The following is a 55,429-nucleotide window of genomic DNA, read 5'->3' as shown; positions in this document are numbered from 1 at the left end:
CTATACGAAAAAGGCATGGATCTCCCGCGGGCGGAATGGATCGATGCCTTTTTGATATACACATTAACATTTACGTTTACGTTTACGATAAGTTGAATAACCCCAGCGTAGCGCATTTCTGCGACTCGCGCTCCACGATTTCCTCCATATTGATCCCCAGCAGATTGCAAAGGGCGGACATATAGAAAAGGTTACGTCCAAGCTCATTCGTAATCGCATCCCGGCAATTTTCGCACAGTTCGCCATGAACATGCTTGGCGATCGTTTCTTTGGCGTGTTGCAAATCCATGCCAGGCTCGAAGTCTTGTTTGGTGGCATGCAGCTCGATGCAACCGCATTCGGTTACCGATTTGGTCACGGAACGGACAGCAGCGGCGTTGGTTTGTCCCATCTTCGACATGACGTCCAACAGGCTGCGGTGACGGAGCAACAATTCAGAAACTTGTTCTTGAAAAGACTGAAGGCTTGGTGCGCTCATTTTCCATCCACCTCAATATTATGAATTGAATTCATTATATTCCACCTTTTCCTCCAAGATCAACCTGAAATCCCATAGCCAAGGGCTGTGTTTGAATATGGATTGGTTATTTTTTGGTAAAAAAGTTATCGTCTACGGATTATGTGCCCCCAAATTGGTTCATACTGGCTAAAGAAGATACTTAACTAGGAGGTGAAGAGAGACGTGCTGAAAAAATACTTAATGATTCTAGCCGGTTTATGCGGGGCTTGGTTCGGTTACACGACCGGCGGTGTGTCCGGTGTGCTACCGGGTGCCGCCAGTGACTGGTTTCGTGAAATGAACCCGATCGCGGCAAATTTGATCTGGGCCGCAGCCGGCGCGCTACTGTTCTTGTTCCTGTTCTCCTTGGCTGCAGACGTCGTTTCTTCCAGAGTGAAATCGTGGATTTCCGCTTTGACGCGGATTCCGATGAATGAAATGGCTGCCGGTGCGGCCGGTTTGACTGCGGGACTTCTTCTTTCCTTAACGGTCTATCCCCTGCTGTCCTGGCTCGGTACGCTGGAGAGCATGGCTCAATTCGCGGTATCGGCGTTGTTTGGCTACATTGGGCTATACGTCGGACTGGCCAAGAAGGAAGAGCTGTCCTCACTTTGGAAATCCGGCAAATGGGGAGCGTCCGTTCCGGAAGAGGAGCGTTGGGCGGAAGAACACAAAATTTTGGATACCAGCGTCATTATCGACGGGCGGATCGCTGACATCTGCAAAACCGGCTTCATTGAAGGGACGATCGTTATTCCGGAATTCGTGCTGGAGGAGTTGCAGCATATCGCCGATTCCTCGGATCTGCTCAAGCGGAACCGTGGGCGGCGGGGACTGGATATTTTGAACAAGATCCAGAAAGAGCTGGACGTCAAAGTCATGATCTATGAAGGGGATTTCGAGGAAATCTCCGAGGTCGACAGCAAACTGGTCAAGCTGGCGAAAGTCCTGCAGGGGAAAGTGGTGACCAACGACTTCAACCTGAACAAGGTGTGCGAGCTGCAGGGCGTATCCGTGCTGAACATCAACGATTTGGCCAATGCGGTCAAGCCGGTCGTGCTGCCTGGCGAGGAAATTATGGTCCAGGTGATCAAGGACGGCAAGGAGCATGGACAAGGTGTCGCTTATTTGGATGACGGAACGATGATCGTCGTGGAAGGCGGACGCGATTACATCGGCACCATTACGGAGGTGCTGGTCACGAGCGTGCTGCAGACTTCGGCGGGACGAATGATTTTTGCCAAGCCAAAACTGTTGGAAAAAGCGCAGTAATTCGGTATGATGGGATTAACTACGCTGCGCTGGCCGCGGCGCGGGTGAATTCCGGACAAAGGTGAGGCAGAACATGATGGGTTTACAAGCAAGCGGCGATACGGGAGTCATCGTGGTGGCGGCAGGCCGCGGTACGCGTATGGGAACGGTGGAAAGCAAGCAGTATCTTATGCTGGACGGCAAGCCGATCTTTATCCATACACTGGAGGTTTTTCACCGTCATCCGTCGATTTCGCAAATCGTGCTTGTCACCGGGGAACAGGATGTGGACCGGTGCCGGTCATGGATTGCCGAGTATGGCATGGCCGAGCAAATACAAGTTATTCCGGGCGGGGCTGAACGTCAACACTCGGTGCGCCAAGGATTGCTGTCTCTCAGCACACCTTGGGTACTGGTGCATGACGGTGTCCGCCCTTTTGTCACGAGAGAACAGATTACGGCTTGTTGTGAAGCGGCCAGAACGTATGGAGCCGCCGTGCTCGCCGTACCCGTGAAGGATACGATCAAACTGGCGGACGAACAGGGATGGGTCGCGGCAACACTGGACCGGCGGAGTCTGTGGGCGATTCAGACGCCGCAGGCTTTTCGTCGCGCTGACCTGCTGGCAGCCCATGAGCGGGCTGCGGAGGATGAATTCGTCGGCACCGACGACGCGATGTTGGTCGAACGGCTGAGCATCTCCGTTAAGCTGGTGGAAGGGGCTTACGACAATATTAAGATCACGACACCCGAGGATCTGGGTTATGCGGAGTTTATCCGGGGGAAGAGGGAGTAGCGGAGCGTAGGTAGTCCTACGTGAGCAACGGAGCGATCAACTGAATTCAAGATTCGACGTCGAAAGACTTCCTCGAGTTACTTCGTGATTAAAAGGAAGTCAGGTTTTAAGCACCGAGAAGGTTGGATGAAGGAGGGAGTGAGTAGCGGAGCGTAGGTAGGCCTACGTGAGCAACGGAGCGATCGACTGAATTCAAGATTCGACGTCGAAAGACTTCCTCGAGTTACTTCGTGATTAAAAGATGACTGGGAGAGGATGGGAAGGATGTTTAGAGTAGGACAAGGCTTCGACGTGCATCAGCTCGTGGAGGGCAGGCCGTGTATCATCGGCGGGGTGCATATACCTTATGAGAAAGGATTGCTGGGACACTCCGATGCCGACGTGTTGCTGCATACGATCAGTGACGCGATTTTGGGTGCGATAGGTCTCGGAGATATCGGGCGTCATTTCCCGGACACCGATCCGGCGTTCAAAGATGCGGATAGCGTAGTTCTGTTGCAGCGGGTGTGGGACATGGCGGTTGAGAAAGGTTACCGTCTCGGCAACCTGGACGCAACGATTATCGCGCAAAAGCCGAAGATGGCCCCATACATTCCGCAAATGGTTGAGGTCATTGCTCGTACACTGGGGACGGAGCCGGAGCTCGTCAATGTGAAAGCCACCACCACGGAACAGCTCGGGTTTACCGGACGCGGCGAAGGGATTGCGGCACAATGCATTGTGTGTCTTGTGCAGAATGTGCTATCATCGTAACTTGCATCGAGCTTTTTTTCATATCATGAAGAACTGCAATTTAGGGAGGGATTGAAATGGCTGAAGTCCGCGTGCGCTATGCGCCAAGTCCGACGGGTCATTTACATATCGGGAACGCCAGAACGGCGTTGTTCAATTATTTATTTGCTAGACATCACGGGGGGAAATTCATTATCCGCATCGAGGATACGGACGTGAAGCGCAACGTGGCCGGTGGCGAGGAAAACCAACTGACCTACCTCAAGTGGTTAGGCATGGATTGGGACGAAAGCGTGGACGTCGGCGGGAACTACGGGCCGTACCGGCAAACGGAGCGTCTAGATTTGTACCGTCCACTGGTACAGGACTTGTTGGACCGGGGTCTGGCGTATCGTTGCTACTGTACGGAAGAGGAGCTGGAGAAGGAGCGGGAAGAGCAAATGGCTCGCGGCGAAACCCCTCGGTATTCCGGGAAGTGCCGTCACTTGACGCCTGAGCAGCTAGCTGCGTTTGACGCTGAAGGCCGTCAGTACAGCATTCGCTTCCGCGTTCCGGAAGGCCGTACGTTTACATTTGACGATTTGGTCAAAGGTCCGATCTCGTTCGAGTCCGAGGTTAGCGGTGATTTTGTTATCGTGAAAAAAGACGGAATCCCCACCTACAACTTCGCGGTCGTACTGGACGATCATCTGATGAACATTACCCATGTATTGCGTGGAGAGGACCATGTGTCCAATACGCCGCGTCAGCTCATGATCTACGATGCGTTTGGCTGGGAGCCGCCGGTATTTGGCCATATGACTTTGATCGTTGGGGAGAACCACAAAAAGCTGAGCAAACGCGACGAATCGGTGATTCAATTTATCGAGCAATATGATCAGCTTGGTTATCTGCCGGAAGCGATGTTTAACTTTATCGCCCTGCTCGGCTGGTCGCCGGAAGGAGAAGAAGAGATTTTCAGCAAGGATGAATTGATTTCGATCTTTGACGCAAATCGCTTGTCGCGTAGTCCGGCCGTGTTCGATACGAACAAGCTGGCCCATTTGAACAACCACTATATCAAGAACGCCGATCCGCAGCGGATTGCGTCGTTGGCCATCCCGCATTTGCAACGGGCCGGCAAGCTTCCAGTCGAGCTGTCGCCGGAGCTGCAGGCATGGGCCGGGGCGCTCGTCGCGTTGTACCAAGAGCAAATGACCGCGGCTTCCGATATTGTGGAGTTGTCGGAGATGTTCTTCCGCAACGAGCCGGCGTTAGACGAAGAAGGTGCCGCCGTGTTGGCGGAGCCGCAGGTGCCGACCGTGCTTGCCGCGTTTTTGGCGAAGATTGAAGGCCTTGCCGAATTCAGCGTGGAGAACATCGGCGCCTCGATCAAAGAGGTACAGAAGGAAACGGGCAGCAAGGGCAAAGGTCTATTCATGCCGATTCGCGTGGCGTTGACCGGACAGATGCATGGCCGCGACTTGAACCAGACGATTTATCTGCTTGGACAGGACAAAGTCATCGATCGGTTGAAGTCGCGTATCGCTGCTTTGTAAGGCGGCGGGGTCACTGGACGCAGGGATAAAGTGTCTGAGGCTCGTACTTATGCTAACGCTTGCCAGGAAGCTTATTTTTGGAAAAAGAGGCTTGTTTCATTTCTAACACTTGTTTGTATGCTTATAGGGACGATTCCTCCCCTTTTCGTTGATAAAATAAGGGGATAAGGTTGCAGGTAAGCGTTAGCGCAGAGCAAGTGCCCTTTTCGCCCAGATAGCGTTTGATATAAGCGTTAGGTACGTATTTTTTTCGGGTACCATTGTCAGTAGGCCGTCCATTAGGTAATATATAGGCAGGAATACCTTACAACTAGATGACTGGCGGCCATTAACCGCCTTAATGCCACCGGCATAGATCGGGAGAAGTACGCGATCAGCCGTATCGTCCAGAGAGGATAACCGGGACCCTTCGGTGCGGACCGCGCAAAGAAGTTACCAGGCTGGAAGTTATCCGGATACGCGCTGGCGGAAATGCACCCGGGAGCCGCGAATGCGAACTCGCCTAGAGAGGCGAAGTAGCTTTCGCCGTTTCGTCCGCGTTAAGGATCTTGAGAGGGAGGAGTCGGCTTTTTTATCGAGGCTGGCTCATCCAAGGCAGAGTGGAACCGCGTCGTTAGGCGTCTCTGTAGCGAAAGCTGCAGGGGCGCCTTTTTTGATTGGATCTGTCCGTATGCGATAGGAATAGAAGGTGGGGGGAAACTATGTTCAAAAGAATCCGATCCGATATCCAGGCGGTGTTCGACAACGACCCGGCAGCACGAAGCTGGTTCGAAGTGATCTTTACCTATTCCGGTCTGCATGCGATTTGGAGTCACCGGATTGCGCACTTTTTTTACCGCCGCCGCTGGTATACCGCTGCACGTACGATTTCGCAGATCAGCCGGTTTTTCACCGGCATCGAGATCCATCCGGGAGCGCGGATCGGCAATCGGCTGTTCATCGACCACGGGATGGGCGTTGTGATTGGGGAAACTTGCGAAATCGGGGACGATGTGGTTATCTATCAGGGAGTCACATTGGGCGGCAGCGGTAAGGAAAAGGGCAAGCGCCACCCGACCGTCGGCAACAATGTCGTTATCGGGTCGGGGGCAAAGGTGCTTGGTTCGTTTAAGATCGGAGACCAAGCGAACATCGGAGCAAACTCGGTTGTCCTGAAAGAGGTGCCTACCGGCAGCACCGTGGTTGGCATTCCGGGCAAAGTGGTTCGCCAGGACGGAAAACGCCTGGACCGCCTCAGCCATCAACTGCCCGATCCGATGGTTGACGCGATGCGCGAGATGCAGCGCGAGATCGAACAACTGCGAGGCGAGGTCCTCGAGCTCAGGGGGCAGCTTCGCGATAAGCAGCCGAGTGAGCTGTGAGCTACTGCTAGGCGAAAATCTTTATGCGAGGAGTCTGGACGACCGGCGGGACAGCGGAACTTGAGGTCCCTTGATATAGTCGGTTATGCGATCGTGGTTTCCGAGTATAACGGACTCCAGAGACGTTAATGTTGTTGGATTACCAGCGGTCTCCATTGTAACGGACTGAGGTGACGTTATTTGCCCTGGATCAGCGACTTAGCATATGAATTGGGCGAAATAAGGTCAATGGAGTCCGTTAAATCGGGAAATCCCCGGGAAATGGGAGAATAGCGTCTCTGAAGTCCGTTAGCGGTCGACAGCGACCGACTGAGTTCAAGATTCGACGCCGAGTCCACTCCCTTGAAATACTTCGTGATGGGAAGCCAATTTGAAAACGACCTCAGATAAATCAAGGTTTTCAAATGGGGTTATCAGCACCAAGAAGGTTGGATGAAGGAGAGAGGGAGTAGCGGAGCGTAGGGAGGCCTACGTGAGCAACGGAGCGACCGACTGAGTTCAAGATTCGACGCCGAGTCCGCTCCCTTGAAATACTTCGTGATGGGAAGCCAATTTGAAAACTACCTTAGATAAATCAAGGTTTCAAATGGGGTTATCAGCACCAAGAAGGTTGGATGAAGGAGAGAGGGAGTAGCGGAGCGTAGGGAGGCCTACGTGAGCAACGGAGCGACCGACTGAGTTCAAGATTCGACGCCGAGTCCACTCCCTTGAAATACTTCGTGATGGGAAGCCAATTTGAAAACTACCTTACAAGGAAGGAAAGTGCAGTATGGGATTGCAGATTTATAACACCTTAACCCGCGCCAAGGAAGAGTTCGTCAGCCTGACGCCCGGAAAAGTGAAGATGTATGTTTGCGGACCTACCGTCTACGGTTATATTCATATTGGGAACGCGCGGCCGATGATCTTTTTTGACGTGGTGCGCAGTTACCTGGAGAATCAACAATATGATGTGAATTACGTCGTAAACTTTACAGATGTGGACGATAAACTGATTCGCAAAGCGGAAGAAATGAACCTGACCGTACCCGAAGTGGCTGAGATGTTCATTGAGGCCTACTACGAGGATTTGGATGGTCTCGGGATTCCGCGCGCCACAGCCAATCCGCGGGTCACGGAGAACATGGAAGTGATCATCGATTTTATCCGCGACCTGGAACAAAAGGGATTTGCTTACGAAAGCGGCGGGGACGTGTTCTATCGTACGAACAAATTCCCGGAATACGGCAAATTGTCCGGACAAAATATCGGCGAGCTGCAGTTCGGTATCCGCATTGACGTGGACGATCGCAAGGAAAATCCAGAGGATTTCGTGCTATGGAAAGCGGCCAAGCCCGGCGAAATTCACTGGAGTAGTCCATGGGGCGAGGGTCGCCCCGGCTGGCATATTGAATGCTCGGCAATGTCCCGGCAATTACTGGGCGATACGCTGGATATCCACGGCGGGGGTCAGGACCTGCAGTTCCCTCACCACGAGTGCGAGGTAGCGCAGTCGGAGGCCGCCACCGGCAAGCCGTTGGCGAATTACTGGATGCATAACGGATATATCAACATAGACGGGGAGAAGATGTCCAAATCGCTTGGCAATGGCGTACTTGTCAAGGATTTGCGCTCGCTATACAAGCGGGAAGCCATCCGTTACTTCATGCTGTCGACCCATTATCGCAATCCGCTGAACTTCTCGGAAGATACGATGCAGCAGGCGGAACGCAGTGTAGAGCGGATCAGCAATGCCGCAAACAATCTTCGTCATCGGATGAATGCGGCGCCACAAGGCGGAGAGACGCAGGTCACGCCAGATTGGGCCGAGAAGCTGGAGGCGGTCCGTGCTTTGTTTCACGCCAAAATGCAAGATGACTTCAACACGCCGGACGCAATTACGGCGGTGTTCGAATGGGTGAGCGAGGTCAATACGCTGCTGCAGCAGCCGGTCGCCGGCCGCGGGGATCTTGTAGCGGCGCTGAAGCTGTTCGAGGAGATGAACGGCGTACTGCGCATCGCATTGCCGCCGGAGACTGAACTGCCCGGCGAAGAGATCGAAGCGCTGATCGCGGAGCGGGCCGAAGCAAGGAAGGCCAAGAACTGGACCCGTGCGGACGAAATCCGCGACCTGCTGGACGCTCGGGGCATCGTGCTCGAGGACACGCCGCAGGGCATGAGATGGCGGCGCAAATGAGCGGGCCGCACGGGCCAGGCGCAGGGCAAGGGGCGCTGACTGGGCCGCAGCCAGGGCAGACGGCTCCCGGCGAAGAGACCGCGACGTCCCAAAACGCCGCCGCGCTGCCGCCCCTTGCTCCTGAAGGCGGGGCCGCAGCCTCAGAGCTCGGCACATCCGCCGCGCTCTGGTTCCCCGACCCGCCCGCCAAGCCCGCCCGGCTGCTGCCGCCGCTGGCCCTCGCCTACATCGGCGACGCCGTCTATGAGGTCGCCGTCCGCCAGCATGTGATGGGCCGCCCGAATTTGCGGCCCCACCATCTGCATGGCCAGTCGACGAAGTACGTCTCGGCCAAGGCGCAGGCGCGGCTGCTAGAGTTGATCGAGCCGCTGCTCACCGAAGAAGAGAAGGACATTGTCCGCCAAGGGCGCAACGCCAAATCCGGCACGGTGCCTAAGAACGCCAACGTGCTGGATTATCGCCTCGCCACCGCTTTTGAGAGCTTGGTGGGGTACCTGTATTACACTGGAGCGCATGACCGCCTTCGCAGGTTGATCGCCCAAGGATTCGCTGATTTGGAGAATTATCGGGACCGCGGTTAATGACGCGTCACCATTGCATAGGAGGATTCCGATGGAGGAACAAGAATGGATCGGCGGCAAACATTCGCTGCTCGAAGCGCTGCATGCCGGCCGCACGATCAATAAAATATGGGTGGCCGAAGGCGCCCAAAAGCATCTGACCCAGCCCATCGTGGCTGAAGCCAAAAAACACGGTATCATCGTGCAGTTCGTGGACAAACGCAAGCTGGACCAAATGGCACCCGGCCTGCAGCATCAGGGCGTAGTTGCCCAGGTTGCCCCGTATGCCTACGCGGAGGTGGAGGATTTATTGGCCCGCGCGCAGGAACGCGGCGAAGACCCGTTCTTGCTGATTCTGGACGAGATCGAGGATCCGCACAACCTCGGTTCGATTTTGCGGACGGCCGAATGCACGGGGGTGCATGGGGTGATCATCCCTAAACGCCGCTCGGCAGCCGTGACGGCTACCGTGTCCAAAACCTCGGCCGGGGCCGTGGAGTACATCCCCGTCGCTCGGGTGACGAATCTGGTGCAGACGATGGAGCAACTGAAGGAAGCGGGCGTATGGATCGTCGGTACGGACGTAGGTGCAAAAGAAGAGATGTATCGCAGCGGCAACGTGCTGACCGGACCGGTGGCGATCGTCATCGGCAATGAGAACAAAGGCATGGGACGGCTGGTTCGGGAAACTTGCGACGTTCTGGTCAAGCTCCCGATGAACGGTCGTCTTAACTCCCTGAATGCCTCCGTCGCCGCCGGGGTTATCATGTACGAAGTGTTGCGCAGACGACGCGCTGAAGGATAAAGGCCATGCGCGATTTGCGCGATGTGCTATTGGTTGACGGATACAACATGATCGGTGGGTGGGCTGAACTGGCCGAACTGTCCAAACGGGACCTGCAGGCCGCAAGGGACAGATTGCTTGAGCGGCTCGCCGATTATCAAGCCTTTTCTGGAAGAAAGGTGATCGTCGTTTTTGATGCTTATCGGGTTCCGGGGCTTGGGAAAGCCTATTCCCAAAACAAGGTAGAGATGTATTTTACGAAGGAGAAGGAAACGGCGGACGAATGTATAGAACGGCTGGTCGGCGAGCTCAAGCACCGTCGTCGGCAGATTTATGTTGCAACGAGCGATATGGTAGAGCAACACGTGATTTTTGGTCAGGGGGCGTTGCGGGTATCGGCTCGAGAACTCTTAATCCAAGTGGAGCAAAGCGAGAAGGAAATCCAGGCTAAAATCGCCGAGCGCAGCGCGAATTCTAGCCGCAATACACTAGATGCCAAGCTGACGCCAGAGCAGCGTAAGCTGTTCGAACGATGGCGCAGGGAATGAAAGGGCATTCTCAAGTTCTGCTACCAAATGCCCTTGACAAAGTTCGACTTTACATCTTTTGGTACTTTTGCGGTTGACGCTAATATGCACCTTCATATATACTGTTCGTATTACTTGAATGAGTGACGGGGAACCGTGCGTTGCGGCCGGAGGGATTTGTGGTGAGTGTCAAACTCGAAACATGGGTAAGGTTTGACTATGAGATCCAAAGTGACGAAGACATTGTCGAGGCGGTTCGGGAAGGCGACAGTGAAGCGTTGGAGTACTTGATTAACAAGTATCGGAGCTTCGTGCGCGCCAAGGCTAGGTCTTATTTTCTCATCGGCGCCGATCGTGAAGACATCATCCAGGAAGGTATGATCGGACTCTACAAATCGATCCGGGACTTTCGGGGGGATAAGCTCGCTTCTTTCAAAGCGTTCGCGGAGTTGTGCATCACGCGCCAAATTATCACCGCGATTAAGACGGCAACGAGGCAGAAGCATATTCCACTCAACTCGTACGTTTCATTGGACAAGCCGATCTACGATGAGGAATCGGATCGGACGTTACTCGACGTCATTTGCGGCACTCAGGTGAGTGATCCGGAAGAGTTGATCATTAATCAAGAAGAGTTTACCGGCCTAGAGGACAAGATGTCCGAAATTCTCAGTGATCTGGAGCGTAAAGTGCTGATGCTGTATTTGGACGGTAGATCCTATCAGGAAATCGCAGTGGATTTGAATCGCCACGTTAAATCGATCGATAATGCCCTGCAGCGCGTAAAACGTAAGCTGGAACGTTATCTGGAAGTGCGCGACGGCAGCATTTGAACTTATCTTCATTTTAATTAGGTCTTACATAAACAAGTAGACTCAAGGGTTGCCTGGTTGCAGGAGGCCCTTTTTTTACCACAAAATATCGACACTCCAAAGATTCAGAACGGCCGCAACTAAGCGGATTTACTAACCGGATCCCGTTTCTTCTCCCCTGCTTCTCTTCAGCGTTTCCCCTACGGATTTCTCTCTCAAGGGTTTATCTTCCAAATTCGTGAGCTATACTATAAATAATCGAAGAGGTTGGCTTGATGTCTCGTTGACACGGGTAGTGCCATGTGATAAAGTGTTTTAGGTAGGCCTAATTTTGTGTTTCCCTTTTTTAGGTGACAAACATTTGATTTAGGTCAATATAGAGACAGCTCATTTAGAATGTCTTCGGGAGGTGCACATCATGCGGGTAATAATTACGTTGGCTTGTACGAATTGCAAACAAAGAAACTACACGACAACGAAAAACAAGCGTAACCACCCCGACCGCATGGAGATGAAGAAATTTTGCAAGTTCTGTAACGAGCAAGTTCCTCATCGCGAAACCAGATAGTCTTTGGAGGTGTAGTCGCGCATGAAACGTAGTTTTAAGTCGTTGTTTTCTTTTTTCTCTGAGAGCTGGGCTGAGCTTAAAAAGGTTCGCTGGCCTAATCGTAAAGAGCTGACTAATTATACGCTGATTGTGCTCGGTACAATTACCGTTGTCGCGATTTATTTTTGGGTTCTGGACATCGGCATCTCTGCTGTGATCGAAGCGATAATTTAAGAAGGGTCCCTAGGTGGCTTGATATGGAAAAAAGATGGTATGTCGTTCATACCTATTCCGGGTATGAGAACAAAGTCAAAGCCAATTTAGAAAAACGCGTCGAGTCTATGGGCATGGAAGACAAGATATTCCGCGTTCTTGTTCCGATGGAAGAAGAAGTGGTAAACAAAGACGGGAAGAAGAAGACCGTCATGCGTAAAGTTTACCCCGGGTATGTCTTGGTGGAAATGATCCAAACCGACGATTCTTGGTATGTTGTTCGCAACACGCCGGGAGTCACCGGGTTTGTTGGCTCTACGGGTTCTGGTTCCAAACCTACGCCGCTGCTCCCTGAAGAAGTGGAACAGATCTTGGCGCATATGGGGATGGAGGAGCCGAAGCCGGTCATCGAATTCGAGCTCAAAGAATCCGTGCGCATCAAAGTTGGTCCGTTTGCCAATTTTGTTGGCTCGGTGGAAGAGATTCTGACCGAGAAAAGCAAGGTCAAGGTTCACGTCAACATGTTTGGACGAGAAACCCCACTTGAACTGGATTACACTCAAGTGGAGAAGATATAAGGTTTCTTAGGGTTTCAAAGTGGGAGGGGCTGGTATCAGTTCCGTCTACCACAATTAGGGCAAGGAGGTGTTTTACATGGCGAAAAAAGTTATTAAAGTGGTAAAACTGCAAATTCCTGCAGGTAAAGCGAACCCTGCACCTCCGGTAGGTCCGGCGTTGGGTCAAGCAGGTGTCAACATCATGGCATTCTGTAAGGAGTTTAACGCACGTACCGCCGATCAAGCAGGTTTGATCATTCCGGTTGAAATTTCGGTGTTTGAAGACCGTTCTTTTACTTTCATCACCAAAACTCCTCCGGCAGCCGTTCTGCTTCGCGTTGCAGCGAAGATCGAGAAGGGTTCCGGCGAACCGAACAAGAAGAAAGTGGCTACCGTGAAACGCGACACCGTTCGTCAAATCGCGGAGCAAAAAATGCCTGACCTGAACGCAGCATCCGTTGAAGCGGCTATGCGTATGGTTGAAGGTACCGCTCGCAGCATGGGCATCACGATTCAAGACTAATCTTGGATCCTCGAATGGAGGTCAAACTCCATTCTCAAGTGGGAGGAATTTCCGCTAATACCACAAAGGAGGACGAATTCATGGCTAAACACGGTAAGAAATACCTGGAAGCCGCTAAGCTGATTGACAGCGAAGCGACATATGAGCCTTCTGAAGCCGTTGAACTGGTGAAAAAGGCAGCGACTGCTAAATTCGACGAAACCGTTGAAGCTGCAGTTCGCTTGGGCGTAGACCCTCGTAAACAAGACCAAGCCGTTCGTGGTGTCGTTGTTCTGCCGCATGGCACGGGCAAAACCCAACGCGTATTGGTGTTCGCCAAAGGCGACAAAGCAAAGGAAGCGGAAGCGGCCGGAGCAGATTTCGTCGGCGATCAAGACATGATCAACAAAATCCAACAAGGCTGGTTCGAGTTCGATGTCTGCGTGGCTACACCGGACATGATGAGCGAAGTTGGTAAACTTGGCCGTCTGCTCGGCGGTAAAGGCCTTATGCCTAACCCGAAAGCAGGCACAGTTACGTTTGACGTAGCTAAAGCCGTTCAAGAAATCAAAGCGGGTAAAATCGAGTACCGTCTGGACAAAGCGGGCCAAATTCATGCGCCGATCGGTAAAGTATCGTTTACTTCCGAACAATTGAATGAGAACCTCAAAGCTCTCATCGACGCATTGAACCGGGCTAAACCGGCTGCTGCTAAGGGCGTTTACTTGAAGAATATCGCGATTTCTTCGACCATGGGCCCAAGCGCTCGCGTGAATACGGCCGTTTACAGATAATACCTCCCGCACTTTGCGGATCGGGGATTGACACACTAGTGTCGCCCTTGGTATACTGAAACAGTTGTTTTATGTGAGACTTAAATAAGAATATGCTTACCGTAGACAGTAGGTGCCGTAAGGCTTAATTCCCTACCGAGGTGTTGTGATAGAACGTCAATGGATACAGCGTTGCTGTGTGCAGATGATCCATCAAGCCTTCGTGATTCTGCGGAGGCTTTTTTCAATGCCTTGCGGAAGTAGCAAGAGGCTCATGAATCTAATAGGAGGTGTGCAGTTTGGCAAACGCAAATGTCATTCAAGCAAAACAAGAAGCCGTTGACGCTGTAACGTCTAAATTGCGCGAAAGCGCAACGACCGTCGTTGCGGACTATCGCGGATTGAATGTTGCTCAAGTTACTGAACTCCGCAAACAGCTTCGTGAAGCTGGCGTGGAATTCCAAGTGCTTAAGAACACGCTCGTTCGCCGCGCAACAGCTGCTGCGGAATTGACTGAGCTGGACGAAGTGTTGACCGGTCCTACGGCCATCGCGTTCAGTGCAGAAGATGCAGTGGCTCCAGCCAAAATCTTGAGCGATTTCGCCAAGAAGAACGATGCCCTGAAAGTGAAAGGTGGCGTGGTTGAAGGCCGTGTTGTTGGCGTCGACCAAATCAAAGCGTTGGCGGATCTTCCGTCCCGCGAAGGTCTCCTTTCGATGCTCCTCAGCGTGCTTCAAGCACCGGTGCGCAACTTCGCACTGGCTGTCAAAGCCGTTGCCGAGAAAGAAGAAGCAAGCGCGTAAGTTAGCCTTGCGAAAGCAAGTCATCTGATTCGCAAAAAATAAACTATTATATAATGGAGGTTCTACCATGAGTAAAGAAGCAATCTTGGAAGCAATCAAAGGTATGACCGTTCTTGAACTGAACGATCTCGTTAAAGCAATCGAAGAAGAATTCGGCGTAACTGCAGCAGCTCCGGTTGTTGTAGCTGGCGGCGGCGGCGGTGCTGCAGCAGCTGAAGAGCAAACTGAATTCGACGTAATCCTGACTAACGCTGGTGCTTCCAAAATCAACGTTATCAAAGTGGTTCGTGAAATCACAGGCCTCGGCTTGAAAGAAGCAAAAGACTTGGTTGACAACGCACCAAAACCACTGAAAGAAAAAGTGGGTAAAGAAGAAGCAGACGGCGTTAAAGCCAAATTGGAAGAAGCAGGCGCAACTGTAGAAGTGAAGTAATCACTACTTCTCCTATAACAAACCCCTTGAACTTGATTCAAGGGGTTTGTTGCCTATCACCCTCTTATTTGAGGGAGCAGGAATGGATATAATAGGGGACGGACCGTGAATTGATCCTAAGAAATAATGGAGGGAACACGTAATCATGTCAGATCACTACTACTCCAACAAGCCGACCGCAGCTCATGATCGTAAGACTTGGGACGCTAAGTTGAGGGGGCAAACCTTTCGCTTTGTGAGTGATGCGGGCGTATTTGCCAAAGGGGGCGTTGATTTCGGAAGCCGTACATTGATTGAATCGATGGACATTCCGGAAGATGCCGAAGTGCTTGATGTAGGCTGCGGTTACGGACCGATTGGACTTGCGGCTGCCAAGCTGGCTAACCGGGGGCATGTGATGATGGTCGACGTGAACTCACGTGCCGTGGAATTGGCCAAGGAAAATGCGGCTGCCAATGGCGTGAACAACGTGACGATTACGGAAAGCGATTTGTTCTCGGCCGTAGGAAACCGGCAATTTGACGTTGTGCTGACCAATCCACCGATTCGCGCCGGCAAAGCCACGGTTCATGCGATCTTTGAAGGTGCCTTTGAACGCTTGCGTTCAGGCGGATCCCTATGGGTAGTTATTCAGAAGAAGCAAGGTGCACCATCGGCGAAGGAGAAGTTGGAGACTCTTTTTGCGCGGGTGGAGGAAGTGACGAAGGAGAAGGGGTACCGCATCTTTAAAGCGGTCAAAGCCTGAGATGGAATTAAGGTTGACTTGACAAAATCGATATGTTATTATTATAAAATGTCAGCATTAGGATGCCCTCGGTGGCTTTAGTTTGGTGAAATGTCAATAGCTTTGCGAAAACAATGCATAAAAATGTGTTGTTTTACGTATAATATGCACATTTTGGATAAACTAATAAATACGGGGACATCAGAGCAGAAACAGACACGGATAAATGATGCTCTTTTTTCGAAAGCATTCGATAAGGGCTTTTCTTTATTTGTGGATGAATCCGTATGGTCCTATTATAAGGGCACAAACACGGGTTCGCAATGTATTTTTAAAGTGAGTAGACATGAGGGGTGAGTTTAAGTTGGCAGGACATCTTGTTCAATATGGTCGACGCACTCGGCGTAGTTATGCGCGAATTAACGAGATACTCGAAGTACCGAACCTGATCGAAATCCAGCAGAAATCCTATGAGTGGTTCTTGGAAGAAGGCCTTCGGGAAATGTTCCAAGATATCTCGCCGATTCAGGATTTCACCGGGAATCTGGTGTTGGAGTTTATCGATTACAGCCTGGGCGAACCGAAGTATACGGTGGATGACGCGAAGGAACGCGACGTTACCTATGCGGCGCCGCTTCGGGTAAAAGTCCGGCTTATTAATAAGGAAACCGGCGAAGTCAAAGAGCAGGAAGTATTCATGGGAGATTTCCCGCTGATGACCGAAACCGGCACGTTCATTATTAACGGTGCGGAACGGGTTATTGTCAGCCAGTTGGTTCGCTCTCCTAGCGTCTATTTCAGCACGAAAGTGGATAAGAACGGTAAGAAAATGTATACCGCAACCGTTATTCCGAACCGCGGCGCTTGGCTCGAATTGGAGACGGATGCGAAGGATATTATTTACGTGCGGATCGATCGTACTCGTAAAATTCCGGTGACCGTGTTGCTTCGTGCGCTTGGTTTCGGAACCGATGCGGAAATTTTGGAGTTGCTCGGCAACGACGAATATATCCGCAATACGCTTGACAAGGACAATACGGATTCGACGGAGAAAGCGCTGATCGAGATCTACGAACGTCTGCGTCCAGGCGAGCCGCCGACACTAGAAAATGCGAAGAGCTTGCTCGTGGCCCGCTTCTTCGATCCAAAACGTTACGATCTGGCCAATGTCGGCCGTTACAAAATCAATAAAAAGCTGCATATCAAAAACCGTTTGTTCAACCAACGTCTTGCTGAGTCGTTGATCGATACGAACACGGGTGAAATCATTGCCGAAGCCGGCCAAATGGTGGATCGTCGTCTGTTGGACGAGATTTTGCCGCATCTTGAGAACAACGTTGGTTTCAAGAATTACCATGTTGCCGGCGGTGTGCTTGATGCAGATGATGTACCTCTGCAAACCATCGACGTATTCTCGCCGATTGAAGACGGTAAAGTGGTTAAGGTGATCGCGAATCGCAACATCGATAAATCGGTGAAGCATATCACTCCTGCTGATATTATTTCTTCAATCAGCTATTTTATCAATTTACTGCACGGCATCGGCAGCACGGACGATATCGACCATCTTGGCAACCGCCGTTTGCGTTCGGTCGGTGAGCTCCTGCAGAACCAATTCCGCATTGGCTTGTCCCGGATGGAACGCGTCGTGCGCGAAAGAATGTCGATTCAAGACGCTAATGTGATCACGCCGCAAGCTTTGATCAACATTCGTCCGGTCATCGCATCGATTAAAGAGTTCTTCGGCAGCTCGCAATTGTCGCAGTTCATGGACCAAACGAACCCGCTTGCTGAGTTGACTCACAAACGCCGTTTGTCCGCACTGGGTCCTGGTGGTTTGACTCGGGAACGCGCCGGCATGGAAGTCCGTGACGTTCACCCGTCCCACTATGGACGGATGTGTCCGATCGAAACGCCGGAAGGTCCGAACATCGGTTTGATTAACTCCTTGTCGACGTTTGCGAGAATTAACGAGTACGGCTTTATTGAAGCTCCGTATCGTTGGGTTGATCCGAAGACAGGAGTCGTTACCGATCAAGTCGCTTACCTGACGGCAGATGAGGAAGATAACTATATCATTGCCCAGGCCAATGCGAAGTTGACCGAAGATAACAAGTTCGAAGACGAATCGGTTATCGTTCGTTACAACAAACAGTCGGATAACATCTTGACCATGCCGAGCAGCCGTGTAGATTACATGGATATTTCGCCGAAACAGGTCGTATCCGTCGCGACGGCGCTGATTCCGTTCTTGGAAAATGACGACTCGAACCGTGCGCTTATGGGTTCGAACATGCAGCGTCAAGCGGTACCGTTGCTCATTCCGAAGGCTCCGCTCGTCGGAACCGGGATGGAACATAAATCGGCCAAAGACTCTGGTGTCTGCATTGTGTCGAAATATGATGGGATCATCGAGCGTTCGGCGGCTAACGAAATTTGGCTGCGCCGCGTTGAAGTCGTGGATGGCAAGGAAGTCAAAGGCGACCTTGTTAAACATAAATTACACAAATTTATGCGTTCTAACCAAGGAACCTGCATTAACCAACGTCCGATTGTGAAGCGGGGAGAAGTCATCAAGAAAGGTGACATCCTGGCGGATGGTCCTTCGACCGAAATGGGTGAATTGGCACTCGGCCGTAACGTAGTCGTTGCCTTCATGACTTGGGAAGGCTACAACTACGAGGATGCGATCCTGCTTAGTGAGAAGTTGGTGAAGGAGGATGTATACACTTCGATCCACATCGAGGAATACGAATCCGAAGCCCGCGATACGAAGCTGGGGCCGGAAGAAATTACCCGCGACATTCCGAATGTCGGCGAAGAAGCGTTGCGTAACCTGGATGAACGCGGGATTATCCGCGTCGGCGCAGAAATTGCCGCTGGCGATATCCTGGTCGGGAAAGTGACGCCGAAGGGCGTAACCGAACTGACGGCAGAAGAACGCCTGTTGCACGCGATCTTCGGGGAGAAGGCTCGCGAAGTCCGCGATACTTCTCTGCGAGTGCCGCACGGTACGGACGGGATTGTCGTCGATGTGAAGGTGTTCACCCGCGATAACGGTGATGAATTGCCGCCGGGCGTGAATCAACTCGTTCGCGTATACATTGCGCAAAAACGGAAAATCTCCGAAGGCGATAAAATGGCCGGACGCCATGGTAACAAAGGGGTCGTGGCTCGTATTTTGCCGGAAGAAGATATGCCGTTCATGCCGGATGGAACACCGGTACAGGTTGTCCTGAATCCGCTGGGCGTACCTTCGCGGATGAACATTGGGCAGGTGCTGGAAATCCACCTGGGTATGGCTGCATTGCAAATGGGTATTCACGTAGCTACGCCGGTATTTGACGGAGCGAACGAAGAAGATGTGTTTGACACGATGGAAGAAGCCGGTATGCAACGTAACGGTAAAACGATCCTATACGACGGCCGGACAGGCGAACCGTTTGAACGCGAAGTCACCGTCGGCGTCATGCACATGATTAAACTCGCACACATGGTTGACGATAAAATCCATGCTCGTTCGACAGGTCCTTACTCGCTCGTTACGCAGCAGCCGCTGGGTGGTAAAGCTCAGTTCGGCGGTCAGCGTTTCGGGGAGATGGAAGTGTGGGCGCTGGAAGCTTATGGCGCCGCTTATACGCTGCAAGAGATTCTTACCGTCAAATCGGACGACGTGGTGGGCCGGGTGAAAACCTACGAATCCATCGTCAAAGGAGAAAACGTGCCTGAACCGGGCGTGCCTGAATCGTTTAAGGTCTTGATCAAGGAGCTGCAAAGCTTAGGTATGGACGTCAAGATCCTGACCGAGAACGAAGAAGAGATCGAGATGAAAGAGATCGACGACGAGGACGATGCGTCGGGCGACAAGCTTAGTCTCAATCTGGAAGGCGCAGAAGTCGGCGTAGAATAGAGCGTTATACAGTCAAATCAGGACTTGGTTAAGGAGGGATGCTCCTTGTTGGACGTCAACAACTTCGAGTTTATGAAAATTGGGCTTGCTTCCCCAGATAAAATTCGTTCTTGGTCCCGCGGAGAAGTGAAGAAACCGGAAACGATCAACTACCGTACGTTGAAACCAGAGAAGGAAGGGCTGTTCTGCGAAAAGATTTTTGGCCCAACCAAAGACTGGGAATGTCATTGCGGTAAATATAAACGCGTTCGCTACAAAGGCGTCGTTTGCGACCGCTGCGGCGTTGAGGTTACTCGCGCTAAAGTGCGCCGCGAACGGATGGGGCATATCGAACTGGCAGCACCGGTGTCTCATATTTGGTACTTCAAAGGGATCCCGAGCCGGATGGGCCTTGCGCTCGATATGTCTCCGCGTTCCTTGGAAGAGATCATTTATTTTGCATCTTATGTCGTAACGGATCCAGGCGAAACGCCGTTGGAGAAAAAGCAACTATTGTCCGAGAAAGAATACCGCAGCTACCGCGAGAAATACGGTTACGGATTCCAAGCCGGCATGGGTGCGGAAGCGGTGAAGAAGCTGCTCCAGGATCTCGATATCGACAAAGAACTTGATTTTCTGAAGGAAGAATTACGCACGGCCCAAGGTCAACGCCGTAACCGTGCAATCAAACGTTTGGAAGTCATCGAAGCATTCAAAAGCTCCGGCAATGAGCCGGAGTGGATGATCCTCGACGTGCTTCCGGTGATTCCGCCGGAACTGCGCCCAATGGTTCAGCTCGATGGCGGCCGTTTTGCAACGTCCGACTTGAACGATTTGTATCGCCGCGTCATCAACCGGAACAACCGGTTGAAACGTCTGCTTGACCTGGGCGCGCCGGACATCATTGTTCAAAACGAGAAACGCATGTTGCAGGAAGCTGTTGACGCTCTGATCGACAACGGTCGCCGCGGGCGTCCAGTTACAGGTCCGGGCAACCGTCCGTTGAAATCCCTGAGCCATATGCTCAAAGGGAAACAAGGTCGGTTCCGGCAGAACCTGCTCGGGAAACGGGTTGACTACTCCGGTCGTTCTGTTATCGTCGTAGGCCCGTATCTGAAAATGTACCAATGCGGTTTGCCGAAGGAAATGGCGCTGGAGTTGTTCAAGCCTTTCGTCATGAAAGAGCTGGTTAACAAAGGTTTGGCCCATAACATCAAGAGCGCAAAACGCAAAGTTGAACGTGTCAGTCCGGAAGTTTGGGACGTGCTCGAAGAAGTCATTAAGGAGCATCCGGTTCTCTTGAACCGTGCACCTACGCTTCACCGTCTCGGGATCCAGGCGTTCGAACCGATTCTGGTTGAGGGCCGTGCCATCCGTCTGCATCCGCTCGTTTGTACGGCGTATAATGCCGACTTCGACGGTGACCAAATGGCTGTTCACGTGCCGTTGTCTGCGGAAGCTCAAGCAGAAGCTCGTATCTTGATGCTGGCATCGGGCAACATTTTGAACCCGAAAGACGGTAAACCTGTCGTTACGCCTTCGCAGGACATGGTCCTCGGCTCCTACTATCTGACGATGGATAACAAGGAAGCCAAAGGCGCCGGCATGATTCTGTCTTCGATTAACGAAGCGGTATCGGCTTATCAACGCGGAACGGCTTCTCTGCATGCGCGGGTAGCGATTCCAACTAAAGCGTTGGGCAAAACCAGCTTTACGGAAGCACAGCAAAATGCTTTGCTGATCACGACCGTGGGTAAAATCATTTTCAATGAGATTTTCCCGGCTAGTTTCCCATATATCAACGAAGCAACTCGGGTGAACTTGTTCCAAGGAACGCCGGATCATTACTTTATCCATGATAAAGGCGCCAATGTTCTGGAACGCATCATGGCTGCTCCGCTAGCAGGCGGTGTCGGCAAGGAATACCTCGGCGAAATTATCGGCCGCTGCTTCGAAATCTACCATACGACGGAAACCTCCGTCATACTGGACAGAATCAAGCAAACCGGTTTTACTTACTCGACTCGTGCGGGTGTAAGTATCGCGGTGGCGGACGTTATCGTGCCTCAGGAGAAGCAGGAAATCCTGCGTGATTCCGATGAGAAAGTCCGTGTTGTAACGAACCAATACCGTCGCGGTTTGATCACCAACGAAGAACGGTATGACCGCGTTATTGATATCTGGTCTAAATGTAAGGATCAAATTACCGAAGTGCTCATGAAATCGATGGATCGCTACAATTCCATCATGCTCATGGTTGACTCCAAGGCACGCGGTAACAAATCGCAGATCACCCAGCTGGGCGGTATGCGGGGTCTGATGGCCAACCCGGCGGGTCGGATCATCGAGCTCCCAATTAAATCGAACTTCCGCGAAGGCCTGACCGTCCTCGAGTACTTCTTGTCGACGCACGGTGCGCGTAAAGGTTTGGCTGATACCGCGCTGCGGACTGCCGACTCCGGTTACTTGACACGCCGACTTGTCGACGTGGCCCAGGACGTTATCGTTCGCGAAGAAGATTGCGGTACGGATAAAGGCTTTACCGTTAGCGTGATTCAGGACGGTAAAGAAGTCATCGAGGACCTGTACGACCGGATCGAAGGCCGCTACTCGTTTGAAACGATCAAGCATCCGAAAACGGGTGAGATCATCATTCATCGCAATGAATTGATCGACTCCGATAAAGCGCATGAAATCGTAAATGCAGGCATTGCTAAGCTGCAGATCCGTTCCGTGCTCAGCTGCCGTGCCCGTCATGGCGTGTGCAAAAAGTGCTACGGACGCAACCTGGCCACCGGGAAACACGTGGAAATCGGGGAAGCTGTCGGGATCATCGCGGCTCAATCGATCGGTGAACCAGGGACACAGCTCACCATGCGTACTTTCCATACCGGGGGCGTTGCAGGTGACGATATTACCCAAGGTCTTCCGCGGATTCAGGAGTTGTTCGAAGCTCGGAATCCGAAAGGTCAAGCAACGATCAGTGAGATCGACGGCGTGATCAAGGAGATCCGTGAAGCCAAGGACCGCCGCGAAATCGAGGTTCAAGGCGAAGCAGAAACGAAGGTTTACTCCGTCACTTACGGTTCACGTTTGCGCGTCAGCGAAGGCGATGAGATCGAAGCTGGCGACGAGTTGACGGATGGTTCGATCGACCCGAAAGAAATTTTGCGCATCAAAGGGATCCGCGGCGTACAGAACTACATTCTGCAGGAAGTACAACGCGTATACCGGAACCAAGGCGTAGAAATCAACGATAAGCACGTTGAGGTCATGATTCGCCAAATGCTGCGCAAGATCCGGATCGTCGATGCCGGCGATACACCGCTCTTGCCAGGCTCTTTCGTTGACCTGCACGAGTACGAAGTTGCCAACAAAGACGCGATCCTCTCCGGAAAAGAGCCGGCGGTTGCCAAACCGGTTCTGCTCGGGATTACGAAAGCGTCGCTGGAAACCGACTCCTTCCTGTCCGCCGCTTCCTTCCAGGAAACGACGCGGGTGCTTACCGACGCTGCCATCAAAGGTAAAGTCGATAAGTTGCTCGGTTTGAAAGAGAATGTTATCATCGGTAAGCTGATTCCGGCCGGTACCGGCATGAATCGTTATCGCAGCATTCAATTTGAAGAACCGGAGCAAGACGAGACGGCAGAAGAAAGCCTAGAGCCTGTTTCCGTAGAGTAACTAATTAAACGAAGCTATTACCGGCGCGGCCCTGAAGCAAGTTGTTTCCGGGGCGCGCCGGCCTGTTTTCTTAGGTGAAATCCGCTGAATAATTTGCTTGACATCGGCTATAGCGGAGTGATACTATATCATAGTGCGTGAGTAAGAATAAACCCTGTGCTTTGGAGGACGTCATGATGTCTAATGATAAAGGACTACGGGACGCACCGGTTAAGATCGGCAGCAAGCAAACCATGCGAATGGTCGAGCTTGGACGGGCCGAGGAAGTTTACGTTGCTGAGAATGCAGATCCGCGTCTTACATCAAGGGTCGTCGCTTTATGCAACCAACACGCCGTCAAAGTCACATATGTGGATACGATGGCCAATCTCGGCAAGGCTTGCGGGATTGAAGTGGGAGCGGCGATGGCTGCGATTGTAAAGTCATAGTTGATCGAAAATGTTTTTGCTAATGAGGGTGACTCCTTGGCAAAAACATTTCCTTTGTTCTTTTATGAACCGCCTGGGTCTGTGGGCTTAATCAAGAGCTTTGTAAAGTGAAATGAATTCTGAGGAAGGGGGTGGCAACAACATGCCAACTATTAACCAATTAGTACGTAAGGGACGCCAAGATAAGGTGTACAAATCCAAATCGCCAGCGTTGCAAAGAGGTTTTAATGCTCTGAAACGTGAGGCTACGGATTTGAGTTCTCCGCAAAAACGCGGTGTCTGCACTCGTGTAGGTACGATGACTCCGAAGAAACCGAACTCCGCACTTCGTAAATATGCCCGTGTTCGTTTGACGAACCGTGTAGAGGTGACGGCTTACATTCCAGGGATCGGTCACAACCTGCAAGAACACAGCGTGGTGCTGATTCGTGGCGGCCGGGTCAAAGACCTTCCAGGTGTACGTTACCATATCGTACGCGGAGCTTTGGATACCGCTGGGGTTAACAATCGGATGCAAGCTCGTTCCAAATACGGCGCGAAACGTCCGAAAGCGAAGAAATCCTAAGATCATTCATGATCGAAAGATGGCTTTCTGAACTAGCATTTCAATGAAGGTTCAAAAAGTTGGGTTTGGAGCACCGAGAAGGTTGGGTGAAGCTAGGGACTGAGTAGCGGAGCGTAGATAGATCTACGTGAGCAACGAAATGCCCGGCTGAATTCAAGATTCGATGTCGAATAAGCTTCTCTGTTCCTGCCTCGTGATCGGAAGACGACTTTTTGAATTACAACTTGGTTTTAATTATTGTTGAAAGGGGGATAACAAACTATGCCACGCAAAGGTCCAGTTACGAAGAGAGACGTGTTGCCAGATCCGGTGTATAACAGCAAACTGGTTACTCGCTTGATCAACCGCATCATGCTTGACGGTAAACGCGGCGTTGCTCAAAGCATTCTGTACAATGCGTTCAACCTCATTCAAGAACGCACGGGGAATGACCCTATGGAAGTGTTTGAAGCAGCGATCAAAAATATCATGCCTGTACTGGAAGTTAAAGCTCGTCGTGTCGGCGGCGCGAACTACCAGGTTCCAATCGAGGTTAAGCCAGAGAGACGTACATCCTTGGGATTACGTTGGCTCGTTAACTACTCCCGCAACCGCGGTGAGAAAACGATGGAAGAACGTTTGGCTGCTGAGATCATCGATGCATCCAACAACACAGGCGCTTCCGTGAAGAAACGCGAAGATACGCACAAGATGGCGGAAGCGAACAAAGCGTTCGCGCACTACCGTTGGTAGGATAACGCCCGTATTTCAAAATTTATATTTTGAAGGGAGACAGATTCATGGCAAGAGAGTTCTCCTTGAAAAATACACGTAATATCGGGATTATGGCGCATATTGACGCCGGTAAGACAACCACGACGGAACGGATCTTGTTCTACACAGGCCGTACGCACAAAATCGGGGAAGTTCACGAGGGTGCTGCGACAATGGACTGGATGGAACAAGAACAAGAGCGCGGAATCACGATTACGTCCGCTGCGACGACCGCTCAATGGAAAGGTCACCGCGTAAATATCATCGATACCCCGGGACACGTCGACTTCACCGTTGAAGTTGAACGTTCCCTGCGTGTATTGGACGGGGCTGTAGGCGTGTTCAGTGCTAAAGAAGGCGTTGAACCGCAGTCTGAAACCGTTTGGAGACAAGCTGACCGTTATGGTGTTCCACGGATCGCTTACGTCAACAAAATGGATATCATCGGTGCTGATTACCTGAACGTTGTCAAAGATATGCGCGAGCGTCTGCAAGCGAATGCAGTTGCAATCCAACTGCCGATCGGTGCGGAAAACGACTTTGTCGGGATTATCGATATCGTTGCGCAAAAAGCGTTTATGTATAAAGATGATTTGGGTCAGGATATCGAAGAAACAGAAATTCCTTCTGAATTCGTAGCACAAGTTGAAGAGCTTCGTGCGGAACTAGTTGAGAAGGTTGCTGAGCTGGACGAAGACTTGACGATGAAATACCTCGAAGGTGAGGAAATCACCGTTGAAGAACTGAAAGCAGCGCTCCGTAAGGGTGTTGTCGAAGTGAAAATCTTCCCGGTTATCTGTGGATCTTCCTACCGTAACAAAGGGGTTCAGCTGATGCTGGATGCCGTTATCGATTACTTGCCAGCTCCAATTGACGTACCAAGCATCCAAGGTCACTTGGAAGACGGTACGGAAGTGGAACGTCACTCTTCCGATGAAGAGCCGTTCTCGGCGCTTGCATTTAAAATCATGACCGACCCTTATGTGGGTAAGCTGACGTTCTTCCGCGTATACTCCGGTATTTTGCAATCCGGTTCCTATGTGTTGAATGCAACGAAAGGCAAACGCGAACGGATCGGACGTATCCTGCAAATGCACGCCAATAGCCGTCAAGAGATCTCCGAAGTTTACTCCGGTGATATCGCGGCAGCTGTTGGTTTGAAAGATACGGGGACAGGTGATACACTGTGTGATGAGAAGGCACCGGTTATTCTTGAATCGATGAACTTCCCTGATCCGGTTATCGAAATCGCCGTTGAACCTAAGACGAAAGCTGACCAGGATAAAATGGGCGTTGCTCTCGGTAAACTGACGGAGGAAGACCCAACGCTTCGTGCTCATACGGATGAAGAAACGGGACAAACGATCCTTGCTGGTATGGGTGAGCTTCACCTTGATATCATCATCGACCGGATGCGCCGCGAATTCAAAGTTGAGACGAACGTAGGTAAACCACAAGTTGCTTATCGTGAAACGTTCAAAGCTCCTGCACGCGTCGAAGGTAAATTCGTTCGTCAGTCCGGTGGCCGCGGTCAATACGGTCACGTATGGGTTGAATTCGAACCGCTGGAACCAGGTACTGGTAACCAATTCGAGAGTAAAATCGTCGGTGGTTCCGTTCCTAGAGAGTATATCGCTCCGGCACAACAAGGTATTGAAGAAGCTATGAAGAATGGCGTACTCGCAGGCTTCCCGCTTGTAGACGTTAAAGCCACGATCGTAGACGGTTCTTACCATGATGTCGACTCCAGTGAAATGGCGTTTAAAATCGCCGGCTCTATGGCCCTGAAAGCGGCTAAAGAGAAGTGTCAACCAGTTCTGCTTGAGCCGATCATGAAAGTCGAAGTAACGGTGCCAGAGGAGTACATGGGTGACGTTATGGGTATGCTGAACTCTCGCCGTGGCCGTATCGAAGGTATGGACTCTCGCGGTGGAGCGCAAATTATCCGTGCGAAAGTGCCTCTCTCCGAAATGTTCGGTTACTCGACAACTCTTCGTTCCGGTACGCAAGGACGCGGCGTATTCTCGATGGAACTTTCTCACTATGAAGAAGTTCCAAGAAGTATCTCCGAAGAAATCGTATCCAAGAACAAAGGCGGAGAGTAAATTAATGTATTTACTGGTCGGGAGACCCGTTCTTCCGATCGGTCACACATAACAATCCATATTTTAAGGAGGAACTGTTTAAAATGGCAAAGGCTAAATACGAACGTACAAAACCGCACGTTAATATCGGTACGATTGGTCACGTCGACCATGGTAAAACAACTCTGACTGCAGCCATCACGACTGTATTGTCCAAAACATATGGCGGTGCTGCTGTAGCATTCGACCAAATCGACAAAGCTCCAGAAGAGCGCGAACGCGGTATCACAATCTCGACGGCACACGTTGAGTATGAAACCAACAACCGTCACTACGCACACGTTGACTGCCCAGGACACGCCGACTATGTTAAAAACATGATCACCGGCGCAGCTCAAATGGACGGCGCAATCTTGGTTGTATCCGCAGCTGACGGCCCAATGCCGCAAACTCGCGAGCACATCCTGTTGTCCCGTAACGTAGGCGTTCCTTACATCGTCGTGTTCCTGAACAAATGCGACATGGTTGAAGACGAAGAGTTGCTCGAATTGGTTGAGATGGAAGTTCGTGACCTGTTGAACGAATATGAGTTCCCAGGCGACGACACTCCAATCATCCGTGGTTCCGCTCGTGAAGCTCTGCAAAACCCAGAAGGCGATTGGGCTAAGAAAATCGTTGAAATGTTCGAAATCATCGACGAGTACATTCCGTTGCCAGAACGTCCAGTTGACAAACCGTTCCTGATGCCTGTCGAGGACGTATTCTCGATCACTGGCCGTGGTACAGTTGCTACGGGTCGTGTTGAACGCGGTACGGTTAAAGTCGGCGACGAAATCGAAATCGTGGGTATCCACGAAGAAACGAAAAAATCCGTCGTTACTGGCGTTGAAATGTTCCGTAAATTGCTCGATTCCGCTCAAGCGGGCGACAACATCGGCGCATTGCTCCGCGGTGTTGACCGTAACCAAATCGAACGCGGTCAAGTATTGGCTAAACCAGCTTCCGTTAATCCGCATACTGAGTTCAGCGCTCAAGTATACGTATTGACTAAAGAAGAAGGCGGACGCCATAAGCCGTTCTTCTCCGGCTACCGTCCTCAGTTCTACTTCCGTACTACGGACGTAACTGGCATCATCAACCTGCCAGAAGGTACTGAAATGGTTATGCCTGGCGATAACATCGAAGTTACCGTTCAACTGATCTCCCCAATCGCGATCGAAGAAGGAACTCGCTTCTCCATTCGTGAAGGCGGCCGTACAGTTGGATCCGGTGCCGTTGTTAACATCAGCAAATAATAAGGCTTAATCAGCCTGAAAGAAGGAGCTGCACTCCGGTTTCGGAGAGCAGCTCCTTTTATTTTATGGAAAACAAAAACTTCAGATATTATGCTTGCATTTCGCCTATCTTTTCTATATAATAGTGAATGTTGTTCTGTGACGTTGCGATGATGTGAGAGGTTACTGACACACCCGGCCCCTTTGCCATGGGAGGGGTGCCAGAAAATTTTCACGGAGTATGTCCGATACTAAATTGGGCGATAGAAGGAGGGACTAAAATGGCAAAGCAAAAAATTCGTATTCGTTTGAAAGCTTACGACCACAGAATTCTTGATCAATCCGCAGAGAAAATCGTTGAAACGGCAAAACGTTCGGGTGCTGGCGTATCCGGGCCGATTCCGCTGCCAACTGAGAAACAAGTGATTACTATTCTCCGTGCGGTACACAAGTACAAGGATTCCCGGGAACAATTCGAACAACGGACGCACAAACGTCTGATCGACATTGTGAACCCGACTCCACAAACTGTGGATGCCTTGATGCGCTTGGACCTGCCGTCCGGTGTAGATATCGAAATCAAATTGTAATACCTACTATATGTAAGGTAACCAGGAAAGGAAAAGAGGTGTCAACATGAAAGGTATCTTAGGGAAAAAACTTGGAATGACTCAAGTGTTTACTCCGGAAGGGAACGTAGTTCCTGTAACGGTTATTGAGGCGAGTTCTAACGTGGTTCTGCAGAAGAAAGATCTGGAGAATGACGGCTATGAAGCGATCCAAATCGGTTATGCCGATAAGAAGGAAGCAAGAGCGAACAAACCGGAAGTTGGGCATGCGAAGAAAGCAGGCGCAACGCCTAAGCGCTACGTTCGCGAGATTCGCGGTGTTGATTTGGCAGGATACGAGGTTGGCCAAGAGGTCAAAGTCGATATTTTTGCTGAAGGCGAATTTGTTGACGTAACAGGTATTTCGAAAGGTAAAGGGTTCCAAGGCGTAATCAAACGCTGGGGACAAAGCCGCGGCCCGATGGCTCACGGTTCCCGTTACCATCGCAGACCAGGTTCGATGGGTTCCATCCAAGCGAACCGTGTTCCTAAAGGCAAACACCTTCCAGGACATATGGGCAGCGAAACCGTAACGATCCAAAACCTCGAAATCGTGCGCGTGGATGCAGAACGCAACGTACTGCTTGTTAAAGGCTCGATTCCAGGTCCTAAAAACAGCTTCGTTAAAATCAAACAAACCATTAAGAAATAATTAGCCCTCAAGAAAGGAGGAACAACAAATGCCAAAAGTAGCACTTTTCAATATTAGCGGTAGCCAAGTAGGCGAAGTGGAATTGAATGACGCCGTATTCGGAATTGAACCGAACGCGCATGTCCTTCATGAAGCTGTAGTCATGCAGCGCGCTTCTCTGCGTTTTGGTACGCATAAAGTTAAAGGACGCTCCGAAGTTCGTGGCGGCGGTCGTAAACCTTGGAAACAAAAAGGTACAGGGCGGGCTCGTCAAGGCTCCATTCGCGCTCCTCAATGGAAAGGCGGCGGCGTGGTATTCGGACCAACTCCGCGCAGCTATTCCTACAAACTGCCTAAGAAAGTTCGTCGTTTGGCGATCAAATCGGCGCTCTCGTCGAAAGTGATCGATCAGGACATCATCGTATTGGATACACTTGCGATGAACGCTCCTAAAACGAAAGAATTCGCGGCGATTTTGAACAACCTGAAAGTGGAACGCAAAGCTTTGATCGTAGCGCCTAGCTACGACGACAATCTGGCGCTTTCCGCACGCAATATCCCAGGTGTTAAATTCGTAGCGGCAGACGGCATTAATGTTCTTGACGTGCTGACGCACGACAAACTGATCATTACGAAGGAAGCAGTTCAGAAGGTAGAGGAGGTGCTCGCGTAATGAAAGATCCTCGCGATATTATCAAACGCCCGGTGATTACGGAACGTTCTACGGAATACATGAACGACTTGAAATATGTCTTCGAAGTAGATCTGCGTGCCAACAAAACCGAAGTCAAACAAGCAATTGAGTCGATTTTCGGTGTGAAGGTTAAGAACGTTAACACCCTGCGTGTTCCCGGGAAGTTGAAACGTTACGGACGCTACTCCGGATACACTCCTGAGTGGAAGAAAGCTTTTGTTACATTGACTGCGGACAGCAAGCCGCTTCAATTCTTTGAATCGGTATAAAATCGTTTAAAGTAAGGAGGGAAATCTCGTGCCAATCAAAAAGTACAAACCGACATCCCCGGCAAGACGCGCCATGAGCGTGTCGACCTTCGAAGAAATTACGACGGATCAACCGGAGAAATCTTTGCTTGCGCCGCTGAGCAAAACGGCTGGCCGCAACAACCAAGGTAAAATTACTGTTCGTCACCACGGCGGCGGGCATAAACGTAAATACCGCATCATCGACTTCAAACGGAACAAAGATGGAATTCCAGGCCGCGTTGCTACGATCGAATACGATCCAAACCGGACTTCGAACATCGCTTTGATCCATTATGCCGATGGCGAAAAACGCTACATCATCGCTCCTAAAGGTTTGAAAGTGGGCGACGTGATCGAATCTGGCGTAGGCTCCGACATCAAAATCGGTAACGCAATGCCGCTGGAGAACATCCCGGTAGGTACTGTAATCCACAACATCGAGCTGAAACCAGGCAAAGGCGGACAACTCGTTCGTGCTGCTGGTACAGAAGCTCAATTGCTCGGTAAAGAAGAGAAATACGTTACGATCCGCCTGTCTTCTGGCGAAGTACGTAAAGTCTTGAAAGTTTGCCGTGCAACGATCGGTTCCGTGGGTAACGGTGACCATGAGCTCGTGAAAATCGGTAAAGCAGGACGCAACCGCTGGCTCGGACAACGTCCGGAAGTGCGCGGTGTCGTCATGAACCCGAACGATCACCCTCACGGTGGTGGTGAAGGTCGCGCTCCAATCGGCCGTAAATCTCCGTTGTCTCCTTGGGGCAAACCGACCCTGGGTTACAAAACTCGTAAAAAAGGCAAAGCATCTGATAAATATATTGTTCGTGGTCGCACGAAGTAATCCGCATATCGCGGATCACTTCGCGGCTTGAACGAGCGTAACATGCAGCGCATTGTGAAGGGAGGATAAATGAATGAGTCGCAGTCTGAAAAAGGGACCTTTTATCGACGGTTACCTGCTTAAGAAAGTCGAGGAAGCGAGCGCTTCGAGCAAGAAGGTCGTGATCAAAACTTGGTCCCGTCGCTCCACGATCTATCCGCAATTCATTGGTCAAACGTTTGGTGTTTATGATGGCCGCAAGCACGTACCGGTGTATGTGACCGAGGATATGGTCGGACATAAACTGGGCGAATTTGCTCCAACCCGGACCTACAAAGGTCATACGGATGACGATAAGAAAACGAGACGTTAATAACGATAAGTTCTTCGTTTGAGAGGAGGTAATACTACATGGAAGCTAAAGCACATGCAAGATCGATTCGTATTGCTCCCCGCAAAGCTCAGCTCGTTATCGACCTGATCCGCGGTAAGCAAGTTGGTGACGCGATCGCGATTCTCCGCCATACGCCAAAGGCGGCGTCCCCGATCGTTGAGAAGCTTTTGAACTCGGCGATTGCCAATGCTGAACATAACTATTCTATGGATGTAAATAAATTGGTGATTACGCAAGCTTACGTAAACCAAGGTCCGACGATGAAACGTTTCCGTCCACGGGCAATGGGACGTGCTAGCCGGATCAACAAACGCACCAGCCACATTACTTTGGTGGTATCCGAAAAATAAGGAGGGAAAACGTGTGGGCCAAAAGGTAAATCCGGTCGGATTACGAGTAGGGATTATCCGTGATTGGGAATCCAAATGGTACGCAGGCAAAGATTTTGGTGATCTCTTGCTGGAAGACGTAAAAATTCGTGAGCACCTGAAAAATAAACTGAAAGACTCCGCGGTATCTCGGATTGAGATCGAGAGAGCGGCAAATCGTGTGAACGTTACGATCCACACAGCCAAGCCGGGTATGGTTATCGGTAAAGGCGGTTCGGAAGTAGAAAACCTGCGCGGAGCAATTACGAAAATCGCAGGCGGTAAAAAAGTTCACATTAACATTTCCGAAATCAAACACCCCGATCTTGACGCAATCTTGGTTGCTGAAAGCATCGCACAACAATTGGAACGTCGCGTTTCTTTCCGTCGTGCGCTGAAACAAGCGATTCAAAGAACGATGCGTTCAGGAGCTAAAGGGATTAAAACGGCAGTCAGCGGTCGTCTCGGCGGTGCTGAAATTGCTCGTACGGAAGGCTACAGTGAAGGAACTGTTCCACTTCATACGCTCCGCGCCGACATCGATTACGGTACGGCAGAAGCGCATACAACTTATGGCCGCATCGGCGTAAAAGTATGGATTTATCGTGGAGAGGTTCTTCCTACGGCTAAGAAACAACAAGCTGCTCAGGAAGGAGGCAACTAATCATGTTGGTACCTAAACGCGTAAAACACCGCAAACAACAACGCGGTAATATGAGAGGCCAAGCAAAAGGCGGCACCGAACTTAACTTCGGCGAATATGGCCTGCAAGCTTTGGAGCCGACTTGGATCACGAACCGTCAGATCGAAGCAGCGCGTATCGCGATGACTCGTTACATCAAACGTGGCGGTAAAGTATGGATTAAGATTTTCCCTGACAAGCCGATTACTCAAAAGCCTCTTGAAGTCCGGATGGGTAGCGGTAAAGGTAACGTAGAAAAATGGGTCGCAGTTGTGAAACCGGGCAAAATCATGTTTGAGCTTGCCGGTGTATCGGAGGAAATTGCACGCGAAGCGATGCGTCTTGCCGCCCACAAACTGCCGATCAAAACGAAGTTTGTGAAACGTGAAGAATTGGGTGGTGAAGCAAATGAAAGCTAATGAACTTCGCAACTTAACCACTGCTGAAATCGAACAAAAAATCGCAGGTTTTAAAGAAGAACTCTTTAACCTCCGTTTTCAGTTGGCTACCGGCCAACTCGATAACCCGACTCGGATCCGCGATGTGCGTAAGGAAATAGCTCGTGCTAAAACCGTTATCCGTGAAAGAGAACTTGGGATTATCAGTTAAGAAGCGCTAAATGCGTAAGCGAAGCGCCTAAGTCCAGGAAGGAGGCTAACCATGAGCGAACGTAACAGCCGTAAAGTGCAAATTGGTAAAGTCGTCAGCGACAAGATGGACAAAACGATCGTTGTTGCTGTAGAAACCTACAAAAAGCATGATTTGTACCACAAACGTATTAAATATACGAAGAAGTTTAAAGCGCATGACGAGAACAACACCGCGAAAATCGGAGATACCGTCAAAATCGCCGAAACTCGTCCGTTGTCCAAAGACAAACGCTGGAGACTCGTTGAAGTCGTTGAAGAAGCGGTTATCATTTAATAGCACGGTAGCTTAGACCGAAAGGAGGAAATATCCATGATTCAACCATTTACACGTTTGCAGGTTGCTGACAACTCCGGCGCGAAGGAACTGATGTGTATCCGCGTTTTGGGTGGTACGGGTCGTCGTACAGCACAAATCGGAGATCTGATCGTTTGTTCCGTCAAACAAGCAACACCAGGCGGCGTTGTCAAAAAAGGTGATGTAGTCAGAGCGGTTGTCGTTCGTACGAAACGTTCGGTTCGTCGTAAAGACGGTTCCTACATTGCATTCGATGAGAACGCAGCGGTTGTTGTTAAAGAAGATAAGAGCCCACGCGGAACGCGTATCTTCGGACCTGTCGCTCGCGAACTTCGCGACAAAGACTTTATGAAGATCGTTTCCTTGGCTCCGGAAGTTATCTAAGAACACCCCATAAACAAACGGGGAGCCCGATTTAACAGGAGGTGTAAACCAAGTGCCTAGACTGAAGAAGATTCTTGAATCTCATAACAATAAGCTGCACGTCAAAAAGGACGACACGGTCATCGTGATTTCCGGTAAAGACAAAGGCAAAAAAGGCCGCGTCATCGCCGCTTATCCTCGCGAAAACCGCGTTCTTGTGGAAGGCGTGAACATGGTTAAGAAACATCAAAAACCAAATCAACTGAATCCACAAGGCGGCATTATCGAGAAAGAAGCTCCGATTCACGTTTCGAACGTAATGCATGTTGATCCGAAGAGCGGAAAAGTAACCCGTATCGGTTACAAAGTATTGGACAACGGCAAGAAGGTTCGCGTAGCGAAGAGATCCGGAGAAGTAATCGACTAATCCAGTAACGTTAAGAAAGGAGGTCCATGATTCATGGCAGCAAGAATGAAAGAACGCTTTTTGAACGAAGTAACACCTGCTTTGGTTCAAAAATTCAACTATACAACGGTAATGCAAGTACCGAAGATCGAGAAAGTCGTTATCAACATGGGTGTTGGTGACGCTGTAGCGAACTCCAAAGTGCTTGATTCCGCAGTAAACGATATGCAGTTGATCGCTGGTCAAAAGCCGGTTATCACCCGTGCGAAGAAATCCATCGCCGGTTTCAAACTGCGTGAGAACATGCCGATCGGCGTGAAAGTAACCCTTCGCGGTGACCGCATGTACCATTTCCTCGACAAACTGTTTAATGTAACGCTTCCGCGTGTCCGTGACTTCCACGGCGTATCGACGAAAGCATTCGACGGTCGCGGCAACTATACGCTGGGCCTGAAAGAGCAACTGATTTTCCCAGAGATCGAATACGATCAAGTGGATAAAGTGCGTGGTATGGATATCGTCATCGTAACGACGGCGAAAACCGACGAAGAATCCCGCGAGCTCTTGACGCAACTCGGCATGCCGTTTGCTAAGTAAAAGTCCATTTTCTCCGAAACTATTTAGGAGGTGTCAGGCTAAGTGGCTAAAACTTCGATGAAAGTTAAACAACAACGTACACCTAAATTCAAAGTTCGGGCTTATACCCGTTGTGAACGTTGTGGTCGCCCACATTCGGTATTGCAAAAGTACAAGATTTGCAGAATTTGCTTCCGTGAATTAGCTTATAAAGGCCAGATTCCTGGCGTGAAAAAAGCAAGCTGGTAATTAATCAACAACGGGAAGGAGGTTTACACGTATGACTATGTCAGATCCAATTGCAGATATGCTTACTCGTATTCGTAACGCCAATACGGTGCGTCACGAGACGGTTGAACTGCCTGCGTCCACGATCAAGAAACAAATCGCTGAAATCCTGAAGCGTGAAGGTTTCATCCGTGACGCTGAATATATCGATGATAACAAACAAGGGATCATCCGTATTTTCCTGAAATACGGCCCGAACAACGAACGCGTCATCTCTGGACTTAAGAGAATCAGTAAACCAGGCCTTCGCGTGTACACGAAAAGTAACGAAGTTCCTCGTGTCCTCGGCGGCTTGGGTATCGCGATTATCTCCACTTCCAAAGGTGTCATGACTGACAAGGAAGCTCGCCAGTCTAAAGCCGGCGGCGAAGTTGTCTGCTACGTTTGGTAATTAACGTCTTATAACAAGGAGGTGCAATAAATGTCTCGTATTGGTCGCAAACCAATTACAGTACCAAGTGGTGTGGATATCACACTTGATAATAGCGTCATTACGGTAAAAGGGCCAAAAGGCACTTTGACTCGTGAGCTTCATAAGGACATCAAGGTATCGGTTGACAGCAACGTGATTACCGTTGAACGTCCTTCTGATAATAAGCTGCATCGTTCTCTGCATGGCACGACTCGCTCCGTCGTGAGCAACATGGTCAACGGGGTAACGGAAGGCTTCTCCAAAACGCTCGAGCTGGTTGGTGTCGGTTATCGCGCAAGCTTGTCCGGCAACAAACTGGTTTTGAACGTAGGCTACTCCCACCCGGTGGAAATCACCCCGGAAGCGGGCATCGAATTTGAAGTACCTTCGAATACGAAGATCATCGTTAAAGGGATCAATAAAGAGCGCGTAGGCGAATACGCTGCTAAAATTCGTTCCGTCCGCGCACCTGAGCCATACAAAGGCAAAGGGATCAAGTATGAAGGTGAACGCATCATTCGTAAGGAAGGTAAAGCCGGTAAGAAGAAATAAGTTTCTTCTTAACGCGCCTGTCCTTCTGGCGTCTTGAAATGAAATGTCCGATAGTGGTAAACCGAAGGGAGTGAAATGGAAGTCATGATTACAAAAGGTGATAAGAATAAAGCACGTCTGAAAAGACATCTGCGTGTGCGTAGAAAAGTCCAAGGAACGGCAGCTCGTCCAAGACTGAACGTATACCGTTCTTCCAAACATATCTACGTACAATTGATCGACGACGTAGCAGGCGTAACGCTGGCTAGCGCATCGACGGTTGATAAAGAGCTGAGCAGTTCGATCGGCAACGGAGGCAACGTGGAGTCCGCTCGCAAAGTTGGCGAATTGATCGCTAAACGCGCTCAAGAAAAAGGGGTCAAAAACATTGTGTTTGACCGCGGAGGATACTTGTACCATGGACGGATTCAGGCACTGGCTGACGCAGCCCGCGAAGCAGGCCTGGAATTCTAAAAATAATCACTAAAAGGAGGTTAACGACTTGCGTGTAGATCCGAACACTTTAGAACTGACAGAAAGAGTTGTAAACATTAACCGCGTAGCTAAAGTAGTTAAAGGCGGACGCCGTTTTAGCTTCAGCGCGCTCGTGGTTGTCGGCGACGGCAAAGGTTGGGTTGGCGCCGGGATCGGTAAAGCAGGCGAAGTGCCTGACGCGATCCGCAAAGGCATCGAAGATGCGAAGAAAAACCTTGTGCATGTTCCGCTCGTAGGCACAACGATCCCTCACCAAGTAATCGGGCATTTCGGAGCTGGCCGCGTTCTTCTGAAACCGGCGTCCGAAGGTACCGGGGTTATCGCTGGCGGTCCGGTTCGTGCGGTTCTCGAGCTGGCAGGCGTAGGCGACATTTTAACTAAATCCTTGGGTTCTTCGAATTCCATCAACATGGTCAACGCGACTTTGGAGGGCTTGTCCCGTCTGAAACGCGCTGAGGATGTTGCGAAATTGCGCGGTAAAACCGTCGAAGAACTTCTCGGTTAAGGAGGGAATCTCATGGCTAAACTGCAAATTACCCTCGTGCGTAGTTTGATCGGTCGTCCGGAGAACCAACGTACTACCGTGAAAACATTGGGTCTTCGCAAAATCAACCAATCCGTTGTTCACAACGATAACCCAGCCATTCGTGGCATGGTTAATCAAGTGAGCCATCTGGTATCGGTTAAAGAAATCGAAGCCTAAGGATATCGTAAGTTTTTAAGTGCCAACAATAAATAAGGAGGTGCAACGAACGATGAAGTTACATGAGCTTTCCCCAGCTCCTGGCTCCCGCCAAGAACGCAAACGCGTCGGCCGCGGTACAGGTAGCGGCATGGGTAAAACATCTACTCGCGGTCACAAAGGTCAAAACGCTCGTTCTGGCGGTGGTGTGCGTCCAGGCTTCGAAGGCGGTCAAAACCCGCTGTATCGTCGCTTGCCAAAACGCGGGTTCATCAATCCGACGCGGAAAGAGTATGCGATTGTTAACATCGAAGATTTGAACAACTTTGCGGCGGATACGGAAGTGACTCCTGAACTGTTGTTTGAACAAGGAATCGTGAAAGACGCGAAAAGCGGCATCAAGATTCTCGGCAACGGTGAAGTTACTGTCAAGTTGACAGTTAAAGCGAATAAGTTCTCCCAATCTGCGGTAGAGAAAATCGAGGCTGCCGGCGGTAAAACCGAGGTGATCTAATGTTTAAAACCATTAAGAACATATGGCATGTTCAAGACCTTCGCAACCGCATTTTGTTTACGTTGTTTATTTTCCTCATTTACCGGATCGGTTCTTTCGTTCCGGTTCCGGGCGTTAATAAAGACGTCTTCGAGGCGACGAACACGGCAGGCAGCGACTTGTTAGGGTTCTTGAACACCTTCTCGGGCGGCGCCCTGAAGAACTTCTCTATTTTCGCCCTCGGGATTATGCCTTATATCACGGCTTCCATCATCGTGCAACTCTTGTCGATGGACGTCATTCCGAAATTTGCGGAATGGGCCAAACAAGGGGAACACGGCAAGAAAAAAATGGCTCAAGTGACTCGTTACGGTACGGTCATTTTGGCCGTGATTCAGGCTTTCGCCACATCGATTGGCTTTAACCGGTTGTATGGTACGGAAATGGTGCCAAACGCAACGTTTGGTGACTATCTGGTCATTGCAATCGTGTTAACGGCAGGTACATCGTTCCTGATGTGGTTAGGTGAGCAGATTACCGAAAGAGGGATCGGCAACGGGATTTCGCTCATCATCTTCGCCGGGATTGTCGCAACGATCCCATCGCATATCACGACAATTGCTCAATCCGAGTTTATTGTTGAAGGTCAAGCGTTTATCAACGTGGTGAAATCCATTGCGATTATCCTCGTCTGCGTATTGATCGTGATCGGCGTCATTTACATCCAACAAGCGATTCGGAAAATTCCGGTACAATACGCTAAACGCGTAGTCGGCAATAAAATGTATGGCGGGCAGAATACCCATATTCCGCTCAAAATCAATGCTGCCGGCGTGATTCCGGTCATTTTCGCCGTTTCCTTGCTGCAATTCCCAGTGGTTATCGCCAGCTTCTGGTCGACGCACACTTGGGCGCAATGGATCAGCAACAACTTGTCTACCAACCGTCCGCTCGGGATGGTGCTTTATGTGGTCATGATCGTCGGCTTCACGTTCTTCTATACGTTCGTACAGATGAACCCGCAGCAGATGGCTGAGAACATGAAGAAAAACGGTGGATATATTCCAGGGATCCGTCCGGGTAAAACGACGGAAACCTATCTTACTCGGGTATTGACCCGTCTGACGATGACCGGCGCTATTTTCCTAGCCGCAATCTCCATCCTTCCTATGGCTTTGGGGGCTTTGGCAGGACTGCCGCGTACGGTTCTGATTGGCGGTACTTCGATTCTAATCGTTATCGGCGTTGCGCTGGATACGATGAAGACCATCGAAGGCCAATTGATCAAACGTCACTATAAAGGTTTCATCAATAAATAGTCGGTAGGTACCAGGAACAGGGACGTGCAAACGCCCTTGCCTGGCACCTAACTGCGCTATTTCTTGTTGTAGAGAAGTCTTGGAGGGAGTGAGAAACATGAACCTACTATTCATGGGGCCTCCCGGAGCAGGAAAAGGAACACAAGCCGAGGTCATTGTTAACGAATTCGGTATTCCTCATATCTCTACTGGCGACGCATTTCGCCTGGCAATCAAACAGGGAACACCTGTGGGGATGAAAGCGAAGGAATATATGGATCAGGGACTTCTGGTACCTGATGATGTGACAGTGGGGATTGTTCGCGAACGCTTGCAGCAGCCCGATTGCGAAAAAGGTTTTTTATTGGATGGTTTTCCAAGAACCCTTTCGCAAGCGGAATCGCTGGAAGAGCTGCTTGAAGGCCTGGGTCGCAAGCTGGACCACGTCATCAACCTGAAAGTGGACCGGAACAAGCTGCTGGCGCGGTTGACCGGACGCCGGATTTGCAAATCCTGCGGTGCTACTTATCATGTGATCTTTAATCCTCCGGGGCAGGAGGGTGTTTGTGATAAATGCGGCGGCGAGTTGTACCAACGCTCGGATGATAACGAGGAGAGCGTAGGCACTCGTTTGGACGAATATATCAACAAAACCGCACCGCTTCTGAAGTTCTACGAAGATAAAGGCCTGTTGCGTCAGGTAGATGGTGAACAGGAAATCGATGCGGTTTCGAAAGAAATCGTGTCACTACTGCGAGGTTAGGTGTAATGATCATTTGTAAATCCGAAACGGAACTAGGCTTTATGCGAGAAGCTGGGCGGATCGTAGCGGAAACGCACAGGCTCATGGCGGAATCGATTGAGCCTGGAATTACGACGGGGGAACTCGATCAACTCGCCGATAAATACATTCGCAGTCAGGGCGCCGTGCCATCCTTTAAAGGTTACAACGGTTTTCCTTACAGCATTTGCGCTTCGGTCAACGAAGAATTGGTACACGGATTTCCCGGCAAACGCAAATTGAACGAAGGCGATATCATCACTTTAGATATCGGCGCGGAGTATCGTGGTTTCCATGGGGACTCGGCGTGGACTTATCCGGTGGGCGAAATTTCGGAAGAAGCCAAGAAGCTCTTGGAAGTTACCGAAGGATCTCTGTATGCGGGCCTTGAGCTCGTTAAACCGGATGTTCGATTGTTCACGATCTCGCATGCGATTCAGCAATTTATCGAAGCTGCCGGTTTTTCCGTCGTTCGGGAATATGTCGGTCACGGCATTGGCGCGAGCTTGCACGAAGAACCGCAAATTCCGAATTATGGTTTGCCTGACCGGGGTCCCCGGCTTAAGCCCGGGATGGTCCTGGCGATCGAACCGATGGTTAACATGGGGAAGCGATATGTAAAAACGCTGGAAGACAACTGGACAGTGGTCACGGTCGACGGTTCCCTCTGCGCTCATTTTGAGCACACGGTAGCTGTAACGCCGGACGGAATGGAAATTTTCACGAAGCTGAATGCGTAGGTGATGAACGTGAAAGAACGCTCGGAGCCGCAGGTCGGTCAGTTGGTGAAAGTTCTCAAAGGCAGAGATGCCGGGGCGATTTATGTGATTGTCGGGATTCTAGACGACAGATTCGTCTGGATCGCGGATGGAAACAAACGCAAGTTTGATGAACCCAAACGTAAAAACGCCCAGCATCTTGAGCTACTGCCCATAGTTAGCAGCGAGGTTGTTCATAGTTTGCAGGAAAGCGGACGGGTGACAAACGGGAAACTGCGGCATGCAGTTCTTGTTTATCAGAACTCCGCCGATTCTATGGCTGAAGAGAAAGGAGACTGACTGTGGCTAAAGAAGATGTCATTGAAGTCGAAGGCGTGGTCATTGAACCATTGCCGAATGCTACATTCAAAGTGGAGCTGGAGAATGGGCATCAAATTCTCGCCCACGTTTCCGGTAAGCTGCGGATGCACTTTATCCGCATTTTGACGGGGGACAAAGTGGTCGTTCAGCTTTCGCCTTATGATTTGTCGAAAGGCCGGATCACTTACCGCAAATAGACTATACCAATTACGGTAAAGTTGTGGTACAATATTCAGGTTGAGTTGTTTCAGAGAGTAGTTTATGATTAGAATGCCTGCGATTCGAGTTTTGCTTCGCAAAACAAAGCGTATGCTTTCGATCCCAGTTTTACTTCTGTAAAACTTTTAGGAGGTAATCAGCATGAAGGTAAGACCTTCTGTAAAGCCGATTTGCGAAAAATGCAAAGTCATTCGTCGCAAAGGCAATGTCATGGTGATTTGCGAAAATCCGAAACACAAACAAAAACAAGGTTAATTGAAGGGGGTGTAGCGTAAAATGGCACGTATAGCTGGTGTGGATTTGCCACGTGATAAACGCGTTGAGATCGCCTTAACTTACATTTTCGGAATCGGTAAAACGACTTCCCAGAAAATCCTGAGCACAACAGGCATCAATCCGGACACTCGTGTTCGTGATTTGACGGAAGATGAGGTTAGCAAACTACGCGAAACGATCGACAAAACGGTCAAGGTTGAAGGCGACCTGCGTCGTGAAATTTCCTTAAATATTAAACGTTTGATCGAGATTGGCTGCTACCGCGGAGTGCGTCATCGTCGCGGCTTGCCGGTTCGTGGACAACGTACGAAAACGAATGCCCGTACTCGTAAGGGTCCTCGTCGTACTGTAGCGAACAAGAAGAAATAAGAAGGGGGGATAACAGACAATGGCTAAACCAAAAAAAGTCGTACGTACAAAACGTCGTGACCGGAAAAATATTGAATCTGGTGTGGCTCATATTCGCTCCACCTTCAATAATACGATTGTAACCATTACGGATCCGCATGGTAATGCGATTTCCTGGGCCAGCTCCGGCGGCCTCGGATTTAAAGGTTCCCGTAAGTCGACTCCGTTTGCCGCGCAAATGGCTGCTGAATCTGCTGCCAAAGCTGCGATGGAACATGGCATGAAGAGTGTTGAGGTTATGGTTAAAGGCCCTGGTGCTGGCCGTGAGGCCGCTATCCGCTCCTTGCAAGCGGCAGGCCTTGAAGTCAACATGATCAAAGACGTTACTCCAATTCCTCATAACGGCTGCCGTCCTCCAAAACGCCGCCGCGTTTAATGAAGCCGCGCTGAAGCCGTGGTATAACAACAGCGTCAATTGGGAACAATGGTTGTTTAGGCATACTACGTTTCAAACTTCAGCAAAATAGGCAGATTCAAAGGAACGACGTTTTGAAGGAGGGGTACTTTCGTGATAGAAATCGAAAAGCCAAAAATCGAGACCGTAGAAGTTAACGATGAAGGCACCTATGGGAAATTTGTAGTAGAACCACTTGAACGTGGGTATGGCACCACACTGGGCAACTCGCTTCGCCGGATTTTGCTCTCTTCTCTGCCGGGTGCTGCGGTAACCTCGGTCCAAATCGATGGAGTTCTGCATGAATTCGCGACCGTACCGGGCGTTATGGAAGACGTTACGGAGATCATTCTGAACCTGAAGGCTCTCTCGCTGAAAATTCATTCGGATGAGGAAAAAATCCTCGAAATCGATGCAGAAGGCGAAGGAGTCGTAACGGCAGGAGATATCCGTGCGGACAGCGACGTGGAAATTTTGAATCCGGACTTGCATATTGCTACGCTTGAACCGGGTTCGAGACTCCACATGCGCGTTTACGCAGGCCGTGGTCGTGGTTACGTTCAGGCAGATCGAAATAAACGAGATGATCAACCGATCGGTGTCATTCCCGTCGATTCGATCTATACCCCGATTACACGGGTCAATTACGTGGTGGAGAACACCCGGGTTGGCCAAGTGACTAACTACGACAAGCTTACGCTTGAAGTATGGACCGATGGCAGTATCAGACCTGAAGAAGCGGTTAGCCTCGGCGCCAAAATTTTGACCGAGCATCTCTTCTTGTTCGTTGGTTTAACGGACGAAGCGAAAGACGCGGAAATCATGGTCGAAAAGGAAGAAGACAAGAAAGAAAAAGTGCTTGAAATGACGATTGAAGAGCTTGATCTCTCCGTTCGTTCCTATAACTGCCTCAAACGTGCCGGCATTAATACGGTACAAGAGCTGACGACGAAAACCGAAGAAGATATGATGAAGGTGCGTAACCTGGGTCGTAAATCTTTGGAGGAAGTTCAAGAGAAGCTTGAAGAGCTTGGTTTGGGATTGCGTACTGAAGAATAAGTTAGCTTAAATCGTTCTAGCGAAGGAGGGAAAACTCATGGCATACCAAAAGTTGGGCCGCGATTCCAGCGCGCGTAAAGCATTGTTCCGTGACCTGGTAACCGACCTGTTCTTATACGAACGCATCCAAACGACGGAGGCGAAAGCGAAAGAAGTTCGTTCGATCGCTGAGAAACTGATCACCAAAGCAAAACGTGGTGACCTGCACGCCCGTCGTCAAGTGGCAGCTTATGTTCGCCGCGAATCGATCGATGGCGAGCAGGATGCAATCCAAAAGCTGTTCAACGAACTGGCAACACGTTATTCCAGCCGTCCAGGCGGATACACTCGTATCCTGAAGCTGGGACCTCGCCGCGGCGACGCTGCACCTATGGTTTACCTGGAACTGGTAGACCGCGCATAATTCAGGGGATCCCCTAACTAGCGTGTAAAACTCTCTGTCGGCTCGCCTTATGGCTAAGCTTTCGGAGAGTTTTTTTATTGGGATTCAAACAAGAAAGGAAGGGACCGATGCGCAACTTGCTGATGACCGTCAGCTATGACGGAACGAACTATTTCGGTTTTCAAACCCAGCCGGGTGGAAACACGGTTCAGGATCATATCGAGGAAGCCATCCGTCAGTTGACGGGAGAACAATTGAAGATCCATGGTTCCGGGCGAACGGATGCTGGGGTACATGCCCGGCAACAACCGTTCCATTTTCACACCGCTTCGCAAATTCCTGTGGAACGCTGGTGTTTGGCGCTAAACGGGCGGCTCCCTTCCGATATACGCGTATTAACAGCTCGGGAAGTCCCGTTGGATTTTCATTCCCGGCGCTCGGCCAAACGTAAGACCTACCGCTATACCATCAATGCCAACCGAATCACGGATGTATTTCAACGGAATTATCAGTTTCACCATCCAGGCAAGTTGAACATCGAGGCGATGCAGCAGAGTCTGCCTTTCTTGCTTGGAACCCATGATTACACCTCGTTTGCTTCGCGTCACTCCACGAAGGCCAGCCATGTTCGTACCATTTATGATGCCCGGATGATAGTGGATTCATCAGCGAATGTAGCAGGCACAACGGGCCAGGGAATCCTCCATTTATACGTAACCGGCAACGGGTTCCTGCAGCATATGGTCAGAATCATCGTAGGGACGTTACTTGAAATAGGCGAAGGCAAACGCACGCCGATATCCATGAAGACGATTCTAGAGGCGAAGGACCGGAAAGCCGCAGGCCCAACGGCCGAAAGCAAGGGACTTATGCTCTGGAGTGTCGAATATGACGAAATATCGGGGTGAAGGTGTGAAGACTGAAACCTTAGAGACGGCTATCCGTAACTTATTTAAAAAGTAAGATAGTTCGATGAATCTAAGGAGGGTTTTACCTTGAAATGTCCAGTATGTAACGATGTGCGTATGAGAGAAGTGGAGAAAGACGGCGTTCTGATCGATGTATGTCCGGATTGCAAAGGCGTATGGCTTGACCGTGGAGAGCTAGAGAAGCTGATGAGCGAAATTCGGGATATCCGACCGGCTTTTAACGAGTGGTACGAGCACCGGGAGGATCGATACGAGGATCACCGCAACTCGGGACATTATGAGAAGCCCAAGTCGTCTTCAGGATACCCTCAGCAGGGACACTATAAGCCCAAGAAGAAGAAGTCGGCGCTGGACATCTTTGGAGATTTGTTCGATTGATCAGGTTCCCGGATTATTGGGGGATATTCTGAAAAAAGACTTGCGTATTAATTGCGCTTCCTGTAAAATAAAAGTTGTGTTTTCTTGATGGCTATCCCACAGCCCCCAATCGAGAAAACCGCTCAAATCAGATTTTAAGCTTGCTAAACATGAACGAAACGATCGAAGATAAATCTGCTGGAGAGGTCAAGCGACCCGAAGAGCAAGATCGTTTTCAGCAGGATGAACCATTTCGGACGAACTTGAAGGAGGATCTTTACATGCGTACCACTTATATGGCGAAGCCAGCCGAAGTAGAGCGCAAATGGCACATTATCGATGCCGAAGGCAAAACGCTGGGCCGCTTGGCTAGCGAAGCTGCTGCTCTTATCCGCGGTAAACACAAACCACAATTCACTCCACATGTTGACGGCGGTGACTTTGTTATCGTCATTAACGCGGAGAAAATCGCCTTGACTGGCAAAAAGATGGATAACAAAAAGTACTATCGTCATTCCCTGCATCCGGGCGGTTTGAAAGTGACCGTTGCCAAAGATATGCTGAGAACGAAACCTGAACGTGTAATCGAGTCCGCCGTTCACGGCATGCTGCCTAAAACTCGCCAAGGCGAGAAAATGAAGCTGAGACTAAAAGCTTACGCTGGCACAGAGCATCCACATGCGGCACAAAAACCTGAAGTTTACGAACTTCGCGGATAATTAAAAGGGAGGACAGTTTCATGGCACAAGTACAATACTATGGGACAGGTCGTCGTAAACATTCGGTAGCACGTGTTCGCCTTGTACCGGGTGAAGGACGCATTGTCATCAATAAACGCGACATCAACGAATATTTTGGTCTGGAAACGCTGAAGCTGATCGTAAAACAACCGTTGACTTTGACGGAAACGCTCGGTAACTACGACGTAATCGTCATCGCTCATGGTGGCGGGATCTCCGGTCAAGCCGGCGCAATCCGCCACGGGATTTCCCGTGCTCTGCTTAAGGCAGATCCGGAATTCCGTCCTGCATTGAAGAAAGCAGGATTCCTGACTCGTGACCCACGGATGAAAGAACGTAAGAAATACGGCCTCAAAGCAGCTCGCCGTGCTCCTCAGTTCTCGAAACGTTAATCTTTACTTTGCATTCGAAAAGCCCTTTTCCGTTACGCGGAGAAGGGCTTTTTTATGCTATCAGCGCTCGATGTAATAATGTGCAATAATTCACATACATTACCTGCCAACCATGTTACCATCTTCTTGGAAATGACAACAAGATAGTGGGGGTAATTATTTTGAAGAAAAGCATGACAATCGTTGGGACCGTCCTTATTCTTGCCCTGGCATTAACGGCGTGCGGAGGAAATAACAAAGAAGCCGCTAATAATGCAGCGACAACCAACAATGGCTCGAATGACGCCGCTGCGACAACCAATAACTCGGCGGCCACCGGTACGTATCAAGATGGTACGTACAAAGGGATCTATGACCGCAAGGACGTCCGGAATTGGACGGCGTATGTCGAGGTTACCGTGAAGGACGGCAAGATCGAGAAAGCTTACTACGACTATACAAATGAAAACGGCGATTTGCGCACCAACGACGAGAACTACACGAGTGCATTTAAAGCGGCTAATAAAATGACACCGCGGGAAGCTTTCGATCAACTCGGAGGTAAACTGGTTGAGGTTCAAGATGCAGCGAAGGTAGATGCCGTGACAGGTGCTACGCACTCTTCCAGAAACTTCAACGAGCTGGCTGCTGCCGCTTTGGAACATGCCAAGACGGGTGATACCAGTGATGCGATCGTTAATCTGTACGAAGATGGCACATACAAGGTTGAGGCCGATGCGTTTGACGACCATGGCTGGAAACCGCAGCTAGAGCTGACCATCAAGGACCACAAGGTCGATTTCGTTGCTTTTGACTACGTGAATGAGGAAGGCAAGCTGAAAACCGAAGACGCAGATTATAAAGCCGCTATGGAACCTAAATCGGGAACCTATCCAGCGAAATACACCGAAGAGCTTGAGAAACAACTTGTCGATAAGCAATTGATCGGCGACGTTGACGCCATTGCTGGAGCAACTACATCCTCCAATAACTTTTCTGCGCTTGTAGAATACGCATTGGACGACATGGCCGAAGTCGGCGACACGGAGTTAAAAGCGATCAAAATCGAAGAATAATTGGATAGGACGACTAATAGGATAACTAGTGACCTGGCTTCTCTATGGAGAGGTTAGGTCTTTTTTTCATTTTGGTTTTTTTAGTATTGACTTATAAGGCGAATGACATATACTTAAAAATATAATTCTAATCAGATTAGTTGGAATAATGTTTTGATTTACCATGTTTAGCTTAATGCGGGAGGTCTGAGGAAAGTGAATCTATTGGAAAAAGAGCAGTTGATTGCGGCCAAGGCCGACGAGTTCGAGTCATCCACACCCCAAGAAATCATCGACTGGGCGGTTGAAACGTTTCCGAATATCACCTTTGCCTGCAGCTTTGGCGCCGAGGATGTCGTTCTGGTGGATATGCTGCAACAAATCAGCCCATCCACCGACATTTTTTACTTGGACACGGACTTTCATTTTAAAGAAACTTATGAGACAAGGGATGCGATTGCTGCCAAATACGGGCTGGAATTCGTTCGGGTATCGCCGAGACTGACGCCGGAGGAACAGGCGGCCCAGTATGGGGAGGAACTGTGGAAGTCGGATCCAAACGCCTGCTGTAATGTACGTAAGGTTGAACCGCTGACACGGGTTTTGGGGCGCTATGAGGCCTGGATTACAGGGATTCGCCGCGATCAGGCCCCAACTCGAGCGAATGCGAAGAAAATCGAATACGATGCCAAGTTCGGACTGGTCAAGTTTAATCCAATCGCGCATTGGACATCCGATGACGTATGGAATTATATTCGTGAACATGAGCTCATTTATAATCCTTTGCATGACCGCAATTATCCCAGCATTGGCTGTGAATATTGTACGCGTCAGGTAATGCCTGGCGAAGACCCTCGTGCGGGACGCTGGTCCGGTACGGAGAAGACGGAATGTGGCCTGCATAAATAAAATGGACGGATTCGGAAGATTTCAAAAGTGGAGGAGATACGGGTGACGACAATATTACCACATGGCGGAAGCTTAGTACATCGACTGGTTACTGGAGAGCAACGGGATCATCTCTTGGAGACAGCTAAGGGACTTCCGGCTATTCCAATCAGTAACTGGGCCATATCCGACCTCGACCTCATTGGGGTAGGTGCTTTTTCGCCATTAACTGGGTTTATGAACGAAGAAGATTATCGATCCGTTGTCGACCGCATGCGGCTAGCGAACGGAACGGTCTGGAGCATCCCGATCACCCTCTCCGTCGCCCGTGAGCAGGCGGAAGGCCTAGAGATCGGAGAACAGGTTGCCTTGGTTGGGGAACAGGACGGGGTCATCTACGGCCTTTTGGAAATTGGCAGCGTATATCTTGTTGATCAGGCGGAGGAAGCGCGGAAGGTATTCAAAACCGATGATTCCGAGCATCCCGGGGTTAAGAAACTGCTTGAGCGCTCCCCATACTATGTCGGTGGCTCTGTTCAGGTGTTAAATCGTCCAGAACCGGCACGCTTCAAGGAGTTTTATTTCGATCCAGCCGAGACGCGTCGTATTTTTGCCGAGAAGGGGTGGAAGACCGTCGTTGGTTTTCAGACTCGGAATCCGGTTCATCGGGCTCACGAATATATCCAGAAAAGTGCAATGGAAATCGTGGATGCCTTATTTCTTAATCCGCTAGTGGGTGAAACCAAATCGGATGACGTACCTGCGGATGTCCGGATGAAGAGCTATTTGACCCTACTGGATAACTATTACCCCGCAGACCGTACGTTTCTGGGCGTTTTCCCTGCAGCAATGCGCTATGCCGGACCGCGTGAAGCGATTTTTCATGCAATGGTACGCAAAAACTACGGGTGCACCCATTTTATCGTTGGCCGAGATCATGCGGGTGTTGGCGATTACTATGGCACGTATGAGGCACAGGAAATTTTCTCGAATTTCACTCCCGAGGAGTTGGGGATCTCTCCCCTATTCTTTGAACATAGCTTCTTCTGCACGAAGTGCGGGAATATGGCTTCCAGCAAAACTTGCCCGCATCCGAAAGAAGATCATTTGACCTTATCCGGTACGAAGGTTCGCGGATTGCTGCGTGATGGGATCTGCCCGCCGCCTGAATTTACCCGGCCCGAGGTTGCCGAGGTCCTGATTGACGGGATGAAGCAGCAGGTCCACAACTAAACGCGCTTCTCCATGTGTCATATTTGTCCACCTTGTCCCATATCATGAGTAATGTCATGAAGGAGAAAGGTGGCTTTTTTTATGCGCGATCGAGATAAGGTGACGTTATGGATTTCCCTGAACCACATCAAAATAGCGCTGATCGGCGTCGGCCTTGCTGCCGTGATCCTCGGGATGGCTTTCTACCACGTGCCGTCGCAGAAAGCATGGAATTACTGGAGTCTGCCGTTGGCGGGTCAGATTATCGCTCTGGATGCGGGCCACGGCGGGCCGGACGGCGGAGCCAGCAGCAAACAGGGGCTGATTGAGAAAGATATCAATTTAGCGGTCTCCTTATACCTGCGCGACTATTTGCAGCAGGCCGGTGCGGTTGTCGTTATGACGCGCGAGGAGGACAAAGACCTGGCGGGCGGGAACACGAAGGGCTACAGCAAACGGAAGACAGAGGACTTGAAAACCCGCGTCCGCTTCATCGAGGAGCGGCAGGCCGATCTGCTTGTGAGTATCCACATGAACAGCATCCCTTCGCCACGCTGGAGGGGCGCGCAAACTTTCTACTACCCCAATCACGAAAATAGCGCTAATTTGGCCGCCCTCGTACAAGAAGAGTTAAGGCGGAATCTGGAAAACACCGATCGGGTCGCCAATCGTTCGGACAAGAAGGTGTATCTGCTTGAAGCGGTACATATTCCTTCCGTGCTGGTGGAGGTTGGTTTCTTGTCCAATCCGGGGGAAGCGGAATTGCTCGGCAGCGAAACGTACCAGCGAAAAGTAGCCGCCTCAATTTATCAGGGGATCCTGCGATATTACTCCGGCGAAAAAGTACAAACCCCGGCAGACGATGTCAGGTAATGATATAATATACCTCATAATGGACCAGCTAAGTTAATTATCTGATGAAGTCGAGGTGCTGTCAGTGATAACGAAGGAGCAGCTTCAGGCGGCATTGCGCCCTGTAGCCGAACCAACCACGGGTCTCAGCCTGGTGGAATTGCAGTGGATTCGCGACATCATGATCAAGGAAGGCCGCGTATCGTTAACGGTTGTCGGCTTTGAGAAAGGCAGCGAAGCGCAGGCCGAAGCAGAAAGAGACATCCGCTTTCGCTTATCCGAAGCAGGCGTGGGGGAGGTTCATCTCCGTTTCCGTGAAGCATCGGAACAGGAGAGGGAGGCCGCATTCAGCTCGGCCCGCCATCCATCTGAACCGGCTCAAAGCGAGCGGGAAGAACTAAAAGGTCATGGGGCCGGATTGGAACAGCTGCCGATTCTTGATCCGAGGTCCGGCGTTCAATTTATAGCCATAGCCAGCGGCAAGGGCGGGGTTGGCAAATCGACGGTCACGGTCAATTTGGCAGTGGCTCTGGCGCGGCAAGGCAAGAAGGTCGGATTGATAGACGCCGACATTTACGGCTTTAGCGTCCCTGACATGATGGGGATTGAGGAAGCGCCGCTTATCGAGGATGGTGAAATTGTACCGGTCGAACGGTTTGGGGTCAAAGTGATGTCGATGGGCTTCTTTATCCAGGACAATAACCCCGTGATATGGCGCGGACCGATGCTTGGCAAGATGCTCCGGCAATTCTTCAGCGACGTCCGGTGGGGCGAGCTGGATTATTTGCTGCTTGATTTCCCGCCGGGCACGGGCGACATTGCCCTGGATGTACACCAGATGATTCCGCAGAGCCGGGAGATCATAGTAACGACGCCGCATGCTACGGCAGCATTCGTCGCCGCTCGGGCAGGGACGATGGCCCTGCGTACCGAGCATGAAGTGCTGGGCGTCGTCGAAAATATGGCCTACTACGAATGCTCCAAATGCGGCGATAAGGATTATATCTTCGGCCGCGGCGGGGGCGCTCGATTGGCGGAGTCTCTGCATACGGAACTGCTGGCGCAAATTCCACTCGGAGCGCCGGACAACCATCCGTCGGAACCGGATTTTTCTCCATCCGTGTATAAATCAGACTCCTCCGTCGGCCGGCTGTACGATGAACTGGCTCAGCGCATTACCCTTATATGCGAAAAAGACTGACCCATTACGGGCCAGTCTTTTTTTGTGATGGGCTTCAGGTTAGGAACCTCCGCCGCCACCACTATTGCCGCCATCTTTACTTTGGCCGCCTTCTCCGCCGTCATCGCTAGAACCGCCACCTTCATTTTGTTTCGGCTCTTTTTCTACCTTCGGTTGCAGTTGCTCTTGAACGACGGTCTTTAACAGCTCAAGGACTTCCATCTTGAACAAGGGACTTTGCATTGCTTCCTGCATCACGGTCATCGATTGCTTGCGATAATCCGGCGTTTTGGTTAAATCAAGGAACATCTTCATGACTTCCGGCGATTTCAGAATATCGCTGACGGATTTTTGATACGTCGGATCCTTGATCAATTGCATATGGAGCTCCTTGCTTTGCGAGTTAACCGCTTTAGCAAAGTCTCCGGCAAACTGCGGATCGGTCATGATCTTCTCGATTTCCTTCTTATATTCCGGTGAGGTGATGGTTTCCTTGACCGCCATGCGGACTTCGTTGGAAGTTTGGGACGGAAGAATCATTTTTACCCCAAACGTTCCGCCGCCGCTTCCACCGCTTCCACCGGAACCGCCCGAGCCGGACCCGGAATCGGAGCCCGATTCGGAGCCGCCGCCACTCTCACCGCCGCTGCTGCCGCTTTCACTGCTGCTCGGGGGAGTGCTTAGCGCCTCATAAATGGCCTTTTTACCTTCATCTGTCTTAAGGATATCGATGACCATGGATTTCGTTTCCTTATATCCTCCACCTTGGGAAGAGGAGGAGGAGCTTTGTTCAGAACCGCAAGCGGCTAGCGGAAGAGTAAATGTGCATAAGAAGCATAAAATCCAACGGGTACCCCGCCATTTCATGGTTCCCTTCCTCCTTATCATCATTGCTGAAGTTAGTATGCGGCTTAAAAACGGAAATATCCCAACGAAAAGCTTAAAAACAATGGTTTTTTACCGGGATCGTTGGTAAAATATTTCGTTAGTGGAGGTGTAAGGGGCTTGAACTTAAAAAAATGGCTTTATTTATTTGGGACCACCTTGGTCGTTGGGGCGGCGGGATCGCTAATCGTCGGTTTGCTGTTGCAATGGACGGATACGCTGCAATACAAGGGCCTAACTGATATTTTGGTGAATGTCGGTATCTTGTTGGGCGTCGGCGTCATGGTAAGTGTATATTCCCAGATGGGCTTTTTCGCATATTTAATGATCAATTATATGGGGAATGGCGTTTTTTCCAAAAGAACGTGGCAATACATACAGTTGGTTTTGACCGCCTTGGCGCTGCTGGAGCTGATGTTCTTCCGGATTTTTGTAGGCGGCGAACAAGAGGGGGTATTCGACCTCGTATTAGGCATCATTCTTCTTATTGTGGCTGCCGGTACCGCCTTTTATAAGGCGAAGTTGACGAATGCAACCGCCTGGATTCCCACACTGTTCTTCATGATTGCCGTAACGATTGTTGAGACCGTTGGCGTATTGAAAATTGGCGTTAATTCCGCGACTGCTTGGATTGTTGCGCCTTTAATCGCTTGCAATGCTTATCAAATTTTGATTTTACAGCGAGTTCTGAGTTCGGGAAATTCGAAAACCCAAAAAAGCCCAGCCTAGACTGGGCTTTTTTGCTGCCAATTACCACCCGGCGGCGTATTCCAATTGCTCCTGAAGCCAGGCTTGGTCGCGAACTTCATTGCCCTGCACGCTGGCTTCCTGTAGCAGATCCGTTACGGTTACGAATTCATAGCCTTGCTTGCGCAGCTCGTCAATGATAATCGGCAGCGCCTCCTGCGTCTGCTTGACCGAATCGCTGGCATGCAGGAGAACGATGTCTCCCGGATGGGCTTTTTTTACGACGCGATCGACGATGGTCTGCACGCCTTTATTCATCCAATCCTGGGAGTCGGTATCCCACTGAATGACCTTATAGCCTTGATTTGCGGCGATCTTTAGCACGCGCTTGTCGAAGTCGCCGTTGGGAAGCCGCAGCAGCTTGGGAGCTTGGCCGGTCACTTCGGTCAGAATCGTGTGGGCCGTGGAAATTTGCCGGGATATTTCCTCATCGCTCAGGCTGCTGTAATTCGTGTGTTTATGCCCGTGGCTTCCGATTTCAAAGCCTTGCTGCTGAATCGCCTTAACGATTTCCGGATGGGTCTTGCTCCAGGGGGAAGATAGGAAGAATGTCGCTTTTTGGACGTTCTTCTCCTTTAACACTTTGAGAATCGGCTCGGCCCGCGTATCGCCCCAACTGATATCGAAGGTGAGGGCTATGACTTTTTTGTTCGTGGACACGCTATAAATGGCCGACGGGGCGCTTTCCTCGGAAAACACCGTAACCTGCCCTTGTTCCACGTAAATGACGCCGGCAGCAAAGAGGGCCGCGGCGAAAACAAAGAAAAAGCGTTTGATTTTCTTCCCGTTAAGGACATAGAAGAAGTTGTTCATGAACAGTAAGCCCCTCTCGTCATCAGAATGAATGATCTTGAACTGATCCGCTTGTACCAATGTATGCTTGTTCCAAAGCTTTATGACGCTTTACGTCGATTACATATTTGAAGGAGATCTGATGCGATGTTTTCGATCCGTGGATTTGGAAGTGATTTACGCAAATATAAGAGGGCAATGCTTCTTTCGATTCTCATTTTTGCAGCAGGAGTGGCGCTGGGAGCAGGAAATGTGGATCTGATCACCCGTTGGGTTATGCCTGACATCGAGCGGCTTGGCAAGATTAGCCGGAGTTTGGCGCAGTCCGATCATCCTGAACTGAACTTTTTTCTGTTTATTTTCTTCAATAATGCGGTAAAAAGTATTATGGTCATTTTGCTGGGGGCCATTTTCGGGATATTGCCGGCTTTCTTCCTGCTGATGAACGGCTTGGTACTGGGGTTTGTGGTGACGGCAGCTGGCGCTGATGGAGGAAATGTTTTGAATCTGATCGTACGGGGATTGCTTCCTCATGGCGTCATCGAAATCCCCGCCATTCTGATCGCAGCCGGCTTCGGGATGCAATTCGGATATCTGATTCTTAAAAGCTTGGGGGAGATCGGCTCCAGAGACGCTTCTGAACGTACAGTCGACTGGAGGGGCTTTTTGATCTCTGCCGGCCGGGGAGCGATCTGGATCGTTGGAATGCTGCTGATCGCCGCGGTGATTGAGAGTACGTTAACCTTTTATTTGGCCCAACATTCATAATTTTCCCAAAAAGTGAGCATAACATTAAAGCGTCTTTAGAAGGACCTATACCTTATAACAATGGCTGAATAAGGAGTGTTGCGCGTGCTGGGAATGTTGTTTAGCGACAAAGAATGCAAAGAACTCGACTATGTGCTGCGAAAAGAGCTAGATGAGATGCTATTGGATATGAGCGATACCCGGCTGGATCAGGATATCCGGCATGCCATCGCCAATCGGTACAAAACGATCTTCCGTATGTATGCCCGATTTGCACCCTCCAAGGAATTATCGAAATACGCCCGCCGCGCTCGTTTCCCGCAAGCTAGAGAATAGGCCAAGTTTGGGGTTGACGGCGGGACCGCCCTTATGGTAAATTAGCATTCGTCCCAGTTTTGGGGGACAAGCTGCAGAAGGCAGGAAGACATTGGTAAGAAAAAAGTTTGGTCGAACCTCTTGCAAAAAGCTTGCCGACTGTGATATATTATAAAAGTCGCCGCTGAAACGCAGCGATGAACGAAAGAACGAAAGTTGATCTTTGAAAACTGAACAACGAGTGAGTAATACAATGAGATTTTAAATCTCGTCAGTTTGTTTTAATGAGCAAGTCAAACACTTTATTGGAGAGTTTGATCCTGGCTCAGGACGAACGCTGGCGGCGTGCCTAATACATGCAAGTCGAGCGGAGTTAATCGGGAGCTTGCTCCTGATTAGCTTAGCGGCGGACGGGTGAGTAACACGTAGGCAACCTGCCCGTAAGACTGGGATAACTACCGGAAACGGTAGCTAATACCGGATACGCAAGTTTCTCGCATGGGGAGCTTGGGAAAGGCGGAGCAAT

Annotated in this window: 71 protein-coding genes, 1 rRNA gene and 1 other annotated feature; of the genes, 69 read left to right on the top strand and 3 right to left on the bottom strand. The window is 50.4% G+C overall.

From position 1 onward, the window contains the following. Positions 1-82: 82 nt before the first annotated feature. Positions 83-478, bottom strand: a complete 396-nt coding sequence (locus tag KJS42_RS22440; protein ID WP_155608362.1) for a nucleoside triphosphate pyrophosphohydrolase family protein — start codon at positions 476-478, stop codon at positions 83-85. A gap of 204 nt (positions 479-682) precedes the next feature. Here KJS42_RS22440 and KJS42_RS22435 point away from each other — a divergent pair, with 204 nt between their 5' ends. The 65 genes from KJS42_RS22435 to KJS42_RS22115 all read left to right on the top strand — a co-directional run bounded on the left by KJS42_RS22435 (position 683) and on the right by KJS42_RS22115 (position 51,438). Further along, positions 683-1,771, top strand: coding sequence for a PIN/TRAM domain-containing protein (locus KJS42_RS22435; protein ID WP_193418656.1), 1,089 nt, complete (start codon positions 683-685; stop codon positions 1,769-1,771). Between the two features lie 76 nt (positions 1,772-1,847). Beyond that, the gene (gene ispD / locus KJS42_RS22430; protein ID WP_213624153.1) at positions 1,848-2,546 is read left to right on the top strand and encodes a 2-C-methyl-D-erythritol 4-phosphate cytidylyltransferase; all 699 of its coding nucleotides are present in this window, start codon (positions 1,848-1,850) and stop codon (positions 2,544-2,546) included. 264 nt (positions 2,547-2,810) lie between these two features. Continuing rightward, complete coding sequence (ispF, locus tag KJS42_RS22425; protein WP_155608363.1) at positions 2,811-3,299, top strand: 2-C-methyl-D-erythritol 2,4-cyclodiphosphate synthase; 489 nt, start codon at positions 2,811-2,813, stop codon at positions 3,297-3,299. A gap of 56 nt (positions 3,300-3,355) precedes the next feature. After that, positions 3,356-4,816, top strand: coding sequence for a glutamate--tRNA ligase (gene gltX / locus KJS42_RS22420; RefSeq protein ID WP_155608364.1), 1,461 nt, complete (start codon positions 3,356-3,358; stop codon positions 4,814-4,816). Positions 4,817-5,517: 701 nt separating this feature from the next. After that, positions 5,518-6,177 carry a serine O-acetyltransferase gene (cysE, locus tag KJS42_RS22415; RefSeq protein WP_213624147.1) on the top strand — a complete coding sequence of 220 codons (660 nt, stop codon included), beginning with the start codon at positions 5,518-5,520 and terminating at the stop codon, positions 6,175-6,177. Positions 6,178-6,946: 769 nt separating this feature from the next. Continuing rightward, the gene (gene cysS, locus KJS42_RS22410; protein WP_213624146.1) at positions 6,947-8,353 is read left to right on the top strand and encodes a cysteine--tRNA ligase; all 1,407 of its coding nucleotides are present in this window, start codon (positions 6,947-6,949) and stop codon (positions 8,351-8,353) included. A gap of 200 nt (positions 8,354-8,553) precedes the next feature. Then, complete coding sequence (locus KJS42_RS22405) at positions 8,554-8,934, top strand: Mini-ribonuclease 3 (protein WP_483311288.1); 381 nt, start codon at positions 8,554-8,556, stop codon at positions 8,932-8,934. Between the two features lie 31 nt (positions 8,935-8,965). Next, the gene (gene rlmB, locus KJS42_RS22400) at positions 8,966-9,718 is read left to right on the top strand and encodes a 23S rRNA (guanosine(2251)-2'-O)-methyltransferase RlmB (RefSeq protein ID WP_213624145.1); all 753 of its coding nucleotides are present in this window, start codon (positions 8,966-8,968) and stop codon (positions 9,716-9,718) included. 5 nt (positions 9,719-9,723) lie between these two features. Next, positions 9,724-10,245: an NYN domain-containing protein gene (locus KJS42_RS22395; protein ID WP_155608368.1), complete on the top strand. Its 522-nt coding sequence runs from the start codon at positions 9,724-9,726 to the stop codon at positions 10,243-10,245. A gap of 158 nt (positions 10,246-10,403) precedes the next feature. Then, entirely contained in the window at positions 10,404-11,057 is a 654-nt protein-coding gene (sigH, locus tag KJS42_RS22390) for an RNA polymerase sporulation sigma factor SigH (protein ID WP_372491028.1), read from the top strand. Between the two features lie 397 nt (positions 11,058-11,454). Continuing rightward, positions 11,455-11,604: a 50S ribosomal protein L33 gene (gene rpmG / locus KJS42_RS22385; RefSeq protein WP_071784256.1), complete on the top strand. Its 150-nt coding sequence runs from the start codon at positions 11,455-11,457 to the stop codon at positions 11,602-11,604. A 21-nt stretch (positions 11,605-11,625) separates the two neighbouring features. Continuing rightward, positions 11,626-11,817 (top strand): preprotein translocase subunit SecE, encoded by a 192-nt coding sequence (gene secE, locus KJS42_RS22380; RefSeq protein ID WP_009226623.1) that lies wholly within the window; start codon positions 11,626-11,628, stop codon positions 11,815-11,817. Between the two features lie 23 nt (positions 11,818-11,840). Continuing rightward, complete coding sequence (gene nusG, locus KJS42_RS22375) at positions 11,841-12,374, top strand: transcription termination/antitermination protein NusG (RefSeq protein WP_193418668.1); 534 nt, start codon at positions 11,841-11,843, stop codon at positions 12,372-12,374. Positions 12,375-12,450: 76 nt separating this feature from the next. Continuing rightward, entirely contained in the window at positions 12,451-12,876 is a 426-nt protein-coding gene (rplK, locus tag KJS42_RS22370) for a 50S ribosomal protein L11 (RefSeq protein WP_016310704.1), read from the top strand. 80 nt (positions 12,877-12,956) lie between these two features. Beyond that, positions 12,957-13,649, top strand: coding sequence for a 50S ribosomal protein L1 (rplA, locus tag KJS42_RS22365; protein ID WP_155608371.1), 693 nt, complete (start codon positions 12,957-12,959; stop codon positions 13,647-13,649). An 81-nt stretch (positions 13,650-13,730) separates the two neighbouring features. Beyond that, positions 13,731-13,883 (top strand) — a sequence feature (ribosomal protein L10 leader region). A 44-nt stretch (positions 13,884-13,927) separates the two neighbouring features. Beyond that, a complete protein-coding gene (gene rplJ, locus KJS42_RS22360) occupies positions 13,928-14,431 on the top strand; it encodes a 50S ribosomal protein L10 (protein WP_193418670.1) in 504 nt (167 codons plus the stop codon). Positions 14,432-14,498: 67 nt separating this feature from the next. Beyond that, positions 14,499-14,864, top strand: a complete 366-nt coding sequence (gene rplL, locus KJS42_RS22355; RefSeq protein ID WP_155608373.1) for a 50S ribosomal protein L7/L12 — start codon at positions 14,499-14,501, stop codon at positions 14,862-14,864. A gap of 145 nt (positions 14,865-15,009) precedes the next feature. Then, entirely contained in the window at positions 15,010-15,609 is a 600-nt protein-coding gene (locus KJS42_RS22350; RefSeq protein WP_213624144.1) for a class I SAM-dependent methyltransferase, read from the top strand. A 343-nt stretch (positions 15,610-15,952) separates the two neighbouring features. Beyond that, on the top strand, positions 15,953-19,498 hold the full coding sequence (gene rpoB, locus KJS42_RS22345) for a DNA-directed RNA polymerase subunit beta (protein WP_155608375.1): 3,546 nt from the start codon (positions 15,953-15,955) through the stop codon (positions 19,496-19,498). A 45-nt stretch (positions 19,499-19,543) separates the two neighbouring features. After that, entirely contained in the window at positions 19,544-23,158 is a 3,615-nt protein-coding gene (rpoC, locus tag KJS42_RS22340; protein WP_193418674.1) for a DNA-directed RNA polymerase subunit beta', read from the top strand. 176 nt (positions 23,159-23,334) lie between these two features. Further along, positions 23,335-23,586 (top strand): ribosomal L7Ae/L30e/S12e/Gadd45 family protein, encoded by a 252-nt coding sequence (locus tag KJS42_RS22335; RefSeq protein WP_193418678.1) that lies wholly within the window; start codon positions 23,335-23,337, stop codon positions 23,584-23,586. A gap of 142 nt (positions 23,587-23,728) precedes the next feature. Next, complete coding sequence (gene rpsL, locus KJS42_RS22330; protein ID WP_018753998.1) at positions 23,729-24,151, top strand: 30S ribosomal protein S12; 423 nt, start codon at positions 23,729-23,731, stop codon at positions 24,149-24,151. Between the two features lie 261 nt (positions 24,152-24,412). Continuing rightward, positions 24,413-24,883 (top strand): 30S ribosomal protein S7, encoded by a 471-nt coding sequence (rpsG, locus tag KJS42_RS22325; RefSeq protein WP_091234482.1) that lies wholly within the window; start codon positions 24,413-24,415, stop codon positions 24,881-24,883. A gap of 47 nt (positions 24,884-24,930) precedes the next feature. Beyond that, positions 24,931-27,009 carry an elongation factor G gene (gene fusA / locus KJS42_RS22320; RefSeq protein WP_193418680.1) on the top strand — a complete coding sequence of 693 codons (2,079 nt, stop codon included), beginning with the start codon at positions 24,931-24,933 and terminating at the stop codon, positions 27,007-27,009. 83 nt (positions 27,010-27,092) lie between these two features. Continuing rightward, complete coding sequence (gene tuf / locus KJS42_RS22315; protein ID WP_155608379.1) at positions 27,093-28,283, top strand: elongation factor Tu; 1,191 nt, start codon at positions 27,093-27,095, stop codon at positions 28,281-28,283. Between the two features lie 260 nt (positions 28,284-28,543). Next, positions 28,544-28,852 (top strand): 30S ribosomal protein S10, encoded by a 309-nt coding sequence (gene rpsJ / locus KJS42_RS22310; RefSeq protein WP_009226637.1) that lies wholly within the window; start codon positions 28,544-28,546, stop codon positions 28,850-28,852. Between the two features lie 46 nt (positions 28,853-28,898). Next, on the top strand, positions 28,899-29,522 hold the full coding sequence (gene rplC / locus KJS42_RS22305; RefSeq protein ID WP_155608380.1) for a 50S ribosomal protein L3: 624 nt from the start codon (positions 28,899-28,901) through the stop codon (positions 29,520-29,522). Positions 29,523-29,550: 28 nt separating this feature from the next. Continuing rightward, positions 29,551-30,174, top strand: coding sequence for a 50S ribosomal protein L4 (rplD, locus tag KJS42_RS22300; RefSeq protein ID WP_155608381.1), 624 nt, complete (start codon positions 29,551-29,553; stop codon positions 30,172-30,174). Continuing rightward, positions 30,174-30,464 (top strand): 50S ribosomal protein L23, encoded by a 291-nt coding sequence (gene rplW, locus KJS42_RS22295; RefSeq protein ID WP_155608382.1) that lies wholly within the window; start codon positions 30,174-30,176, stop codon positions 30,462-30,464. The genes rplD and rplW overlap by 1 nt, the downstream gene beginning before the upstream one ends. A 28-nt stretch (positions 30,465-30,492) precedes the next feature. After that, positions 30,493-31,323, top strand: coding sequence for a 50S ribosomal protein L2 (gene rplB / locus KJS42_RS22290; RefSeq protein WP_193418682.1), 831 nt, complete (start codon positions 30,493-30,495; stop codon positions 31,321-31,323). A 73-nt stretch (positions 31,324-31,396) separates the two neighbouring features. Beyond that, positions 31,397-31,675, top strand: a complete 279-nt coding sequence (rpsS, locus tag KJS42_RS22285; protein ID WP_059048886.1) for a 30S ribosomal protein S19 — start codon at positions 31,397-31,399, stop codon at positions 31,673-31,675. 38 nt (positions 31,676-31,713) lie between these two features. After that, positions 31,714-32,046 (top strand): 50S ribosomal protein L22, encoded by a 333-nt coding sequence (gene rplV / locus KJS42_RS22280; RefSeq protein WP_059040325.1) that lies wholly within the window; start codon positions 31,714-31,716, stop codon positions 32,044-32,046. Between the two features lie 13 nt (positions 32,047-32,059). Continuing rightward, positions 32,060-32,728, top strand: a complete 669-nt coding sequence (rpsC, locus tag KJS42_RS22275; protein WP_193418684.1) for a 30S ribosomal protein S3 — start codon at positions 32,060-32,062, stop codon at positions 32,726-32,728. Positions 32,729-32,730: 2 nt separating this feature from the next. After that, a complete protein-coding gene (gene rplP / locus KJS42_RS22270; RefSeq protein WP_059040326.1) occupies positions 32,731-33,165 on the top strand; it encodes a 50S ribosomal protein L16 in 435 nt (144 codons plus the stop codon). Continuing rightward, on the top strand, positions 33,155-33,355 hold the full coding sequence (rpmC, locus tag KJS42_RS22265) for a 50S ribosomal protein L29 (RefSeq protein ID WP_018753986.1): 201 nt from the start codon (positions 33,155-33,157) through the stop codon (positions 33,353-33,355). Before rplP ends, rpmC begins: the two co-directional genes overlap by 11 nt. A 51-nt stretch (positions 33,356-33,406) precedes the next feature. Continuing rightward, positions 33,407-33,670 carry a 30S ribosomal protein S17 gene (gene rpsQ, locus KJS42_RS22260; protein ID WP_036619522.1) on the top strand — a complete coding sequence of 88 codons (264 nt, stop codon included), beginning with the start codon at positions 33,407-33,409 and terminating at the stop codon, positions 33,668-33,670. A gap of 36 nt (positions 33,671-33,706) precedes the next feature. Next, a complete protein-coding gene (rplN, locus tag KJS42_RS22255; RefSeq protein WP_009226648.1) occupies positions 33,707-34,075 on the top strand; it encodes a 50S ribosomal protein L14 in 369 nt (122 codons plus the stop codon). A 52-nt stretch (positions 34,076-34,127) separates the two neighbouring features. Further along, positions 34,128-34,481 (top strand): 50S ribosomal protein L24, encoded by a 354-nt coding sequence (gene rplX, locus KJS42_RS22250; RefSeq protein WP_009226649.1) that lies wholly within the window; start codon positions 34,128-34,130, stop codon positions 34,479-34,481. A 33-nt stretch (positions 34,482-34,514) separates the two neighbouring features. Beyond that, positions 34,515-35,057 (top strand): 50S ribosomal protein L5, encoded by a 543-nt coding sequence (gene rplE, locus KJS42_RS22245; RefSeq protein WP_155608383.1) that lies wholly within the window; start codon positions 34,515-34,517, stop codon positions 35,055-35,057. A 42-nt stretch (positions 35,058-35,099) separates the two neighbouring features. After that, positions 35,100-35,285 (top strand): type Z 30S ribosomal protein S14, encoded by a 186-nt coding sequence (locus KJS42_RS22240; RefSeq protein WP_009226651.1) that lies wholly within the window; start codon positions 35,100-35,102, stop codon positions 35,283-35,285. Positions 35,286-35,316: 31 nt separating this feature from the next. Then, on the top strand, positions 35,317-35,715 hold the full coding sequence (gene rpsH, locus KJS42_RS22235; protein WP_128630038.1) for a 30S ribosomal protein S8: 399 nt from the start codon (positions 35,317-35,319) through the stop codon (positions 35,713-35,715). A gap of 30 nt (positions 35,716-35,745) precedes the next feature. Further along, a complete protein-coding gene (gene rplF, locus KJS42_RS22230) occupies positions 35,746-36,288 on the top strand; it encodes a 50S ribosomal protein L6 (protein ID WP_155608384.1) in 543 nt (180 codons plus the stop codon). An 84-nt stretch (positions 36,289-36,372) separates the two neighbouring features. Beyond that, on the top strand, positions 36,373-36,741 hold the full coding sequence (rplR, locus tag KJS42_RS22225; protein WP_155608385.1) for a 50S ribosomal protein L18: 369 nt from the start codon (positions 36,373-36,375) through the stop codon (positions 36,739-36,741). Between the two features lie 28 nt (positions 36,742-36,769). Beyond that, positions 36,770-37,267, top strand: coding sequence for a 30S ribosomal protein S5 (rpsE, locus tag KJS42_RS22220; RefSeq protein ID WP_009226655.1), 498 nt, complete (start codon positions 36,770-36,772; stop codon positions 37,265-37,267). Between the two features lie 12 nt (positions 37,268-37,279). Next, positions 37,280-37,465 (top strand): 50S ribosomal protein L30, encoded by a 186-nt coding sequence (rpmD, locus tag KJS42_RS22215; protein WP_155608386.1) that lies wholly within the window; start codon positions 37,280-37,282, stop codon positions 37,463-37,465. Between the two features lie 52 nt (positions 37,466-37,517). Beyond that, positions 37,518-37,958, top strand: a complete 441-nt coding sequence (gene rplO, locus KJS42_RS22210) for a 50S ribosomal protein L15 (protein ID WP_059040331.1) — start codon at positions 37,518-37,520, stop codon at positions 37,956-37,958. Next, complete coding sequence (secY, locus tag KJS42_RS22205; RefSeq protein ID WP_155608387.1) at positions 37,958-39,256, top strand: preprotein translocase subunit SecY; 1,299 nt, start codon at positions 37,958-37,960, stop codon at positions 39,254-39,256. Before rplO ends, secY begins: the two co-directional genes overlap by 1 nt. 97 nt (positions 39,257-39,353) lie before the next feature. After that, a complete protein-coding gene (locus tag KJS42_RS22200) occupies positions 39,354-39,998 on the top strand; it encodes an adenylate kinase (protein ID WP_155608388.1) in 645 nt (214 codons plus the stop codon). A gap of 5 nt (positions 39,999-40,003) precedes the next feature. Beyond that, a complete protein-coding gene (map, locus tag KJS42_RS22195) occupies positions 40,004-40,756 on the top strand; it encodes a type I methionyl aminopeptidase (RefSeq protein WP_059040334.1) in 753 nt (250 codons plus the stop codon). A 3-nt stretch (positions 40,757-40,759) separates the two neighbouring features. Beyond that, positions 40,760-41,074 carry a KOW domain-containing RNA-binding protein gene (locus KJS42_RS22190; protein ID WP_213624143.1) on the top strand — a complete coding sequence of 105 codons (315 nt, stop codon included), beginning with the start codon at positions 40,760-40,762 and terminating at the stop codon, positions 41,072-41,074. Between the two features lie 2 nt (positions 41,075-41,076). Then, complete coding sequence (infA, locus tag KJS42_RS22185) at positions 41,077-41,292, top strand: translation initiation factor IF-1 (RefSeq protein WP_193418686.1); 216 nt, start codon at positions 41,077-41,079, stop codon at positions 41,290-41,292. Between the two features lie 163 nt (positions 41,293-41,455). Further along, the gene (rpmJ, locus tag KJS42_RS22180) at positions 41,456-41,569 is read left to right on the top strand and encodes a 50S ribosomal protein L36 (RefSeq protein WP_003333770.1); all 114 of its coding nucleotides are present in this window, start codon (positions 41,456-41,458) and stop codon (positions 41,567-41,569) included. A 21-nt stretch (positions 41,570-41,590) separates the two neighbouring features. Beyond that, positions 41,591-41,959 (top strand): 30S ribosomal protein S13, encoded by a 369-nt coding sequence (rpsM, locus tag KJS42_RS22175; protein WP_036712625.1) that lies wholly within the window; start codon positions 41,591-41,593, stop codon positions 41,957-41,959. Between the two features lie 19 nt (positions 41,960-41,978). Continuing rightward, a complete protein-coding gene (rpsK, locus tag KJS42_RS22170) occupies positions 41,979-42,374 on the top strand; it encodes a 30S ribosomal protein S11 (RefSeq protein ID WP_018753969.1) in 396 nt (131 codons plus the stop codon). 132 nt (positions 42,375-42,506) lie between these two features. Beyond that, positions 42,507-43,451 carry a DNA-directed RNA polymerase subunit alpha gene (locus tag KJS42_RS22165; protein ID WP_059040337.1) on the top strand — a complete coding sequence of 315 codons (945 nt, stop codon included), beginning with the start codon at positions 42,507-42,509 and terminating at the stop codon, positions 43,449-43,451. A gap of 37 nt (positions 43,452-43,488) precedes the next feature. After that, a complete protein-coding gene (gene rplQ, locus KJS42_RS22160; RefSeq protein WP_059040338.1) occupies positions 43,489-43,854 on the top strand; it encodes a 50S ribosomal protein L17 in 366 nt (121 codons plus the stop codon). Positions 43,855-43,961: 107 nt separating this feature from the next. Further along, a complete protein-coding gene (gene truA, locus KJS42_RS22155; RefSeq protein WP_213624142.1) occupies positions 43,962-44,741 on the top strand; it encodes a tRNA pseudouridine(38-40) synthase TruA in 780 nt (259 codons plus the stop codon). Between the two features lie 87 nt (positions 44,742-44,828). Beyond that, positions 44,829-45,140, top strand: a complete 312-nt coding sequence (locus tag KJS42_RS22150; RefSeq protein ID WP_155608392.1) for a TFIIB-type zinc ribbon-containing protein — start codon at positions 44,829-44,831, stop codon at positions 45,138-45,140. Between the two features lie 260 nt (positions 45,141-45,400). Continuing rightward, positions 45,401-45,838, top strand: a complete 438-nt coding sequence (gene rplM, locus KJS42_RS22145) for a 50S ribosomal protein L13 (RefSeq protein ID WP_155608393.1) — start codon at positions 45,401-45,403, stop codon at positions 45,836-45,838. A gap of 20 nt (positions 45,839-45,858) precedes the next feature. Beyond that, positions 45,859-46,251 (top strand): 30S ribosomal protein S9, encoded by a 393-nt coding sequence (gene rpsI, locus KJS42_RS22140; RefSeq protein WP_068783673.1) that lies wholly within the window; start codon positions 45,859-45,861, stop codon positions 46,249-46,251. A 161-nt stretch (positions 46,252-46,412) separates the two neighbouring features. After that, positions 46,413-47,306 carry an FMN-binding protein gene (locus tag KJS42_RS22135; RefSeq protein ID WP_213624141.1) on the top strand — a complete coding sequence of 298 codons (894 nt, stop codon included), beginning with the start codon at positions 46,413-46,415 and terminating at the stop codon, positions 47,304-47,306. A 195-nt stretch (positions 47,307-47,501) separates the two neighbouring features. Continuing rightward, entirely contained in the window at positions 47,502-48,194 is a 693-nt protein-coding gene (locus tag KJS42_RS22130; RefSeq protein WP_213624140.1) for a phosphoadenylyl-sulfate reductase, read from the top strand. Between the two features lie 42 nt (positions 48,195-48,236). Beyond that, positions 48,237-49,406: a sulfate adenylyltransferase gene (gene sat, locus KJS42_RS22125; RefSeq protein WP_213624139.1), complete on the top strand. Its 1,170-nt coding sequence runs from the start codon at positions 48,237-48,239 to the stop codon at positions 49,404-49,406. An 81-nt stretch (positions 49,407-49,487) separates the two neighbouring features. Further along, entirely contained in the window at positions 49,488-50,258 is a 771-nt protein-coding gene (gene cwlD, locus KJS42_RS22120) for an N-acetylmuramoyl-L-alanine amidase CwlD (RefSeq protein ID WP_213624138.1), read from the top strand. A gap of 64 nt (positions 50,259-50,322) precedes the next feature. Then, entirely contained in the window at positions 50,323-51,438 is a 1,116-nt protein-coding gene (locus KJS42_RS22115) for an Mrp/NBP35 family ATP-binding protein (RefSeq protein ID WP_193418698.1), read from the top strand. Positions 51,439-51,477: 39 nt separating this feature from the next. Here the strand turns inward: KJS42_RS22115 and gerD are convergent, their stop codons facing one another. Further along, positions 51,478-52,284: a spore germination lipoprotein GerD gene (gene gerD, locus KJS42_RS22110; RefSeq protein WP_155608400.1), complete on the bottom strand. Its 807-nt coding sequence runs from the start codon at positions 52,282-52,284 to the stop codon at positions 51,478-51,480. Between the two features lie 138 nt (positions 52,285-52,422). Between gerD and KJS42_RS22105 the strand changes: the two genes are divergently transcribed. Next, positions 52,423-53,031, top strand: a complete 609-nt coding sequence (locus tag KJS42_RS22105) for a KinB-signaling pathway activation protein (RefSeq protein ID WP_213624137.1) — start codon at positions 52,423-52,425, stop codon at positions 53,029-53,031. 21 nt (positions 53,032-53,052) lie between these two features. Here KJS42_RS22105 and pdaB read toward each other — a convergent pair whose 3' ends face one another. Further along, positions 53,053-53,862, bottom strand: a complete 810-nt coding sequence (gene pdaB, locus KJS42_RS22100) for a polysaccharide deacetylase family sporulation protein PdaB (protein ID WP_193418702.1) — start codon at positions 53,860-53,862, stop codon at positions 53,053-53,055. Between the two features lie 126 nt (positions 53,863-53,988). Between pdaB and KJS42_RS22095 the strand changes: the two genes are divergently transcribed. The 3 genes from KJS42_RS22095 to KJS42_RS22085 all read left to right on the top strand — a co-directional run. Beyond that, positions 53,989-54,609 (top strand): stage II sporulation protein M, encoded by a 621-nt coding sequence (locus KJS42_RS22095; protein ID WP_213624136.1) that lies wholly within the window; start codon positions 53,989-53,991, stop codon positions 54,607-54,609. 84 nt (positions 54,610-54,693) lie between these two features. Continuing rightward, entirely contained in the window at positions 54,694-54,924 is a 231-nt protein-coding gene (locus tag KJS42_RS22090) for a hypothetical protein (protein WP_059040349.1), read from the top strand. A gap of 281 nt (positions 54,925-55,205) precedes the next feature. Then, a 16S ribosomal RNA gene (locus KJS42_RS22085) occupies positions 55,206-55,429 on the top strand; the annotation flags it as partial.

The sequence above is a fragment of the Paenibacillus sp. J53TS2 genome, assembly GCF_018403305.1.
Taxonomy (GTDB): Bacteria; Bacillota; Bacilli; order Paenibacillales; family Paenibacillaceae; genus Fontibacillus; species Fontibacillus rhizolycopersici.
The sequence above is the reverse complement of the archived record's forward strand: the minus strand, read 5'-3'. Positions and strand labels throughout refer to the sequence as shown.

Excerpts from the sequence above, each read along its gene's own strand:
- KJS42_RS22440 (WP_155608362.1), bottom strand. The coding sequence starts at position 478 with ATGAGCGCACCAAGCCTTCAGTCTTTTCAAGAACAAGTTTCTGAATTG.
- ispD (WP_213624153.1), top strand. The coding sequence starts at position 1,848 with ATGGGTTTACAAGCAAGCGGCGATACGGGAGTCATCGTGGTGGCGGCA.
- ispF (WP_155608363.1), top strand. The coding sequence starts at position 2,811 with ATGTTTAGAGTAGGACAAGGCTTCGACGTGCATCAGCTCGTGGAGGGC.
- gltX (WP_155608364.1), top strand. The coding sequence starts at position 3,356 with ATGGCTGAAGTCCGCGTGCGCTATGCGCCAAGTCCGACGGGTCATTTA.
- cysE (WP_213624147.1), top strand. The coding sequence starts at position 5,518 with ATGTTCAAAAGAATCCGATCCGATATCCAGGCGGTGTTCGACAACGAC.
- cysS (WP_213624146.1), top strand. The coding sequence starts at position 6,947 with ATGGGATTGCAGATTTATAACACCTTAACCCGCGCCAAGGAAGAGTTC.
- rlmB (WP_213624145.1), top strand. The coding sequence starts at position 8,966 with ATGGAGGAACAAGAATGGATCGGCGGCAAACATTCGCTGCTCGAAGCG.
- KJS42_RS22395 (WP_155608368.1), top strand. The coding sequence starts at position 9,724 with ATGCGCGATTTGCGCGATGTGCTATTGGTTGACGGATACAACATGATC.
- rpmG (WP_071784256.1), top strand. The coding sequence starts at position 11,455 with ATGCGGGTAATAATTACGTTGGCTTGTACGAATTGCAAACAAAGAAAC.
- secE (WP_009226623.1), top strand. The coding sequence starts at position 11,626 with ATGAAACGTAGTTTTAAGTCGTTGTTTTCTTTTTTCTCTGAGAGCTGG.
- nusG (WP_193418668.1), top strand. The coding sequence starts at position 11,841 with ATGGAAAAAAGATGGTATGTCGTTCATACCTATTCCGGGTATGAGAAC.
- rplK (WP_016310704.1), top strand. The coding sequence starts at position 12,451 with ATGGCGAAAAAAGTTATTAAAGTGGTAAAACTGCAAATTCCTGCAGGT.
- rplA (WP_155608371.1), top strand. The coding sequence starts at position 12,957 with ATGGCTAAACACGGTAAGAAATACCTGGAAGCCGCTAAGCTGATTGAC.
- rplL (WP_155608373.1), top strand. The coding sequence starts at position 14,499 with ATGAGTAAAGAAGCAATCTTGGAAGCAATCAAAGGTATGACCGTTCTT.
- KJS42_RS22350 (WP_213624144.1), top strand. The coding sequence starts at position 15,010 with ATGTCAGATCACTACTACTCCAACAAGCCGACCGCAGCTCATGATCGT.
- KJS42_RS22335 (WP_193418678.1), top strand. The coding sequence starts at position 23,335 with ATGTCTAATGATAAAGGACTACGGGACGCACCGGTTAAGATCGGCAGC.
- rpsL (WP_018753998.1), top strand. The coding sequence starts at position 23,729 with ATGCCAACTATTAACCAATTAGTACGTAAGGGACGCCAAGATAAGGTG.
- rpsG (WP_091234482.1), top strand. The coding sequence starts at position 24,413 with ATGCCACGCAAAGGTCCAGTTACGAAGAGAGACGTGTTGCCAGATCCG.
- fusA (WP_193418680.1), top strand. The coding sequence starts at position 24,931 with ATGGCAAGAGAGTTCTCCTTGAAAAATACACGTAATATCGGGATTATG.
- tuf (WP_155608379.1), top strand. The coding sequence starts at position 27,093 with ATGGCAAAGGCTAAATACGAACGTACAAAACCGCACGTTAATATCGGT.
- rpsJ (WP_009226637.1), top strand. The coding sequence starts at position 28,544 with ATGGCAAAGCAAAAAATTCGTATTCGTTTGAAAGCTTACGACCACAGA.
- rplC (WP_155608380.1), top strand. The coding sequence starts at position 28,899 with ATGAAAGGTATCTTAGGGAAAAAACTTGGAATGACTCAAGTGTTTACT.
- rplD (WP_155608381.1), top strand. The coding sequence starts at position 29,551 with ATGCCAAAAGTAGCACTTTTCAATATTAGCGGTAGCCAAGTAGGCGAA.
- rplW (WP_155608382.1), top strand. The coding sequence starts at position 30,174 with ATGAAAGATCCTCGCGATATTATCAAACGCCCGGTGATTACGGAACGT.
- rpsS (WP_059048886.1), top strand. The coding sequence starts at position 31,397 with ATGAGTCGCAGTCTGAAAAAGGGACCTTTTATCGACGGTTACCTGCTT.
- rplV (WP_059040325.1), top strand. The coding sequence starts at position 31,714 with ATGGAAGCTAAAGCACATGCAAGATCGATTCGTATTGCTCCCCGCAAA.
- rplP (WP_059040326.1), top strand. The coding sequence starts at position 32,731 with ATGTTGGTACCTAAACGCGTAAAACACCGCAAACAACAACGCGGTAAT.
- rpmC (WP_018753986.1), top strand. The coding sequence starts at position 33,155 with ATGAAAGCTAATGAACTTCGCAACTTAACCACTGCTGAAATCGAACAA.
- rpsQ (WP_036619522.1), top strand. The coding sequence starts at position 33,407 with ATGAGCGAACGTAACAGCCGTAAAGTGCAAATTGGTAAAGTCGTCAGC.
- rplN (WP_009226648.1), top strand. The coding sequence starts at position 33,707 with ATGATTCAACCATTTACACGTTTGCAGGTTGCTGACAACTCCGGCGCG.
- rplE (WP_155608383.1), top strand. The coding sequence starts at position 34,515 with ATGGCAGCAAGAATGAAAGAACGCTTTTTGAACGAAGTAACACCTGCT.
- rpsH (WP_128630038.1), top strand. The coding sequence starts at position 35,317 with ATGACTATGTCAGATCCAATTGCAGATATGCTTACTCGTATTCGTAAC.
- rplF (WP_155608384.1), top strand. The coding sequence starts at position 35,746 with ATGTCTCGTATTGGTCGCAAACCAATTACAGTACCAAGTGGTGTGGAT.
- rplR (WP_155608385.1), top strand. The coding sequence starts at position 36,373 with ATGATTACAAAAGGTGATAAGAATAAAGCACGTCTGAAAAGACATCTG.
- rpmD (WP_155608386.1), top strand. The coding sequence starts at position 37,280 with ATGGCTAAACTGCAAATTACCCTCGTGCGTAGTTTGATCGGTCGTCCG.
- rplO (WP_059040331.1), top strand. The coding sequence starts at position 37,518 with ATGAAGTTACATGAGCTTTCCCCAGCTCCTGGCTCCCGCCAAGAACGC.
- secY (WP_155608387.1), top strand. The coding sequence starts at position 37,958 with ATGTTTAAAACCATTAAGAACATATGGCATGTTCAAGACCTTCGCAAC.
- KJS42_RS22200 (WP_155608388.1), top strand. The coding sequence starts at position 39,354 with ATGAACCTACTATTCATGGGGCCTCCCGGAGCAGGAAAAGGAACACAA.
- map (WP_059040334.1), top strand. The coding sequence starts at position 40,004 with ATGATCATTTGTAAATCCGAAACGGAACTAGGCTTTATGCGAGAAGCT.
- KJS42_RS22190 (WP_213624143.1), top strand. The coding sequence starts at position 40,760 with ATGAACGTGAAAGAACGCTCGGAGCCGCAGGTCGGTCAGTTGGTGAAA.
- rpmJ (WP_003333770.1), top strand. The coding sequence starts at position 41,456 with ATGAAGGTAAGACCTTCTGTAAAGCCGATTTGCGAAAAATGCAAAGTC.
- rpsM (WP_036712625.1), top strand. The coding sequence starts at position 41,591 with ATGGCACGTATAGCTGGTGTGGATTTGCCACGTGATAAACGCGTTGAG.
- rpsK (WP_018753969.1), top strand. The coding sequence starts at position 41,979 with ATGGCTAAACCAAAAAAAGTCGTACGTACAAAACGTCGTGACCGGAAA.
- rplQ (WP_059040338.1), top strand. The coding sequence starts at position 43,489 with ATGGCATACCAAAAGTTGGGCCGCGATTCCAGCGCGCGTAAAGCATTG.
- truA (WP_213624142.1), top strand. The coding sequence starts at position 43,962 with ATGCGCAACTTGCTGATGACCGTCAGCTATGACGGAACGAACTATTTC.
- rplM (WP_155608393.1), top strand. The coding sequence starts at position 45,401 with ATGCGTACCACTTATATGGCGAAGCCAGCCGAAGTAGAGCGCAAATGG.
- rpsI (WP_068783673.1), top strand. The coding sequence starts at position 45,859 with ATGGCACAAGTACAATACTATGGGACAGGTCGTCGTAAACATTCGGTA.
- cwlD (WP_213624138.1), top strand. The coding sequence starts at position 49,488 with ATGCGCGATCGAGATAAGGTGACGTTATGGATTTCCCTGAACCACATC.
- gerD (WP_155608400.1), bottom strand. The coding sequence starts at position 52,284 with ATGAAATGGCGGGGTACCCGTTGGATTTTATGCTTCTTATGCACATTT.
- pdaB (WP_193418702.1), bottom strand. The coding sequence starts at position 53,862 with ATGAACAACTTCTTCTATGTCCTTAACGGGAAGAAAATCAAACGCTTT.
- KJS42_RS22095 (WP_213624136.1), top strand. The coding sequence starts at position 53,989 with ATGTTTTCGATCCGTGGATTTGGAAGTGATTTACGCAAATATAAGAGG.